Source organism: Nioella sp. MMSF_3534 (genome assembly GCF_030732985.1).
Classification (GTDB): domain Bacteria; phylum Pseudomonadota; class Alphaproteobacteria; order Rhodobacterales; family Rhodobacteraceae; genus Nioella.
On sequence record NZ_JASHJX010000012.1, the window covers coordinates 1 to 56,695 of the forward strand.

A 56,695-nucleotide genomic window follows, 5' to 3' on the forward strand; every position below is an offset into this window, starting at 1 on the left:
GTGGGGGGCAAATCGCTCATGGCTCTCTGAAAATTGGTTTATGGTCCTGCCGCATCTTCGACCGCGGCAGGGCGTAATTCAAGGGAATAAGCCGTTTGCAACTAGCCGCGTGGGCGCAGCATCCGGGTCATGGTACCATCCTTCAGCACCAGCTGGTGCAGGATCGCCACCACCGCATGGCCAAGTGCCACGATCATCAGCGCATTGCCAAGCAGTTCGTGCCCTTCGCCAAGAGCCTCGATCCCGCCGAACCAGGTGATGGCGCCGCCAATGGGCGTCAGGATCATCAGCAGGTAGAGCAGCCGGTGGCCCCAAAGTGCGGCGGCCTCGGCCATGGCGGAACTGCCCGGCACCGGGCCCGGCGCGCCCTGACGGTGGCGCACGAACACACGGATCAGGACCAGCACGAAGACCGCAAGACCGAGGATCGCATGGGGGTTGGGCGTCAGGATGCCGCTTTCGAGACGGGTCTCGAACGCGTCTTCCATGGCCTCATGTGTGACCCAGGCCGCGAGGATCAGGACAGCAATCAGCCAATGCAGCGCGATTTGCAGGCGGGAATAGGCGGGGGCGTGTGACATGGGGACTCCTGAAACAAACAGTCCGGCCCTTTTCACGGGGCCGGACCGGATTTCCGTCGCTGCCGGGGATCAGACGCCGGGCGGCGGGGGCGGGGGCATGACGGTAAAGAGCTGCGCGAGCTCTGCCACGTCTTCGGCCTTTTTCCAGCCGTCCTGACCGGCGGTCCAGACATAGGTTTCCCGCTTGAGCTGCCCGGCGCTGGCCATGCGGCCCAGATCGGCCTTGGAGAACGGGCCGGTGGTCTGGCCGTTTTCGGCCAGGTGCCAGACATGTTCGACCGGCGGCGGCGGGGGCACGGCGGCACCGCCACCATGGGCCGGGGCCTGCTGCTGGCCGCCCTGGTTCATCGCATTGGCCATCTGTTGGGCCATCGCCATGCCCATGCCAAGCCCCATCCCTTCGGACGCGCCGCTGCCGGGTGAGGTCGCGGCGGCCTGCAGGGCCTCGGCGGTCTGGAACTGGGTGTATTTGTTGAGATCGCCAATGACCCCCATCGAGGTGCGCTTGTCGAGCGCCTCTTCCACCGCGGGCGGCAGGCTGATGTTCTCGATATAGAGCTCGGGCAATTCCAGCCCGTATTGCGCGATGGTGCCGGAAATCGCCTCGGCCATGATCCGGCCCAGATCGCCGGTATTGCCCGCCATATCCAGCACCGGGATGCCAGAGGACCCGATCACGCGCGAAAACTCCTGCACGATGATGTTGCGGATCTGCGAGGTAACCTCGTCGGTGGTGAATTCACCGTCGGTGCCGACGATTTCGGTCATGAATTTGCCGGCGTCGTTTACCTTGACGGTGTAAGTGCCATAGGCGCGGATGCGGGTTGGCCCGAAATCGGCGTCGCGCAGCATGATCGGGTTCTTGGTGCCCCATTTGAGGTCGGTGAACCGATTGGTGCTGACGAAGTAGATTTCCGATTTGAACGGCGACTGGAAGCCATGCGACCAGTGCTGCAGCGTCGTCATGATCGGCATGTTGTTCGTTTCGAGCATGTAAAGGCCCGGGGTGAACACATCGGCCAGCTGGCCTTCATGGATGAAGACCGCCGTCTGGCCTTCGCGCACGGTCAGCTTGGCGCCGTACTTGATTTCGTGGCCGTGGCGTTCGAAACGCCAGACCATCGTGTCGCGGGTGTCGTCCGTCCAGTGAATGACGTCAATGAACTGGCCGGAGAGGAAATCGAAAATGGACATCTGGTCCTCCTGTTGAAAATCAGACCTTGGGGGTCAGCTTGGCCCACCAACCAGCCCGTCTGCAAGCTCTTGCAGGATCGGGCGGGCCTCGTCGGGGGTCATGCCGGGGCTGAGACGGGGGTTGTAGAGCATGCTGAGCAGCATCTCGTCATGGGTGGTGAGCAACGCGAATTCCTCGTCATCGTTGAAGATCGAGGGCCGCGCGGTGGGGCTGTCATTGGGCAGGCCGAGGCCCTGGGCCACTTCCTCATGCACGCAGGACCGGCGTTGCAGGTCGGGGTGCTCGGTTCGGATGAGGGCAATGGCGGAGACATAGACATTGGGCGCATCTGCGTTCGAAATCGAATAGACCGCGCAGAATTCATGGCGGGGCAGAGAGGTGATCTCCCTGATCGTGGCGTCGCTGATATTGGGCATGATCCGGCGCAGCAGGGGGGCCGCTGCGCGCTGTTCATCCCGATTGAGATAGAGCACATGGAAATTGCCGCCCGAACCCACCGCGCGGATCGAATGGCCGGTGATGCGCGCCAGACGGTCGGCATAGCGGGCGAGTTCCGCCCGATCCTCGTCGCGCATGTCCGCGGGCACCGAGCCGCCGAAATGTGCTTGCAGCCGAATGGGCCTCTCCCACCGGCGCAGTTCTGCGGGGGTCTGTTGCGCCACGAAGCGGCCGCCGGAAATGGCATATTCGCTATAAAGCGCGATGCGTTCGAAATTGGCGACCAGATTGCGGGCGACTATGGGTGTATCCGGCCCGCCGCCATCGGTGCGCAGCAGGCCCTGGGTCAGAAGCCGCTGTTGAACGCCCGCATAGTAGCGCGCATAGGCAAGGCTTTCTTCCGAGGGCTCCACAGACGGCGGTGCGACAACGGGAGCAGAGGGGCGCGAAGCGGGCGTTTGGGTCGTCTCCTCGCAGCCTGACAGGACCGCCAGGGCGGCCACCATCAGGGCTGGAAACAGGGCCTTGCGCATACGGCCTCGCGCCTCCGGGTCTTGGATCAGGTCCGCGGCACCGAAGTGCCGACATTGTCGCCTGTGCCGTCGCCCCGCGCCGTGGCCGAGGCCAGCGTGTCGCGCAGGTCGCGTTCCATGCGCTCCATCTCTTCCTCGGCAGCCGCACGGCGGCGCTTGCCTTCATCGGCGATGGCGAGGCTTTCCTCGATGGTCGCGATCAGATCGGCATTGGCTTGCTTGACCGCCTCGATATCGAAGACGCCGCGCTCCATTTCCTCGCGGACCATCTTGTTCGATTCGCGCAGGTTGGCGGCGTTCTGGGTCAGCAGCTCATTGGTCAGGTCATTGGCCTCGCGGACGGCCTGAGCGGCCTGGGTCGAGCGCTGGATGGTCAGTGCCTGCGCTAGTTGGGTTTCCCACAGCGGCACGGTGTTCACGAGGGTGGAGTTGATCTTGGTGACCAGCGACTTGTCGTTTTCCTGCACCAGCCGGATCGAGGGCAGCGATTGCATGGTGACCTGGCGGGTGAGCTTGAGGTCATGGACCCGGCGTTCCAGATCGTCACGCGCGGCGCGCAGGTCGCGCAGTTCCTGCGCCTTCATGACCTGCTCATTTTCCGGCGCGGCGGCCACCTCGGCCTCTTTCGCCGGGATCACTTCCTCGTCCAGCTCCTTCAGCTTTTCTTCACCGGCGGCGATGTAAAGCGCCAGTTCGTCATAGAAGGCCAGCGTCTTGTCATAGAGCAGGTCGAGCGACTTGATGTCCTTCATCAGCGTATGCTCATGCGCCAGCAGGCTGTCGGTGATGCGGTCGATCTGGCCCTGCACATCTTCGTAGCGTGCCAGGAAATCATGAACCGGCTTGGCCTTGCCAAAGAGCCGTTCCCACCAGCTGCGCTTGCGGCCCGGGTCCAGCTCATCGACGGAGAAACCCCGGATGGTGCCGACGATTTCGCGCAAGCTATCGCCTGCCGGGCCGACATCCTTGTTCTTCACGCCTTCCAGCATAGCCTGGCTGATCGTTTGCAGTTCCGCCTGCGCGTTCGATCCGAAGGTGACGATCGAATTGGTGTCGGTCATGTCGAGCTCGGCCATCCGCGTGCGAATCTCTTCGGCGGTCGGGGCGGGCGCGTCGGCCAGCGGCACCAGTTCTGTCGAGGGTTCGGGCAGAACCACGGCGTTGATTTCATCGACAAGCTGCGCGGCAGCTTCGGCCTGTTGGCGGATCTGGTCACTCATTGTTTTTGGTCCTTATGTCTCAATATGCAGATTATCACGGTTCAGGCGGTCCCGCAGCACGTCGATTTCAACGTCGAGATCGCTGCGGTCCGTCACCAGCATGCGCTTGGTGCGGGCCGCGAAATTGGTTTCGAGGTCATCCAGCAGGGTGACGTAATCGGCACGCACCGAGGGGTCGCGGTCGCGGGCATAGAGATCGGCGAATTTCACCGTCGCGTCGCGGGCCCCGGTCAGGTAGACGCCCAGATATTTGCGGGCCTGGGTCAGATCGCGGGGGTCTTCCTCGACCGTGCGGAACATGTCGCGGGCGGTGGCCTGGAACGCCTCGACGCGGGTTTCAAGCTGTCGGTCGCCGGCCCGGCGGATCGCATCTGACATGCCAGCCAGCAGCGCCTCGGCCTCTTCGATCTTGCGCGCCACGCGGTCCGTCTGGAACTGGTCAACCCCTTCCAAGCCTTTGTCTTTCAAGGGGTCCAGCCCGAAGGAAAAGAGGTGCAGCGCGCCAGCGAGCGTGCCGACAAGGCCTGCATTCAGTACCGTCCACTGACCCCCGAAGATCAGTAGGCCAACGCCCACCCCGGTCAGGACCGAGGCGAAGATCTTGCGCGGGATCGCGGGGCGGCGGGCCACCTTGCGTTCGTTATAGGCATCTTCCGCCCGCACCCCGTCGCGCAGCAGCCATGCGGCCAGCAGCAGCACGGCGGCGCCAGCGAAATCGGTGATCATCTCGGTCACCGGCTGGAAGAAAACCGTCAAGAAAACCAGCAGCGGCAGCAGGAACAGGATGTTGATCCGCGCGCCGTAACGTGCCGGGCTGCGGCCGCGAAAGCTGGCCTCAAGCGGTCGGGTCTGTGGGGCCTGAACCTCGGTCGAGTCCGGGTCGGGGCTGAACTGTCCGCCATAACGCTGCGCCATCTCAGACCACCCCGAAGCCGCCGAAAATCGCCATCACGATGATGACCACAAGCGCCACGAAGGCGACACCCTGAAGACCGTTTGAACTCATTTAGGAACCCCTTTCCGCCCAATACGATAAGCACGCAGGGGCGTAAAAAAAAGATGTCAGTGCTTGGAATCGTGTACCGGGACGGTTTCCGCCAATGCCCCGCGTGCCCGTTCAGCATCGAGCTTGCGTTTATAGCCGGTTTGAATGAACTCGACCACGAACAGCACCACGACCGCGAAATAGAAGGTGGTCTTCGACATCGGGATCAGCGCGTAACCGAAGATATGCACCGCCATGGCCGGATCATGGGTGGCGTGTTCGGCGGCAACGCCCGCCTCGCCAAGCAGCACGACGCCCACGATCAGCAGGATGAACAGGCCCAGAACCTCGTACATCCGGTTCTTCTCGATAAAGGCGGTGACACCATCTGCCAGCAGCAGCATCGCAAGACCCGAGAGCAGGATCGCGGCGGCCAAAATCGGGAAAACATCGGTGATGGCGAGCGCGGACAGAACGGAATCGAAGCTGAAAATCAGGTTCATCAAGACGATGAGCACAACCACCTGAACAGCAGATTTTCCCGATTTTTCAGGACCTTCATGGTCGAAATCATGAACCGACAAAAGGTGCCCGATTTCCTTGACCGCCGTATACATGATGAAGACGCCACCGAAGACGAAGACACAGGTGGCAAAGTTGACGCCGCCTTCCAGCACGCCCTCCCAGTTCATGACGAAGAAAGGCTCGGACAGGCTCTCGATCAGCTGGACCATGGTGAAGAGCAAGACGACCCGCAGCGCCACGGCGATGATGATCCCCCAGAACCGCACTTTCTTTTGGCTTTCTTTCGGGGCCCGCTGGCTTTCAATCGAAATGTAAAGAAGGTTGTCGAAGCCCAGAACCGCCTGCAGGAAGCACAGCATCACCAGGTTGCCGAGGTTTTCGAGGGTCAGGATATCTGCCATTTTCTATCGCCTTGATCTATCGCTTTTTCCGGGCTCTTGCCGGGTCTCTTCGTCTGAATAATCACTTGGGGCGGCGCTTGTCACGCCTTTCCCCGCGTCGGGTTCCCTCTTGCCAAGTCCCACGCGCTGGCTTATCCCGTTGCCATCGTGGCGATTTGTTAACCGGATTGCGGGCCACGTTAAACAAGCCGCTAAAGAGGTCGAGCAGCGCCAGCCATGGCTCTTGCCCCCGACCGTTCACCCGGTTCGGGGTTTTTTCATGCCTCGGGCCAGCAAAGGACCGTGAATGACTATGGGACCGAAAGTTCTTCCCGCCGACGCCAAGCCCCGCACCCGCGCCGTCCATGGCGGCACCCGCCGCAGCCAGTATGGCGAGGTCAGCGAGGCGATCTTCCTCACGCAGGGCTTCGTCTATGACAGCGCCGAACAGGCCGAGGCGCGGTTCATTGAATCGGGCGATGACGAGTTCATCTATGCCCGCTACGGCAACCCCACCGTGCGCATGTTCGAGGAACGGATCGCGGCGCTGGAGGGCACCGAGGATGCCTTCGCCACGGCCTCCGGCATGGCCGCCGTCAGTGGTGCGCTGACCTCGATGCTCAAGGCGGGCGACCATGTGGTGTCCGCGAAGGCTCTGTTCGGCTCGTGCCTTTACATCCTCGAAGAGGTGCTGACCCGCTTCGGCGTTGAGGTCACCTTCGTCGATGGCACCGATCTGAACGAGTGGAAGGCGGCGATCCGGCCCGACACCAAGGCGGTGTTCTTCGAGAGCATGTCGAACCCGACGCTGGAGGTTATCGACATAAAAGGCGTCAGCGAGCTGGCCCATGCGGTCGGGGCAATTGTCGTCGTGGACAACGTCTTTGCCACGCCCGTCCTGCAACGCTCTGGCGATTTGGGGGCCGATGTCATCGTCTATTCCGCCACCAAGCATATCGACGGGCAGGGACGTTGTCTGGGGGGCGTCATCTGCGGTACACGCCAGTTCATTCGCAAGGTGGTGGAGCCTTACCTGAAGCATACCGGCGGTTCGCTTTCGCCCTTCAATGCCTGGGTGATGCTGAAGGCGCTGGAAACCATGGACCTGCGGGTGCGGGCGCAAGCGGACAGCGCCTACAGGATCGCAACCGCGCTGCACGGTCAACCCGGTCTGGCCCGCGTTATCCACCCCTTCCTGCCCGATCACCCGCAGCAAAACCTCGCGATTGCGCAAATGGAAGCGGGCGGGACGATGATCTCCATAGAATTGCAGGGTGGCAAACCGGCAGCTTTCAAGATGCTTAACGCGCTGAAGGTCATCGTGATTTCCAACAATCTGGGCGACGCAAAGTCGATCATCACCCATCCCGCGACCACAACCCACCAGCGGCTGACGCCCGAACAGCGCGCCGCGCTTGGCATCTCGGACGGGCTGTTGCGCCTGTCTGTTGGGCTGGAAGATCCGTCCGATCTGATCGCGGATCTCGAGCAGGCACTTGCGGCGGCCCAATGACCGAGATCACCATTCACCGCGTCAGGGCGGGGGAGGGCGACCTGCTGGGGCAGCTCTTTCACCGATCCGTGCATGAGGGCACACTTGGGGCCTATGATGCCGCGCAACGTGCGGCGTGGAGCCCGGAGCCGCCAAGCGGCCCGGATTGGGAGGCGCGGCTGTTCGACTGTGTAACGCTGGTGGCCTGGGCTGGGAAGCTTCCCGCCGGGTTCATGACGCTGGACCCCGAAACCGGCTATCTCGACCTCGCTTTCGTCGCGCCCGAATGGCAGGGGCAGGGTGTGGCGGCAATGCTCTATGGTCTTCTGGAACGCTGCGCGCGACGCCACGGGCTGGCGCAGCTGAGCACCGATGCCAGCGAACTGGCGCGGCGCTTCTTCCTCAAGCAGGGCTGGCAGGATGGGCCACGGCAGGAGGTGACGCGGGGCGGTGTGACCTTGCACAATTACCGCATGGCAAAATCGCTGAAACCTGCGCTAGAACGGGCGGCATGAAACCGTTTCTGATCCTGCAATTGCGCCCCGAGGATGAAGCCGCCGACGAGGAGTTCGCCAGCTTCCTCGCCAAGGGCGGGCTGTCGCCGGACGAAGTGCATCGCATCCGGCTCGACAAGCGCGACCTTCCCGGCGGGCTGGTGCTGGCCGACTATTCCGGCGTGATCGTGGGGGGCGGCCCCGGCTGCGTGTCGGACGCGCCCGAGGACAAGACCCCGCAGGAAGCCAAGATCGAGGCGGAGATCCTGGGGCTGATGCCCCGGATCACCGAGGGCGATGTGCCTTTCATGGGCTGCTGCTACGGGCTCGGCATTCTGGCCCACCACCTGGGCGGTGAGGTCAGCAAGGCCCGCTATGGCGAGGCGATTGGCGGGGTCGATTGCACGCTGTCGGACGAAGGCGCTGCCGATCCGCTGTTCGAGGGGTTGCCACAAACCTTCCGCGCGCTGGTGGGCCACAAGGAGGCTGTGCAGGACCTGCCCCCGGGCGCGGTGCATCTGGCGGCGGCCGAGAGCTGCCCCTTTCAGATGATCCGCTACGGGCAGAACGTCTATGCCACCCAGTTCCACCCCGAGGCGGACGGCGAAAGCTTTGCCACCCGAATCCGCATCTACCGCAACAAGGGGTATTTCCACCCCGACGAGGCCGACAGCCTGACCGAAGCCTGCCTGGCCGAAGAGATCACCGTGCCGGAGCTGGTGCTGAAGAACTTCGTCAACCGCTATCGCACCGGTTGAGCCAGGCGCGGGGAAAGCTCTTCGAAGAGCTTTGAATTTTCTTCGAAGAAAATTCCCGCGCCCCGTTGAAGCCGTCCGCCATTCTGACGCCGTATCGCAACATGGTGCCGTTTTGGGCGGGTCCGCTCCACCCTGTCTCACCTATCTCTCGCAACGGAAAACTTGGAATAGCGGGGCGGCTGGCCCATATTGTCAGTCTCCAGACCCCGGGAAGGCCCGCGCCATGAACCTGCAGCTCAACGATCTTGCCACCGCGCCCGACAGCGACGAGGCCCGCAAAGCGCTGGACACCCTGCGCGCATGGGCAGCCACCGCGTCGGCGGAGGAGCTGGCGGCGCTCGACCCGTCCGTCACCGGCCTGTTGCGCAATGCACCAGACTATCCGGAGTTCAGCCGCGACTACCCGCAGGATTTCACCGTCGATGCGGCGTATAAGGACAGCCTGCCAGACCTGCAGAACGGCCCCGCCTCGCTGATCAAGGGGCAGAAACGGGTGATCCAGCATGTGGGCATTTCCAACTTCCGCCTGCCGATCCGCTATCACACCCGCGACGATGGCGACCTGACGCTGGAAACCTCGGTCACCGGCACGGTCAGCCTGGAGGCCGAGAAGAAGGGCATCAACATGTCCCGGATCATGCGCAGCTTCTACAACCATGCAGAGCGGACATTCAGCTTCGAGGTGATGGAGGCGGCGCTTGACGCCTACAAGACCGATCTCGACAGTTTCGATGCCCGTATCCAGATGCGCTTTTCCTTCCCGATGAAGATCGAAAGCCTGCGCTCCGGCCTGACCGGGTACCAGTATTACGATATCGCGCTGGAACTGGTGGAGCAGGGCGGCAGCCGCAAGAAGATCCTGCATCTGGACTATGTCTACAGCTCCACTTGCCCGTGTTCTCTGGAACTCAGCGAACATGCCCGCGAATTTCGCAACCAGTTGGCGACGCCGCATTCGCAACGCTCGGTGGCGCGGATATCGGTCGAGGTGCCCTTTGGCGGTGAGTGCCTGTGGTTCGAGGATCTGATCGAACTGGCCCGCGATGCGGTGCCGACGGAAACGCAGGTCATGGTCAAGCGCGAAGATGAACAGGCCTTCGCGGAACTGAACGCGGCGAACCCGATCTTCGTGGAGGACGCCGCGAGGCTTTTTGCGCAAGCCCTGCATGACGAACCCCGCGTGGGAGATTTCCGCATCATCGCCAGCCACCAGGAAAGCCTGCACAGCCATGATGCGGTCAGCGTGCTGACCGAGGGCGACACCTTTGCCGCCACCAGCCTTGATCCGAAACTGTTCAAGACGCTGTTCCACATCGGTTGAGCCCTGCCCCTGACGCAAACCGGGGTTTCCGGATCGGCATTGGGCAAACGGGTCAGGAAGGCATACCTATCTGGTCGAGCCGGGCAAGTGCCCGTCGCAGATATCAAGAGGTAGTCCCATGGCAACCATCGCCCTGTCCCCCGCCGCAACCGGCACCGCATCCCCGATCCGCAGCGTCTTTGCCGCGCTCATGCGCGTCTTCTCCGCCTATGACGCCGCCCAGTCCCGCGCCAATCAGGTGCAGCGCCTGAACGGGATGACCGACGCGGAACTGGCCCGCATTGGCCTGCGCCGTGAAGACATCGCGCGCTACGTCTTCCGCGACATCCTGTATATCTGAGGGGCACGGCGAAAGCGCCCGTGCGAAGCTTCTCCGGTTGACAGCACGCGCGGGCCGGGCCAACGCTTCGGCCCATGTACGACCTCAGGCCCATTGGATATGTGATCGGACTGCTCGTCCTCGTGCTGGGGTTGACCATGCTGGTCCCCATGGGCGTCGATCTCTATTATCAGAACGGGCATTGGCGGGCCTTCCTGGATAGCGCCGTTCTGACGGTGCTGCCCGGTGCGATGCTGGCGCTGGCCGCGTCCAGCGGGGTCAGCAAGCGACTGTCCATCCAGCAGACTTTTCTTCTGACCACGGGTGTCTGGCTGGCCCTGCCCATCTTCGGTGCGCTTCCCTTCATATTCGGGGAGACAAACGCAACGTTTATCGACGCGCTCTTTGAATCCATGTCGGGTCTGACCACGACGGGATCAACCGTCTTCATCCGGTTGGAACGGCTGCCCGAGGGGCTGCTCTTCTGGCGCGGGATGCTGCAATGGTTCGGCGGCGTCGGCATCATTGTCGTGGCGATGGTGTTCCTGCCGGAACTGCGCGTGGGCGGCATGCAGATCTTCAAATCCGAGGCCTTCGACACGATGGGCAAGATCCTGCCCCGCGCGGGCGAGATCGCGCAGCAGATTTCGGTGATCTATCTGGGTCTCACGCTTGTCTGCTCGCTTACCTATGTGGCGCTCGGGATGCCGACGTTTGAGGCGATCGTGCATTCCATGACCACCGTCTCGACCGGCGGGTTTTCCACGTCGGACGCTTCTTTCGGGGCGTTTCAGGGGCCGATGGAATATGCCGCCGCCGTTTTCATGATCCTCGCCAGTCTGCCCTTCGTGCGCTACGTGCAGATGCTGGCCGGCAGCGCCCGGCCGCTCTGGGTCGATACGCAGGTGCGCGCCTACCTGACCACGATCCTGCTGCTGACGATCTTCTTCGCGGTCTACCGGCTGGTGGTGAATGGCGACCATCTGGAACACGGGTTCCGCGAGGCGATCTTCAACGTGACCTCGATCATCTCGGGCACGGGCTATGCCAGTGTCGACTATCAGGAATGGGGTGCGATTGCGGTTGTCGTCTTCTTCTTCATCGGCCTGATTGGCGGCTGCGCGGGGTCGACCGCCTGCTCGATCAAGATCTTCCGCTATCAGCTGCTGATGGCGTCGATCTCGACGCAGCTGCGCAGGCTTTATGCCCCGCATGGCATCTTTGAGCCGCGCTACGAAGGCCGCAAGGTCAGCGAAGAGGTGCTGTCTTCGGTCATGGCCTTCTTCGTGATGTTCTTCGTCAGCCTCGGTGTGGTGGCGATGCTGCTGGCGCTGACCGGGCTGGATTTCGTGACGTCTGTGTCGGGCGCGGCCACGGCGCTGGCCAATATCGGGCCGGGCCTCGGGAGCGAGATCGGCCCGGCAGGCAGCTTCACCAACCTCAATGACACAGCCAAGTGGATTCTGACCGTTGCGATGCTGGTCGGGCGGCTGGAACTGATGGCGGTTTTTGTCCTGTTCACCACCCAGTTCTGGCGGGGGTGAACAGGTCGCGCCCGACAGAAAAAGGGCGGCCCCTGCGGACCGCCCCTTTTTGTTCACAGGAGCCTTGCGATCAGTTCCAGCAGGTCACCAGAACCGCCAGATCGCTGCCATAGCGGGCCAGCGCGTTGCGGGTCATCGGATCGGCCTGCACGGGGGCCGCGTTGACCCGGACCCCGGCGGTGCCGAGGAATTCCGCCATCCGGTCGCCGCGCAGGGCAAAGCTGACGCCTTCAGGCAGGGCCCGGCCGGTGTCAGGTTCGGGCAGGACCATGCCGATCACCGCGCCCGTGGCGTCCAGCACCGGGGCCCCGGCCTCGGACGGTTCGATCGACATTTCCAGCCGCGCCATCGTGTCCTCGCCATTCAGCCCCTGCATATCGGCCAGCGTGCCGAAGTTCATGGACGCCGCGCCAAGCGCGCCCTCATAGGGGTAGCCGGCAACCGCGACATCCGTGCGGATACGCGCGGGAATGGTCGGGAAGCCCGCATAGGTCGAGGGGGCCAGCGACTGCGTCGGGCGCAGGACGGCCAGGCCGAGCGCCGGGTCGGAATGGGCCACGGTCATCTCATAACGGTCATTGACCAGAACCCGCGTGCAGGAGGCCACGGCCTCGGCGGTGGTCAGCACGGTGCCGGTGTTGTCGAGGTAGAAACCGCTGCGCGCCCGGTCGGGCTGACGCACTTCCAGACCGGCCATCAGGTCAACGCCCTGTTCCATGCCGGGATCGACCGCGCCGGGGTCGAGCGTGCCGCCATAGGTGGAGAAGCTGTCCTCCATCATGTCCAGAACACGGGTCATCTGCGCATCCCGCTCCGGCGTCCAGATCAGGGTGAAGCCCTTGATCTGACCGTCTTCCAGACGGGCCACGGTGTGGCTGCGCAGGGTGTCGGACTGACCGGTCAGCACGAAGCTGTTGGAGCGGCGGTTGCGCTCGCCTTCCAGCGGCACGATCTCCAGCGTCTGCATGATTTCGTACAGGCCACCGAGCGTGGCTTCGCTGCCCTCCTGGCTGATCAGCAGAACCTGAACGCCGGAATCGCCCACGGAATCGAACTGCGCGAAGGGGAATTCGTAGCGGGCGAACTCGACCATGGCCAAGGGCAGGTCGATCTCGATTCCCGCGCGTTCGTCGCGCACGGTCTGCATGCCAAGCGCATCGAGCTCCGCCTGATAGCTGGCCAGCAGCTCGGCCCGCTGACGGGTGGTCAGAACACCGGTTTCCTCATAGCCCTGCGCCGCCTGCCAGGCGGACATGGCGCCACGGGTGCCGGGGCCGAAAGCGCCGTCGATACCGGAATTGTAGTATCCGAACCATTGCATGGCGATCTGCAGCGCCTCGCGTCCTTGCTGGTCAAGTTGACGTTCGCTTTGCCGAGCCTCGGCCACGGTTTCCTCGGGCAGCACCGGCTCAGCGGGCTGCGGGGCCTCAGTGATGGTGGGGGCCTCGGTTGCGGTGCCGGGGGCCAAGGTATTGGCGCCAATGGGGAAAAACTGTTGCTGGTATATCTCGGCTTCGGACAGGTAGCTGTCCTGCGGGATCGCCCCCTGCGCGCGCAATTGGTTCAGAATCGCCGCGCCTTCACCGGGCGTGTAGGGCCCGAGCGCGATGGCATACCAGCCGGTTTGCAACCGGTATCCGTTCACCGCTGGCAGCAGCCGCGAATAGGCGCGGACCCGGCCCTCGGCGGTGGCCAGATCGGGATGAGCCTCCAACTGGACCCAAACACGGTCCTGTGCCTGGGCGTCATCGGCCCCGAATACGGCCGTGCCCAGTATGATCAAAAGACACAAAACAATCCGGCGTGCTGCCATCCTCTTTCTCCTAACCCCATGTTTCCTGCGGGCTTCGCCCGTTCACGATCGGCGGCAACCTATCAGAGTGAACAGCCGATGCACCAGAAATATGCGTGATCGGCCAATTGACCATGGCGGGGGGGACCACTATCACACCCCTGCCTTGCAACACCCGGGAAAAGACATGGCCGAGAAAAGCACGCAGCCGCGCAGTTTTCAGGAAATCATCCTGAGGCTCCAGTCCTATTGGGCCACCAAGGGCTGTGCGATCATGCAGCCCTATGACATGGAGGTCGGTGCCGGCACCTTCCACCCGGCCACCACCCTGCGCAGCCTCGGCACGCAGCCCTGGGCCGCCGCCTATGTGCAGCCCTCGCGCCGCCCGACCGACGGGCGCTATGGCGAGAACCCGAACCGCTTGCAGCATTACTACCAGTACCAAGTGCTGATCAAACCCTCGCCGCCCGATCTGCAGGCTCTGTATCTGGGTTCGTTGGAGGCCATCGGCATCGACATGGACCTGCACGACGTGCGGTTTGTGGAAGATGACTGGGAAAGCCCCACTTTGGGCGCCTGGGGTCTAGGCTGGGAGGTCTGGTGCGACGGGATGGAGGTTAGCCAGTTCACCTATTTCCAGCAGGTCGGCGGCCATGACTGCAAGCCCGTGTCGGGCGAGCTGACTTATGGGCTGGAACGGCTGGCGATCTATATTCTCGGTGTCGATCACGTCATGGACATGCCCTTCAACGACCCCGATGCGCCGATTCCGCTGACCTATGGCGACGTGTTCCGCCAGACCGAGGAGGAATACAGCCGCTTCAACTTCGACACGGCGGAAACCGAGATCCTCCTGCGCCATTTCGAGGACGCGGAGGCCGAATGCGAAGCGATCCTGAGCCATCCGGCAGAGGACCCCAAGACCGGCAAGCGCATCATCATGGCGCACCCGGCCTATGACCAGTGTATCAAGGCCAGCCACCTCTTTAACCTTCTGGACGCGCGCGGGGTGATCTCGGTCACCGAGCGTCAGGCCTATATCGGTCGCGTCCGGGCGCTGGCCAAGAAATGCGCCGATGCCTTCGTGCAGACCGGGGCAGGTGGCTATGCGCCTGAAAGCGACAGCGCGGCATGACCCGGGGGCAATTCGTGGTAACTGCAATCGTTCTGTCCGGTGTCGCCGCCGGGGCTCTGCTGTGGTGGACCGAAACGCGCGCCTATTATGAACCGGTCAGCATGGATGCGGTGACGATCAGCGCCACCACCTTCGACGGTGTGGTCGACCCGCTGCCGATCGCCGATTTTGAGGGCATCGACGCCGACACCTCGCCCCTGCGCTTCCGGGCCTGTTTCACCACGCCGCTGTCGCTGGCGCTGATGACCGAGACCTATCAGCCCTACGCGGGCGCCACACCGCTCAACACGCCCGGCTGGTTTGGCTGCTATGACGCGGGCACCCTGACCCGCGCGCTGGAGGCGGGCACCGGCCTGGCCTTTCTGGGCGAGGCCAACATTGTCTATGGCATCGACCAGATCGTGATGATCACCGAAGACGGCCATGGCTATGCCTGGCACCAACTGAACCATTGCGGGGAAGCGGCCTATAGCGGCGATCCCGTCCCCGAAGACTGCCCGCCCGCGCCCGAGAGGAACTGACATGCCCGATCTTCTGCTCGAACTGTTCAGTGAGGAAATCCCCGCGCGGATGCAGACCCGCGCCGCCGAGGACCTGAAGAAACTGGTGACCGACGCGCTGGTCGAGGCCGGGCTGACCTATGCGGGCGCCGGGGCGTTTTCGACCCCGCGCCGTCTGGTGCTGGCGCTGGAAGGGCTGACCGCGGAAAGCCCCGACGTGACCGAGGAACGCAAGGGCCCGCGCGTGGACGCGCCGGAAAAGGCGCTGGACGGCTTCCTGCGTGCCACGGGGCTCAGCAAGGACCAGCTGGAGATCCGCGACGACAAGAAGGGCCAGACCTACTTTGCCAAAATCGTAAAGCCGGGTCGGTCGGCAGAGGAGATCCTGGCCGAGGTCATCCCCGCCACGATCCGCAACTTCCCCTGGCCCAAGTCGATGCGGTGGGGCGCGGGCAACCTGCGTTGGGTGCGCCCGCTGCATTCGATCCTGTGCATCCTGTCCGATGAAAACGGTGTCCGCGCGGTCCCCTTCGACGTGGAGGGGATTGCCGCTGGCGACACGACCGAAGGCCACCGTTTCATGGCTGCCGGTCGCTTCGCGGTGACAGGGTTCGACGACTACGCCGCCAAACTGAAGAAGGCCCATGTGATCCTCTCTGCCGAGGAACGGGCCGACCACATCTGGCACGACGCCACCAACATGGCCTTCGCCGCCGGGCTGGAGGTGGTCGAGGATAAGGGCCTTCTGGCCGAGGTTGCGGGGCTGGTGGAATGGCCGGTGGTCCTGATGGGCGAGATCGGTGAGGAGTTCCTGGGCCTGCCGCCGGAGGTGCTGCAAACCTCCATGCGCGAACACCAGAAATTCTTTTCCGTGAAGAACCCCACCACGGGCCGGATCGAACGCTTCATCACCGTCGCCAACCGCGAAACCGCCGACCATGGCGCGACCATTCTGGCGGGCAATGGCAAGGTGCTGTCCGCCCGTCTGGCGGATGCGAAATTCTTCTGGGAAAACGACCTGCGCATAGCCAAGTCGGACATGTCCGCCTGGACCCGCAGCCTGGAAAACGTGACCTTCCACAACAAGCTTGGCACGCAGGCCGCCCGGATCGACCGCATCGCAGCGCTGGCGAGGGACCTCGCCTCGGTGGTGGGGGCCGACCCCGATCAGGCGGAAACGGCGGCGCGCATCGCGAAGGCCGACCTGTCTTCGGAAATGGTCTACGAGTTCCCCGAATTGCAGGGCCTGATGGGCCGCTACTATGCCGAGGCCGCGGGCTATCCGGCCGAAATCGCCGCCGCTGCGCAGGAGCATTACTCGCCGCTTGGCCCCTCCGACGATGTGCCGACCGCGCCCCTGTCCGTCGCCGTGGCACTTGCCGACAAGCTCGACACGCTGGCAGGTTTCTGGGCCATCGACGAAAAACCCACCGGGTCGAAAGACCCCTACGCGCTGCGCCGCGCCGCGCTCGGGGTGATCCGGCTGGTGCTGGTCAATGGGCTGCGCGTGAACCTGGATCGCTTCATTGATGCGCAGCTGATCCGGATCGAGGCCGCTGTGAACCATGACCTCGACGACAGCGCACTGACCGAGCTGTTGCAGGAGATCGCGCATCACGGCGTCTTCGGCGCGGCCTTCCACGCGGTCAAGGACCGTCTCGATGATCTGCATGATGCGTTTCTGGACCTGGAAACCAAGGTGCCGGACGCCTCCGATGACCTGCTCCGCTTCACCCATGACCGGCTCAAGGTCCACCTGCGCGACCAAGGCATCCGCCATGACGTGATCGACGCCTGCCTTGCCCTGCCGGGCAGCGACGATCTGGCCCTTCTGGTCAAGCGGGCCGAGGCGCTGGCGGCCTTCCTTGCGTCGGAGGATGGCGAAAACCTCGTTCAAGGCTACAAGCGCGCCGCCAACATCCTGGCCCAGGCCGAGGAAAAGGACGGGGTCGAGTATCGCTATGGTGCCGATGTGAAATACGCCGAGACCGCAGAGGAAAAGGCGCTTTTCGCGGCGCTGTCGCAGGCCGAGGCCGCTGTATCCCCGGCGCTTGCATCGGATGATTTCCCCGCCGCCATGTCCGCCATGTCCGCTCTGCGCGCGCCCATCGACGCCTTCTTTGACACCGTGCAGGTCAATGCGGACAGCGCGATCCTGCGCCGCAATCGCCTCAATCTGCTGCATGAGATCACCGCAAGCTGCGGCAAGATCGCGGACCTGTCGCGGATCGAAGGTTAAGCGTTCCTTTCAGCTTGGTGAAAATACCTCGGGGGAGTCGCCGAAGGCGACGGGGGCAGAGCCCCCCGGACCAGCTCTTGCGAAAGCGTTTCACGCGGCCCGCAAGGGCCGCGCGGGTCGACGTGCCAAAGGCACGGCGAAACACCCCGACACCCAAACGCCGCACTGGACCCGGCGCGATTCCGCTGTATGGTCCCCTCAACCTTTTTTTCTGCAAGTGCGAAGCAAATGCCCGACCGCCCGGATATCATCCAGATCACTGCCACCGCGCCGATCAAGAAGGACATGCATGGCAACCGCGCCAAATGCCTTCAGCGGCTGGTGCGGCTCGACCTGCCGGTTCCGCTCTCGGTGGCGCTGTCCTTCGACACGGTGCGCAGGCTGGCGCAGGGCCATGTGCCGGATATGTGCGCCCTGTCGGCGATCTTCGAGAAGGGCGATCTGCTGTCTGTCCGGTCCTCCAGCGAGGCCCCCGATTGGGGCGGGCCGGGGACGGTGCTCAATATCGGCATGAACGATTCCGTGGCCGCGCGCATCGCCGAGGAACACGGACAATCGGCGGCGGACCAGCTTTACCTGTCCTTCATCCGTGCCTATGCGGTGGATGTGCTTCGGCTCGATGAGGATCTCTTCGCCGACCCCATCACCCCGCGCATCGCGCTCGCCCATTTCGAGGATGAGATGGAGGAGCCCTTCCCGCAGGATGTGGAAACGCAGCTGACCGAGGTCCTGCGCTCCATGGCCCGCGCGTGGGAGGGCACGTCGGCCCGCCTGCTGCGTCAGGCCAAGGGCGCGCCTGCGGATGCGGGGCTTGGCCTTGTCGTGCAGCGCATGGCGCTGTCCATCGGCAAGGAGGAAACCGGCGCCGGCGTCCTGCAATTCGTGTCCACCGATACCGGAGAGCCGCAGATCACCGGGCGCTACCTGCCGCAAAGTCAGGGCCGCGCGGCACTGAGCGAGGCGGATGCCCAGTTCATCGAGATCGACCCGCGCGGCACCGCGCTGGAGGATCGCTGCCCCGACCAGGTCGCGGCGCTGCGCGATGCGGGCCATCTGATCCGCACCCGCCTGCGCGAAGAAATGCAGATCGAGTTCACCCTGATGGAGGGCCGGCTTGCCATTCTCGATGCCGTGCGGGTGCCCCGTTCGGCCCGCGCAGATGTGCGCATCGCTGTCGATCTGGCCGAGGACGGGGTCATCCCGCGCGAAGAGGCGTTGATGCGCATCGCGCCGTTTACGCTCAACCAGATGATGCACCGCCAGCTCGACCCGGAGGCCCCGCGCGACGTGCTAACCCGCGGCATTGCCGCGGCCCCCGGTGCGGCAACCGGCAAGCTCGTCTTTACCGCCGCCGCGGCGCAAGCCGCGAGTTCGCAGAATGAACCCTGCATTCTCGTGCGTCGTGAAACCAGCCCCGAGGATATCCGTGGCATGCATGCCGCCGAAGGCATCCTTACCGAACGCGGCGGCATGACCAGCCACGCGGCGGTGATCGCCCGTGGTCTTGGTGTGCCCTGCGTGTCCGGCGCCACCGATCTTCAGCTCGACCATCGCAAGAAAACCCTGACCGTGCCGGGCCGAAGGGTCTTTCACGAAGGCGACATCATCACCATCGACGGCAGTTCCGGGCAGGTTCTGGTCGGTGCGGTCAGGATGATCGAGCCCGACATGAGCGGGGCGTTCGCAACCTTGCTGAAATGGGCCGACGCGGCGCGCGATATCGGCATCCGCGCCAATGCGGACACGCCCGAGGATGCGCGGCTGGCGCAGACTTTCGGTGTCGACGGCATCGGCCTCTGCCGGACCGAGCATATGTTTTTCGACCCCATCCGCCTGACCGTGATGCGGGAAATGATCTTCACCGAAGATCCCGAGGATCGCAAAGCGGCGCTGGAACGGCTTCTGCCCATGCAGCGCGGCGATTTCATTGAGCTCTTCAAGCTGATGCAGGGCCAGCCCGTCTGCATCCGCCTCTTCGACCCGCCGCTCCATGAATTTCTACCCGGCGACCGCGATGGCATCCGGGCGCTGGCCGAGGCGCTGGACCTGCCCGTGAGCCGCGTTTCCGCCAGGATCGAGGCCTTGCAGGAGTTCAACCCGATGCTGGGGATGCGGGGCGTGCGGCTTGGCATCACCGTGGCAGGCATCTACGAAATGCAGGCCCGCGCCATATTCGAGGCGACCGTGGCCGCATCCGAAGGCGGTGACCCGGTGGTGCCGGAAATCATGATCCCGCTGGTCAGCGCCAAGCGCGAGGTGGAACTGATCAAGGACCGCGTCGATGCGGTTGCCGCCGCGGTGCGCAATGAGACGGGGGTGAATTTCACATACCGTCTTGGCGTCATGGTGGAAACGCCACGCGCGGCGCTGCGCGCGGGTGAGATCGCGGAACATGCCGCATTCCTGTCCTTCGGCACCAATGACCTGACGCAGATGACCTATGGCCTGTCGCGCGACGATGCGGGGCGCTTCATGTCGGCCTATGTCAATCAGGGCGTCTATCCGGAAGACCCGTTCCAGCGAATGGATCGTGACGGGGTGGGCGAGTTGTTGCTGCTCGGTGCCGAGCGGGGACGCGCGGCGCGGCAGGGCATCACCCTGTCGATTTGTGGCGAACATGGCGGCGATCCCGATTCGATCGCCTTCAGCAGATCCGCCGGGTTCGATTATGTCTCCTGTTCGCCCTTCCGGGTGCCGGTTGCCAAACTTGCGGCCGCACAACTGTCCATTGCTGACATATAAACGGCGGGATTCCAGCCCATTATAAGCCGACGTTAAATGATTCTCTTGGCTGCGACCCCTAGCCGTTGGGGTCCTGTTAAGGGGATGTCACTAGATTGAGCCCCGGTTTGGTCGATCCGCGACCTTTCCGGTACATGTATGAGGTCGAAGCAGAGCCGGGAAACACCGGTCAATGGGGGATGCCCAGAATGGGACAGCCGAAGATTTTGCGCGCCGTGAAGGCCGCTGCCACCGCATTGATATTCACCGCCGGGCTCGCGCAGGCCGATGTGGTGGCGTCAACCTCCACTGATCCGACCCATACGCTCGGCTCGCTCTTTACTTCGGTCATGGGTCAGGAACACAGCGGCATGCGCGCGGTCAGCCCGCTGCGCCTGTCTGCGCTTGGCGCGCCCTATACCGGGCAGCAGTTGAACGAGGCTGGTGAGGCCCCCTATACGGCGGCAGAGCTTGACGCCATGGGCCGCGCCCGCGGCGGGCGCCAGTGGCAATGTCTGACCGAGGCGCTCTATTTCGAGGCACGTGGCGAAAGCGTGGCGGGTCAGTTCGCGGTGGCAGAGGTCATCCTGAACCGGGTCGATCACGCGAATTACCCCGACACGATCTGTGGCGTGGTCAACCAGGGCACCGGGCGGCGCTGGGCCTGCCAGTTCACCTATACCTGCGATGGCCGCCCCGAAACCGTGACCGACCACGCGATCCACGAACGGCTTGGCCGTATCGCCCGCATCATGATTGACGGCGGTCCGCGCAACCTGACCTCGGGCGCGACGCATTACCACGCCAACTGGGTCAATCCCTCCTGGGCGCGGGAATTTCCGCAGACCGCTGAAATCGGTGTGCACCTCTTCTATCGCGGCCGCTGACGCGGCGTCGCATTCCCGGCCAACAGTGACGCCTCAGACCCGTGCATCCCGCGCGCTGGCCTGCTAGAAGGGCGCGACTGTCCTGACCGGCCCCGGAGGCCAAGCCCCATGTCCGATGAAACCCGCCTTGCCTTTGCGCACCCGTCCGAACGTGCCAAGGCCACAGCCGGTAACGATCCGCTGGACCGGATCAGCCTCTCTGACCACGAACGCGAGGTCGAGATCGGCGCGTTTCAGCAGGAGCGGGGTCTCTTGCAGCGGGTGCGCTTCAACGTGGTGGTCGAGGTCCGCTCCGCCGCCAATCCCGATGCCGATGATGTGGACCGGATCCTGTCCTATGACACGATTTCCGAGGCCATCGACCACGAATTGCAGGCCGAACGTCTGAACCTTCTGGAAACGCTGGCCGCACGCATTGCCGAGCGTATCCTCGCCCATCCGCTAGCCGCCCGCTGTTTCGTGCGGATCGAAAAGCTCGACCGGGGCCCATTCGCGCTTGGGGTCGAGATCGTGCGCACCGCCCCCGAACGCCCGCGCCTGTCGCTGCTGAAGGACGGCGCGCCACACCCGCTGGTGGTGTATCTGTCGAACGAGGCCATCGCGCGCCCCGATCTGGCGGCGCTGCTTGACCGGCTGGAGGGGCAAGGCAAACCGGTGATCCTTTGTGTGGGCCGCCCCGATAGCGGCGCGCCTGTCGCCGATCACGCCATGCCGCAGCGGCGCATCGACCTTCTGGCCATCGAACAGAACGCCTGGATTCTGGCCAGCCATGACGACCGTTGCGTGGTGGTCGAGACGCGGACCGAACTGGACTGGGCGATGAAGCATGACCGCATTTCGGTCTGGGCGCCCTCCAAGCTGGTGCTGGACAGTGTCGACGGCCCCGAAACCTCGGTCCGCTCGGGCGAGGCGCTGGCGCTTTGGCTGGCGGAGAGCTTCGAGGCGGAGGGGATGCTGTTCCTGGGTGGCAACGCTCCCAAGGCCGATATTGCGCTGACGGTGCTGGCCCCGGACGCGATGCCCGCGCTCTGAGCCTTGCCCGAAACGGTCCATAGCGCTATCCGGTCCGCCAATCAGAGGACCGCAGAATGACGCTCTATTATCGCCCGATTGCCCAGACCGACCCGGCCCGTCCCGCCGCAGCCCTGCCGCTGGCGGGCACCTGGGCCTGGTTCACCCATGTCGAAGAGCTGTCGCGCCACGCCCCCCCGCGCGTGATCCCCGCCGATGCGGTGCCGTCAAAGGTGCTGACCCGCCTGACCGCGCCCCGCGCGCCGATTGCCGGGCTGACGCTGGACACCCCCCGCATCATGGGCATCCTGAACCTGACGCCGGACAGCTTTTCCGATGGCGGCGAGTTCAACAATCCCGAGGCCGCCATGGCGCAGGTGCGCCGGATGCTGGACGAGGGCGCCCATATCCTCGACCTCGGCGGAGAAAGCACCCGCCCCGGCGCCGCCGAAGTGCCGGTGGACGAGGAAATCGCCCGCACTGCCCCCGTGATCGCCGCGATCCGGGCGGAGGGCATCGACACGCCCATCTCCATCGACACCCGCAAGGCCGCCGTGGCGAAGGCCGCTTTGGCGGCAGGGGCGCAGCTGATCAACGATGTCTCCGCCTTCACCTTCGACAAGGGAATGCAAGGGCTGGCGGCAGAAACCGGCGCGCCCGTGTGCCTGATGCACGCTCAGGGCCTGCCCGATACAATGCAGGACAACCCGGATTATTCCGACGCATTGCTCGACGTTTATGACAGCCTTGAAACATCCGTCGCCGCAGCCGAGGCCGCCGGTATTCCGCGTGGAAAAATCCTCGTCGATCCCGGTATCGGCTTCGGCAAGCGCGAGGCGCACAATCTGGCACTGATCGGGCGCATATCGCTCTTTCACGCGCTTGGCTGTCCGATCCTGCTTGGGGTGTCGCGCAAGGCCAGCATCGGGCGCATCGGCAATATCCCCGATCCTCACGATCGCGGCCCCGCATCGGCAGCAATCGGCCTATGGGCGCTTGGACAGGGGGTCCAGATGCTGCGGGTTCATGATACACAGGTGCACAGGCAGATGATCGCGCTGTGGCGCGCGGCAGCAGAGGGACAGGCATGACTCGCAAACTCTTTGGCACCGACGGCGTGCGTGGCCGCGCCAACAGCTTCCCGATGACGGCGGAACTGGCGCTGAAACTGGGCGCGGCGGCGGGGCGCTACTTCCGGCGCGACCAAAGCCCCGGCCACCGGGTGGTGATCGGCAAGGACACGCGGCTGTCGGGCTACATGATCGAAAACGCGCTGACGGCGGGCCTGACCTCCACCGGCATGAACGTGCTGCTGCTTGGCCCGGTGCCGACGCCTGCCGTGGGGCTGCTCACGACCTCCATGCGCGCCGATCTGGGCGTGATGATTTCCGCCAGCCATAACCCGGCCACCGACAATGGCATCAAGTTCTTCGGCCCTGACGGCTTCAAGCTGTCGGACGAGGCGGAGCGCGAGATCGAAGCGCTGGTCTTTTCCGACATCCAGCCCGCGCAGGCGGAAAACATCGGCCGCGCCAAGCGCATCGACGATGGCCGAGCGCGTTACGTGGAACGGGTCAAGGGCACCTTCCCGCATGGGCTCAGCCTTGACGGGCTGCGCGTGGTGATCGACTGCGCCAACGGGGCCGCCTACAAGGCCGCGCCCGAGGTTCTGTGGGAACTGGGCGCCGAGGTGATCCCTCTGGGCGTCGCCCCCAACGGCTTCAACATCAACGATGGTGTGGGCTCGACCAAGCCCGCCGCCGCGCAGGCCCTGATCCGCGAAACGCGGGCCGATCTGGGCATCTGCCTCGATGGCGACGCCGACCGGGTGATCATCATCGACGAACGCGGCGAGGTGGCGGATGGCGATCAGATCATGGCGCTGTTTGCCAACAGATGGGCCGAAGAAGGCCGCCTGAAGGGCCATACGCTGGCCGCAACGGTGATGTCGAACCTCGGGCTCGAACGCTACCTGGCCGAGCGCGCGATCAACCTGCACCGGACCCCGGTCGGTGACCGCTACGTGGTTGAGGCAATGCGGCAATACGGGCTGAACCTGGGCGGTGAGCAGTCGGGCCATATCGTGATGACCGACTACGCCACCACCGGCGACGGTCTGATCGCGGGGTTGCAGTTCCTGGCCGAGATGACCCGCACCGGCAAACGCGCAAGCGATCTTGCCCGCAGCTTCGAACGCGTCCCGCAACTGCTCAAGAACGTGCGTTTCGCGGCGGGACAGACCCCGCTGGAAGCAGCCGAGGTTCAGCAGGCCATCGCAGAGGCCGAGGCGCGGCTGGAAGGCTCTGGCCGGCTCCTGATCCGCAAATCGGGGACCGAGCCGCTCATTCGCGTGATGGCGGAATGCGAGGACGAGGGCCTGTTGCAGAACGTGGTGGGCGAGGTCGTGGCCGCGGTGCAGGCGGCGGTCTGAGCCTGCCGTCTCACCCCCGGAACAGCCGCCGCAGCGCGCCCCACTGGCTCAGGAACACGCCCGCAAGGATCAGCGCCAGCGCCCACAGCAGCGAGGGCGGCAGCGGTTCCGACAGGACCAGCGCGCCGAGCACCACGGAACAGACCGGCACGATGTAGTTCGTGAGGCTCATGAAGGTGGGGCCCGCGCTGCGGATCACCACGACCCGCAGGATATTGGCCGCCGCCGTCGGCACCAGCCCAAGCAACGCCAGCACCGCCAATGTCTGCCCGTCAACGGCAGGCGGCGGGCCTTCCATGATCAGCGCGGCGGGGATCACCATCGCCGCGCCGATGATCAGCAGCACGGTCGCCAGCCCGATCGGATCGACCGCAGGCAGGCGGCGCATCCAGACCGAGCTGAGCGCATAGCAGCCCGCCGCGCCGAGGCAGGCAAGCCGCCCGAAAGGTTCCAGCGCGGAACCGGTCGAGGAAAAGGCCTGCGCCCCGATCAGCACCACGACGCCCGCGAAGCCGATTGCGAAGCCCGCGGTTCGGCGCAGCGTCATCCGCTCGCCCGGCACGAGGACATGCGCCAGCGGCAGCACCATCAGGGCGACAGCCGCCATCGACACGCCCGCGAAGCCCGAGGTGGTGAATTGCTGGCCCCAGCTCAGCAGCATGAAGGGCACGGCAGAGCTGAGCAGGCCGATCACCACCATCGCGGGCCAGTCGCGCGCGTCGTCCAGGAAGAGCCGCCCGCCGCGTGCCAGCCACACCGCTGTCATCAGCGCGGCGGCAAAACCGATGCGGGCTGCGGCCAGCCAGAAGGGCGTGATGCCGCGCAGCGCGATCTCGATCACCATGAAGGTCGCGCCCCAGGTCAGTCCCAGGGCGAGGATCATGAGCCAGCTTGCGCGGGTGATGGTGGGGGTCATGTCGGGGGCTCCTGCGATTGCGCGCACAAGACCCCGGCGCGGCGGCGGCGTCAAGGGCGGGCCTTGCGCCGTCGCCCTGCCGTCAGACGAAATCCACGAACTTGTTGAACGGCATCTCCCTTAGCCGCTGTCCGGTGGCGGCGAAAATCGCGTTGGCCAGCGCGGGGGCGGCAGGGGGCACGGGGGGTTCCCCGATGCCGCGCACAGAACCACCAAGTTCGACACCACGCACGGCGATCCGTGGCGCCTGCCAGATGCGCATGCCGTCGTGCCAGTCGAAATTCGACTGCTCCGCCATGCCATCCGCATAGGTGATCTCGCAGTTGATCGCGTGGCCAAGGCCCCAGACCACCCCGCCCTGCACCTGGTTTTCAAAGGCAACGGGATCGACCACCGTGCCCACCTCCGCCGCGACCCAGACGTCGTGGATGCGGATGCCCTGCGCGGTGGCTTCGACCTCGATCACCTCCGCCACGGGTACACCGAAGCTTTCGACCATGGCCACGCCAAGGCCCCGGTTTTCGGCGGGCTCGCGACCCCAGCCCGACATCTCGGCCACGGCCTCCAACACCGCCACCGCACGCGGGTCAATGGCCAGCCGCAGCCGCTCGGCCAGCGGATCGGCCCCCGCCGCGTGGACCAGCTCGTCTAGGAAACTCTCGCCAAAGAACCCGCTCGAAGACGCCCCGACCGACCGCCAGGACGAGGTCGGCGCCAGTTCCGGCACCGCGTAGGCGCGAACCCGGTAGGACGGAATCGCATAGGGCACGTTCCACACGCCCGCCGGGATCTGGCTGTCAGCGCCGGGCACATTCTGCCCGATTCGGCCCATCTGGCTGCGCGAGGAGGATACCGCCGCAATCTGGATATCGGAGGCCTCGACCCGGCCGCCTGCCACCGCACCGCGCCCGCGCGCCATGCCGATCTGGCGGGGGAAGTCCTGGGCGAAATCCTCTTCCCGCTGGAAGGTCAGCTTGACCGGCACGCCGGGCATCTGCACCGCGATCTCGGTGGCAAGCCTTACATGTTCGAATTCCAAACGGTGGCCGAAACTGCCGCCCGAGAACTGGTTGTGAAGCGTCACCTGATCGGCCTCATGCCCGGTGATTGCTGCCACCTGCTGTTGAAGGAAGCGCGGCATCTGGTGGCCGGTCCAGACCTCTGCGCCCGCCTCCGTCACCCGGACAATGGCATTCAAGGGCTCCAGCGGTTGGTGCGCCACGTAGGGCGCGCGGTATTCTGCCTCGATCACGTCGCCGCTTAGCGCCGCCTCCACGTCGCCCTCGGCCCGCCATTCCCGGTCGAGCCGGTCTTCGGTGAAGCTGGCAGCGACTTCGGCCCAATGGTCCGCCTGTTCGGCGGGGTAGGGGGCGGGGCCCCAGTCACAGTCCACCGCGTTCACCGCCTGAAAGGCACGCCAGCTGTTATCGGCCACCACGGCCACGCCGTTCGTCACCTCGACAACGTCCGACACCCCGCGCATGGACCGTGCGGCGCTGGCGTCATAGCCGGTCAGCACCCCCCTGCGCGGGTTCACCCGCACGGCGGCATGGACCATGCCCGGCACCGAAACATCAATTCCGTAGGCCTGCTGCCCGGTCGACTTTGCGACGATATCCAGCCGCTCGGTTTCCTGCCCGATGAGCCGCCATTCGGCTCGCGGCGTCAGGGGCGCGTCCTCGACCGGGTCGATCGTGGCAGCTTGCGCGGAAAGCTCCGTGTAGGGAATGCGGGTGCCGTCGGGCAGCACCACCGCGCCCGCTTCGCAGCGCAGCTGATCCGAGGGGATCGAGGTGCGGATCTCACCCGCGCGGCGCAGCGTTTCCCGCGCTATCGCCCCCGCCTGCCGCAGCTTGTCGAAACTGTCGGGCGTCGAGGTGGAGCCGCCCGTGACCTGCATCCCCAGCACCTTCATGACGGCCCCCATGGCCGTGCGGGTCGTGCGCGCGGCGAAGCCCTGGTCGCTGGACAGGAAGGGCGCGCCCTCCTCGCCCATGGCCCTGTTCCAATAGGCGGGCGACGGGTCACCGAAGCTGATATCGAACTGCCCCGGTTCCAGCCGCATTTCCTCGGCCAGCAGCATCGCCTGCATATGCGCCACGCCTTGCCCCACATCCGCATGGGGGGTGATCAGGGTGATCCGCTCGGGCCCCACAAGCACCCAGGGGTTGAAGGTCACCTCCCCTTCGGCCAGCCCCGCCTCCAGCGGGTTTTCATGCGGGCGGCGCACGGTGTAGACCCCGAAGGCCACGCCGCCTGCCAGCACGGCGGAGCCAATGAGGAAACTGCGGCGGGCAATCGTTCCAACACGCGACATGGCTCAGCCCTCTCGCAGACGCGCGGCGGCGTCGTGAATGGCGGCGCGGATGCGCGGGTAGGTGCCGCAGCGGCACAGGTTGCCACCCATGAAATCGTCGATATCCGCGTCCGTGGGCTCGGGCACGGCGGCCAGCAGATCGGCGGCCTGCATCATCTGCCCCGCCTGGCAATAGCCGCATTGCGCGACCTGATGGGCGATCCAGGCCTCTTGCACCGCATGCAGGGTTTCACCCTCCGCGAGCCCCTCCAAAGTGGTGATCTGGGCGCCCTCCAGACTGTCGGCAGGCAATTGGCAGGACCGCATGGCGATGCCATCCACATGCACCGTGCAGGCCCCGCATTGGGCGATGCCGCAGCCATATTTGACGCTGGTGATCCCCAGCTCATCCCTGAGCACCCACAACAAGGGCATGTCGCCTTCCACATCCACCTCGCGGGGGACACCGTTTACTGTGAACTGCATAGCCATCCTCGTCTGTGCTTTGGGGCTTTCAGGATAGGTAGGAACGCCCTTGTGCGATGTCACTTGCAGATCGCGCCATTTCTCTCGCTTTCCGTGCCGTCACCCGGACGCACAGCACCTGTTCAGGGGCGGCGCTTGATCGCGCGCGCGGCGCAGCTAGGTTGGAATGAGACAAGGAGAGCACCCATGGGCCTGATGATCGACGGGAAATACCACGCCGAAGACCCCGGCCCGGACACGTCCGAAGACGGCAAGTTCCAGCGCCAGAAGGCCACGATCAGGAACTGGATCACCCATGACGGCCCCTTCCCCCCCGATCCGGGGCGCTATCACCTCTATGCCGCGTGGAACTGTCCCTGGGCGCATCGGGCGTTGCTGATCCGGGCGCTGAAAGGTTTGCAAGAGCAGATCACGGTGGCCTATGCCCGACCACGCCGGACGCCCGATGGCTGGGTCTTCGACACGGATGGCGAGTACGCGGACCCGGAACTTTGCGTCACCGCCCTGCATCAGGTCTATGCCCGCACACCGCAGCCCTTCACGGGCCGTATCACTGTTCCGCTGCTGTGGGACCGTGAAACGCGCCAGCCGGTGTCGAATGAAAGCGCCGATATCGTGCGGATGCTGAACGACGCCTTCCCCGGCCCGGATTTCGCACCGGACCCCTTGCGCGACGGCATCGAGGCATGGAACGCCCGCATCTACCGCGACGTGAACAACGGCGTATATCGCGCCGGGTTCGCCAAGACACAGGCCGCCTATGACGAGGCTGTGGCGCAGGTCTTTGCACTGCTCGATGAGATCGAGGCGCATCTGGCGACGAACCGTTACCTGATGGGCGAGCGCTTCACCGAGGCCGATATCCGCCTCTTCCCGACGCTCGCCCGCTTCGACGTGGCCTATCACTACGCCTTCAAATGCAACATAAGGCGGCTGATGGATTACCCCAATCTCTGGGCCTATGCGCGCGAGATTTACGCCATGCCGGGCGTGGCCGAGACCGTCCGGTTCGACATCTACAAACAGGGTTATTTCTCACCCTCGGAACTGCGCAATCCGCTTGGCATCGTGCCCGCGGGGCCGGTCATCGACTGGTCCGAGCCCCATGGGCGCGGTCAAAGCCCCGCCTGAAACGCCTCGCGCAGCGTATCGGTGTAGTAGATCATCGTCGGGCGGGTATCGGCGGCGGCTTTCGTCAACAGCTCGGGCAACTCCGCAGGGTCCGCCACATGGGCAACCGCCCATCCGCTGGCCTCCGCCTGTGCCTTGAGGTCGGGGGTATAAAGATCCACCCCCAGGGTGCCGATCTGCTTGGCGATCATGTAGCTCTTGATCTCGCCATAGCCGGAATTGTCGTAGAGCATGGCGATCACCGGCGCCTCGGCCTCGACCGCGCTGGCCATCTCGGGTGAGGAGAACTGGAACCCGCCATCGCCCGACAGCACCACAACCGGCCCGCCACTGGCAAGCCGCGCGCCGATCCCGGCAGGCAGGCCATAACCAAGCGTCCCGAACCCGGTGGTCGAGCTGTGGTAATGCCCCGGCTTGGCGCTGGCAAATCCCAGGTTGCCCGCATAAACCGCCTGGCTGCTGTCGCCCATGAAGACCACATCGGGCAGCGTATCGCGGATCAGGTCCAGCATCGCCAGATCGCCGCGCATGGCCTGATCCAGAACCATGCGCCCGGCTGACGCCGCCATTGCCCGCGCTGCGCCATCCTTGTGCTGGTCGGGCGTCGCCAGCTCCAGCAAGGCAGCGGTGGTGGCGGCCGCATCCGCGACTATCCCGATCTCGGGCGCGGCGCTGCGGGCCATCTGCACCGGGTCCACATCGACGCGGATCATGCGGCCATGGATGCGGAAGCCGTTATCCTCGTACATGTCGTAATCCGTGCGCCCCATCTCGGTGCCAAGCGCCAGCACCACGTCGGCATTGGCCACCAGCGCCCGCGTTTCGGGCTGCGAGGCGGTCAGCGACACGCCAAGCGGATGCTCGGGCGGCAGCAGGCCCCGCGCATTGGCAGTCATCACTACGGGCGCGTCCAGCGCCTCGGCCAACGCCCGCAGCGCCACCGCATTCCGTGCGCCGCCGCCAGCGAGGATCACCGGCGCTTCGGCCCCGTTCAGCAGCTCCGCCGCCTCGGCCAGCGCGCTTGCATCAGGGGCCGCCCGCGCGATCCGCATGGGCGCCTTGGGCAGCGGCAGGTGATCGGCAGGCGCGGTCATGATGTTGATGGGAATTTCCAGATGCACGGGGCGCGGCCTGCCGCCCTCGAACACCGCAAAGGCCTGCGCCAGCGCCGGGGCCAGTTCCTCGACCGTGTGGATCGTGCGCGAAAAGGCCGACACGCCGGATACAAGCGCCTGCTGGTTCGGCAACTCATGCAGCCAGCCCTCGCCCGACCCCATGCGGCCGTGGGAGTTCACCGCCGAGATCACCAGCATCGGGATGGAATCGCCATAGGCCTGCCCCATCGCGGTGGCGATATTGGTCATGCCGGGGCCGGAAATGATGAAGCAGACACCAGGCCGCCCACTGACCCGTGCATAGCCGTCGGCCATGAACCCCGCCCCCTGTTCATGGCGCGGCGTCACGTGGCGAATGCCCGATCCGGGCAGCCCGCGATAGAGCTCCACCGTATGCACACCGGGGATGCCAAAGACCGTATCCACCCCGTACAGCGCCAGAAGGCGGGTCAGGTACATGCCTGCGGTCAATCCAGTCACGTCGGTCATCGCTTTGCTCCCTGTGTTCACCGGGCGACTGTTCCAGAGCGTGCGGCCTTGCACAAGAGCATCACGCCTCGCAGTCCGATCTGCCGTTACATGCGCCCAAGAGACCCGAAACACGCGTGGTCGGGAGGAGGGCCAGCGCAGAAGCGCAAAGAAGGAATCGACATTCCGGCCTGCTGCGGTCAGCTTTGTCGCGTGGGCATCCCCCGCGAAACTGAAGGACGGCGCGAACAGGATGAAGATTACCCTCGCACAGCTTCGGGCCTTCGTGGCGGTCTCACGGGAAGGCTCATTCACCCGCGCGGCAGAGCGGCTTGGCACCTCGCAGCCGTCGGTGACAATGGCGATCCGGCAACTGGAAGAGGCCCTTGGCCTGAAGCTGTTCGACCGGTCCACGAAAGTTCTGGCCCTGACCAAGGCCAGCGCGACCTTTCTGCCGGGGATCGAGCGCACGCTGAACGACCTCGATACAACGCTGGCGGATTTCCACGCCGCCGCGGACGGGACACAAGGCAGCGTCGCGGTGGCGGTGCTGCCCTCGGTCGCCACCGTGGTTCTGCCGCGCACGATCCAGAGCTTTTCCGCGGCCTTTCCCAAGACCCGCATTTCCTTGCGCGACGACAATTCCACCGGTGTGTGTGACCGCGTGCTGAGCGGCGAGGTCGATCTGGGGGTGGCAGGGCGGACCGATCACGTTGCGGGGGTGCAGTTCGAACCCTTGCTGCGCGATCCGTTCGGGGCGGTCGTTCACAAGTCGCACCCCCTGGCCGGGGAAACAGGCCCGCTGACCTGGAAAGACCTGGCCGGTTATCCGTTCATCTCCTTCGCCGCCGATACGGGGTTGCGGCCGCTGCTGGACACATTGGTCGATCAGCCTGACAACGTCAGTTCCCCCTGGATCGAGGTGTCGAACATCGCGACGGTTCTGTCGCTGCTGAAGACCAATCTGGGGATCGCGGCGCTGCCGAAGATGTCGGTAAACCCGATCGAGAACGACGTGGTGTTCCGAACCCTTCTGAACCCGCCGCTGTTTCGCGAGCTTGGGTTGATCACCCGACAGGGGCGATCCCTGACGCCCGCAGCCGAGCATTTCGTGGAACATATGAAGGAAACGCTGAGGCCCAGATGGGAGAAACCGGCGGCGCATTGATACTGGCGGGTTATCTTTTTATTCGATTTACTTATGGATGAGTATTTTTTATCAGAAATGCTCATAAAATGCTTAGCACAATCCGCGGAATCATGTGTCCCATGGGGTATCCGAACCAGGAGGACTTCCCATGACTAATTCGATCAATCGACGCGGATTGCTTGCTGCGGCAGGCGGCATCGCTTTCGCCTTGTCCGTGACCTCACCGGGTTTTGCGCAGGATCCTGACTTTCTGAATATCGGCGGTGGCCCGAGCGGTGGCACCTTCAACGTGGTCGCAACCGGCCTTGGCGATCTGTTGCGCGGCGAGTTCGCCGACAGCATCATCGGCGTGCAACCCGGCGGATCCGGCCCCAACCTGTTGCGGGTGTCGTCGGGCGATGTCGATCTGGGCATCACCTCAGCCAGCAACGCGGCGGATGCCTGGGCCGGGCGCGACCCGGCGACACCTGACAGCCCGATCCAGAATGTGCGCGGGCTGATGACCTTCTTCCCGAGCGCGATCCAGATCTGGGTCGATGCCGAGTCCGACATTCACTCGGTCGAGGATCTGGTCGGTCGCCAGATCAGCGCCGGCCAGCCCGGCCAGACATCGTGGCTGGCCTTCAACAACCTGCTGTCGGTCTATGACATGAGCATCGAGGATATCGAGGCCGGTGGCGGCCAAGTGCATCCGCTGAGTTGGGCGGAATCGCAAAGCGCCTTGCGGGACGGTCAGCTGGATGCGGTGATGTGGGTTGCTCTGTATCCCCATTCCACGGTTCTGGCGACCGAAACGGCGCGTGAGATCCGGGTGCTGTCGCTGGATGAGGAGCGTGTGGCGGAATACCTGGACCTGCACGGTTCGGGCTTCGCGGAAGTGACATTGCCCGTGGGGCTCTATCAAGGCCAGAGCGAACCGGCCCTGACCGTGGGGACCACGACCTTCCTGTTCGCCTCCGACGACATGAGCGACGACACGGCTTACCGGGTGACCTCTGCAATCTGGAACAATCTCGACCGGTTCCAGCAGACCCATGCCCTGCTGCAATATATCGAGCAGGACACCGCAGGACGTGGCATGTTCGTGCCGATCCACCCCGGCGCGGCCCGGTTCTATGAAGAGCAGGGCATCCCGATGGATGAGCCTCGCCTCGACTAAGACACCTCCGGTCACGAGCGGTGATGCTCTATCGCCGCTCGTGACCTCTGCCCCCCTGATGTCCGATGTTTACGGCTGGCGGGCCAGTGATGCCCGCAGCGAAGCTTAGGTGACCCCAATGCCCATCCCCCTGGAAAGAACGGTGACGGTGCTGGCGGTGGCGATGGCGCTATTCCATCTTCTCGTCGCCTCGCCCCTGACCCTGTTTCCCGATCTGATCGTGCGCGGGACACATCTGCTTCTGGCGCTGGTGATCGGCTTCCTGATCTATGGCATGAAGGGAGGTGCGGTTCGGAAGGCGATCGACCTCGCCCTGATCGCGCTTTCGGTCGTCTGCCTGGGCTACCTTGTCGTCAATCACGCGTCGATCGTAGTGCGCCCGCCATGGACGCGGGACGCGACGCCGATTGAGCTTTTCGTCGCAATCGGCACCATCGTGGTGGTGCTGGAACTGACCCGGCGCGCACTTGGCATGGCGATAACGGCGCTGTGCCTGATCTTCATTCTCTACGGCTTCATCGGACCGGAACTGCGCCATATCGGATTTCTCAGACCGCTGGCCCATAGCGGCGTGGACCTCAACGAGTTCGTGGACCAGATGTATTTCAGCTTCGAAGGCATCTTCGGGGTCGCGCTTGGGGTGTCCACCAGTTTCATCTTTCTCTTCGTGGTATTCGGCGCGCTTTTGCAGGTGATCGGCGGCGGTGATTTCTTCGTCAATGTCACCAAGGCCGCGACCGGCGCAACGCGGGGCGGACCGGCCAAGATGGCCGTGGTGGCCAGTGCCCTGATGGGCATGATGTCGGGCAGTTCCGTGGCCAATGTCGCGACCACCGGGGCGATCACCATCCCGATGATGAAGAAACTCGGCTACCCCAAGACCTTCGCGGGCGCTGTCGAGGCGGTGGCATCGACCGGTGGGCAGATCACGCCGCCGATCATGGGCGCCGCCGCCTTCCTGATGGCGGCAATTCTGGGCATCAACTATCAGGAGGTGATCACCGCCGCCGCATTGCCTGCGGTTCTGTTCTTCCTGTCGCTGTTCGTGGCGGTCCACTGGGAAGCGCTCAAGCATGGATTGCAGCCGCTGGAACGCGTCGAAAAAGGCGCGACCATGCGGGAATTCGCGGCGGGCTGGACCTTCATCTTGCCCCTGGTCGTCATCACCACGTTCCTGATGATGGGCTACACCCCCAGCCTTTCGGCCTTCTACGGCGTGGTGGCAACGCTGGTGACGCCGTTCCTGCGGCGCTCGACCTGGGTGTCGCCCATGGTGCTGGCCGAGGGGCTGAACCTCGGGGCCCGCGCCGCCGTGACGGTCGCCATTGCCTGCGCCTCGGCGGGGATCATTGTGGGCATCGTCCAGATTTCGGGGCTCGGGTTCCGCTTTAGCAGCCTTGTCATCGCCTTTGCCAATGGCAATCTCTACGCCGCGCTGTTCCTTGCGATGATCGCGGCCTTCATTTTCGGCATGGGGATGCCGACGACGCCCGCCTATATCATCCAGGCCACGCTGGTCGCCCCCGCGCTGGTCGAGCTTGGTGCAACGCCGCTGTCGGCGCATCTGTTCGTGTTCTACTATGCTGTTCTGGGTCAGATCACCCCGCCCGTCGCGGTGGCGGCCTTCGCGGCCGCGCCGATAGCCGGGTCGAGTTCCACCTCTGTTGGATGGCGTGCCTTCGCATTGGGCATGCCCGCCTATGTCATCCCCTTCCTGTTCGTCGCCAATCCGGTGCTACTGGGGCAGGGCGGATGGGGAGAGCTGCTGGAGGTGCTGTCAAGATCGGCCGCCGCCATCGTGTGCCTGTCCATTGCCCTGACCGGGTGGCTTGGCGGCCGGGGACTTGGCTGGATCGGCCGGGGCCTGCTGATGCTCGCGGCGGCCCTGCTGATCGCCCCGAACCATGTGCTGAGCGCAGTCGCCATCGTCCTGTGTATCGCTGTCTGGTCGATCCAGTGGTCGGGCTGGTCCCTGCATCGCCTGAAAGGAGAGCCCCGTGACTGAGCCGAACCCAAGCCGGATGAGGACAATGCTGACGGGCTCTCGCGGTGATCTTGCCGCTGTCGCGGGTCGCTTGCCCGAACCGGAAGGGACGCAATACCCCTATGAGCTGGTGATCATCGACGGCACGACTGCCTTTCTGGCCGGTCAGATCCCGAAGCAGGCAGGGCAGCTTGCGGTTGTCGGCAAGGTCGGCATCGAGGTCGGTTGCACCGAGGCCGCCATGGCCGCGCGCATCTGTGCGGAACAGGCGCTGGCCTGGTTGAACCACTCGGCGGGCGGGCTGGAGAACCTGAGACGGATTCTGCGACTGACCTGCTATATCGCCCATGATGACGGGTTTCAGGACATATCGGCGGTTGCCGACGGTGCCTCCACCTACCTGATCGAGATGCTCGGCGACCGGGGGCGGCACACGCGGTCCGTGATCGGCGTGAAAAGCCTGCCCCGCAATGCGCCGGTTCTGGTCGAGGTGACGGCCTCTCTGATGTCGCCGGTCCGGGTCGATGCCATGGGCGGATGAGCCAAGGCGAACAGGAAGGCAGTTCCAAGCACTTCCTTCTTGGTTACTGCCGAAGAGAGAATGCCGGGCGCGTGAACGCGCTGGCTGTTTGGCCATGCGTCGGCCCGGTGTCGCGGAAGGCCACGTTGTTGCGGCGATCCTCAAACGGCGACAGACCGAAGACGGACCTGTAATTCTTCGACAGCTGAGAGGCATTCGTGCATCCGACCTCGATGGCGATATCGTTGATGGGCCGCGTCGAAAACCGCACCAGCTGCCGTGCGGCCTTCATCCGAAGCGTGCGGTAATAGACGGACGGGCTTTGCCCCGTGGCGCTTTTGAACCGGCGTTCCAGCTGACGCTGTGACATGTTCATGCGGTCTGCCACTTCGGCGATGCTGATCGTGTCCTCGATATGGTCATTCAGCAGCGCGATCGCCCTGCGCACGGGTTCCGGCACGCAATCTATGGTGCTGTCGGCGTACAATGTCGGCACCCGTTGCTGCACGCCGGTGCTGCGGATGATCGGATGCTGGAACCAGCAGGCCACCTCGGTGGACACATCCGGGCCGAGCCGGTCCCCGATCAGATGCAGCATCAGGTCGAACGCCGCCGCCGAGCCGGAGGCGGTCTGGCGGGCGCGATCCACCACGATCACCTCGTCGGAGGACTCGATGGCCGGGAACTCGGCCACGAACGCGGCGCGATAGCACCAATGCACGCTGACCCGGTGATCGTTCAGAAGACCAGCACGCGCCAGCGGGAAAACACCGCCACTGATCGCCCCGAGCACCGACCCGTGCCGCGCCAGATGCCGCAGCCGGCCTTGGCTGGCGGATCTGCTTGCAAACGCGCTGTCCGGGGCGCTGAGAACGAACAGGTAGTCCAGCCCCGCCACGTCGGGCAGGGCGCAGTCGGCATCGAAGCCAACCCGCGCGCTGGACCGGACCGCCCCACCATCCTCGCTGACAAGGCACCAGTCGAAGATCTTGCGTTCGGCGATCTCGTTGGCCACCCGCAGGGGCTCGATCGCCGAGGTCAGACAGGCCATCGGAAAGCCCGGCAGCAGCAGGAAGCCGAAGCGAATTGGCTTTTCTCGGGGCATGGGCCTTGCGTTCCTCCCAGATTGCCGGATCAGATATCCAGCGTATTATCCTTTTCCCATCGGCTGAAATGGGACACGAAGTCGTTCCATTCCTGGTGCTTGAGCTTCAGGAAAGCCGCCGAGAACTCTTCGCCCATGGCCGCCTTCAACCCCTTGTCGCGGTCAAAGGCGCGCAGGGCGTCCAGCATGTTCAGCGGCAGTTTCGGCGCACCGCGCACCTTGTGGCCTTCGGCATACATGTCGATGTCGTATCGCTTGCCGGGGTCGGCCTCCTTGCGGATGCCGTCGAGGCCCGCCGCGATGATCACCGCTTGCAGCAGGTAGGGGTTTGCCGCGCCATCGGGCAGGCGCAGTTCGAACCGGCCGGGGCCGGGCACGCGGACCATATGGGTGCGGTTGTTGCCGGTCCATGTCACGGTATTGGGCGCCCATGTGGCCCCCGACATGGTGCGCGGTGCATTGATGCGCTTGTAGCTGTTCACCGTCGGGTTGGTGATCGCGGCCAATGCGCTGGCGTGGCGCATGATGCCGCCCAGGAAATGCTTGCCGGGGGCCGACAGCCCAACTTCGCCGGTCGGCCCGTCGCCTTCACCCGCAAAGGCATTCGTGGTGGCCGCATCGCCCGGCGCATCCCAGACCGAGACATGCACATGGCAGCCATTGCCGGTCAGCCCCTCGACCGGCTTGGGCATGAAGGTCGCGCGCAGCCCGTGTTTCTCGGCCACCGACTTGACCATGAACTTGAAGAAGCTGTGCTTGTCGGCGGTGGCCAGCACATCGTCAAATTCCCAGTTCATCTCGAACTGGCCATTCGCGTCCTCGTGGTCGTTCTGGTAGGGGCCCCAGCCAAGGTCCAGCATGTAATCGCAGATCTCGCGCACCACGTCATAGCGGCGCATCACGGCCTGCTGGTCATAACAGGGCTTGGCGGCGGTGTCGTATTCGTCGGAAATCTGCTCGCCATCGGCGGTGAGCAGGAAGAACTCGGCTTCCACTCCGGTTTTGACATGCAGCCCCATCTCGGCGGCCTCGGCAATCAACCGGCGCAGCACATTGCGCGGGGCCTGGGCAACGTCTTCGCCCTCCATCACGCAGTTGGAGGCGACCCAGGCGACCTCGGGCTTCCAGGGCAGTTGGATGACGGAGGACGGGTCCGGCACCGCCAGCATGTCGGGATGGGCGGGCGTCATGTCGAGCCATGTGGCAAAGCCCGCAAAGCCCGCGCCATCCGCCTGCATGTCGGCAATCGCCTGCGCGGGCACCAGTTTCGCCCGCTGGCCGCCGAAAAGGTCGGTGAAGGAGATCATGAAATATTTGATGCCGCGCTCTGCTGCGTAGGCTGCCAGATCAAGTGTCATGTCGTCTTTTCCCGTTTCCCTGTTGCTGTCTTTATGCGTGAAAACGGCGCGAGGTCACACCCCGCGCCGCCTTGTATCAGTATCCGCTGCCCGGTTTGCCGGGGTACCAGTCCGTTCCCGCCAGAGGCACCTGTGCCATGGCGGCGGCCTCCATCGTCAGGGCGCAAAGGTCCTCCGGTTCCAGATTGTGCAGGTGGTTGTGGCCGCAGGCCCGCGCGATGGTCTGCGCCTCCAGCGTCATGACCTTGAGGTAGTTGCGTAGCCGCCGCCCCCCTTCGACCGGGTCGAGCCGCTTGGCCAGTTCCGGGTCCTGCGTGGTGATGCCCGCCGGGTCCAGCCCCTCGTGCCAGTCGTCATAAGCGCCGGTGGTGGTGCCAAGCTTTTGGTATTCGTCTTCCCATTTCGGGTCATTGTCGCCAAGGGCGACCAGTGCGGCGGTGCCGATGGCAACCGCATCCGCGCCAAGCGCCAGCGCTTTGGCCACATCGGCCCCGGTGCGGATGCCGCCAGAGACCACAAGCTGAACCTCGCGGTGCAACCCCAGATCCTGCAAGGCACGCACGGCGGGGCGGATGCAGGCCAGCGTCGGCAGGCCCACATGTTCGATGAACACATCCTGCGTTGCGGCGGTGCCGCCCTGCATCCCGTCCAGAACCACTACGTCAGCGCCCGCTTTCACCGCCAAGGCAGTGTCGAAATAAGGCCGGGTGCCGCCGACTTTCACATAGATCGGCACCCGCCAGCCGGTGATTTCGCGCAGTTCGAGGATCTTGATTTCCAGATCATCCGGCCCGGTCCAATCCGGGTGACGACAGGCCGACCGCTGGTCGATCCCCTTGGGCAGGGTCCGCATCTCGGCCACCCGGTCGCTGATCTTCTGGCCAAGCAGCATGCCTCCGCCGCCGGGTTTTGCGCCCTGTCCAACGACGATTTCAATGGCATCGGCCTTGCGCAGGTCATCGGGGTTCATCCCGTAGCGCGAGGGCAGGTATTGATAGACCAGCTTGCTGGAATGGCCGCGTTCCTCGGGCGTCATGCCGCCGTCGCCGGTGGTGGTGGAGGTGCCAGCGGCACTCGCCCCGCGCCCGAGCGCCTCTTTCGCCTGCGCCGATAGCGCGCCGAAGCTCATCCCCGCGATTGTGATCGGGATATCGAGCTTGATAGGGTTCTTGGCGAAGCGGGTGCCTAGGGTCACCGAGGTGTCGCAGCGTTCCCGGTAGCCTTCCAGCGGGTAGCGCGACACCGACGCGCCAAGGAACAGCAGGTCGTCGAAATGTGGCACCCGCCGTTTCGCACCACCGCCGCGGATGTCATAGATGCCGGTTGCCGCCGCGCGGCGGATTTCGGCGTTGATCGGGTTGGAAAACGTCGCCGACTGGATGGGGACGGTGCGGGGGATCTTGTGGTCTTGATCGCTCATGGTCCTCGTCCTCAATAGGCGTTGTCGATGTCGAAATTGTAAAGCTTGCGGGCCGAGCCGTAGCGGCGGAAGTCCTCCGGCTTGGCGTCCACTCCTGCGCGGGTCAACAGGTCTGACAGAAGATCCAGATGTTCGGGGCGCATTTCCTTCTCGATGCAATCCGCGCCGAGGCTTTTCACCGATCCGCGCACGAAAAGCCGCGCCTCATAGAGCGAATCCCCAAGCGCATCGCCCGCATCGCCGCAGACAACCAGATTGCCCGCCTGTGCCATGAAGGCCGACATGTGGCCGATATTGCCCTGCACCACGATGTCGATCCCCTTCATGGAGATCCCGCAGCGAGACGAGGCGTTGCCCTTGATCACCAGAAGCCCGCCATGCCCGGTGGCCCCTGCATATTGGCTGGCATCGCCCTCGACGATCACCGATCCCGACATCATGTTTTCGGCAACGCCCGGCCCGACGGAGCCTTCCACGTGCACGGTCGCCTGCTGGTTCATGCCGGCACAGTAATAACCGGTATGGCCCTTCACGGTCACTTCAATGGGTGCGTCCAGCCCCACGGCAAGCGCGTGGCTGCCACGGGGGTTCAAGATCTCCCACGCGGTCTGGTTGTCGCCGCCTTTCTGCGCCTGAAGGGTTGCGTTCAACTCGCGCAGCGAGGTGTTGGCTAGGTCGATCTGGCTCATCTCAGTGGCTCCAGAAATAGACGGTGGCGGGCTCGGGTTCCCAGACGCGGGCGGCGTCGATGCCCGGCAGGTTCACCAGCGCGCGGTATTCGCTGCCGAAGGCGACGTATTGATCGGTCTCGGCCATGACGGCGGGTTTGCAGGCGATGGGGTCGCGGACCACGCCAAAGCCTTCCTTGGTGCCGACGACAAAGGTGAAGAACCCATCGAGATCGGTCAGCGAGGCCTCCAGCGCCTCGCCCAGGGTCGCGCCGTTCTGCATTTTCCAGGTCAGATAGGCAGCCCCCACTTCGGTGTCATTCTCGCTTTCGATCCTGACCCCCTCGCGCCGCAGCTTTCGGCGCAGGCTGTTGTGGTTGGACAGCGACCCGTTATGGACGAGGCACTGATCCGGCCCGGTGGAAAACGGATGAGCGCCTTCGGTGGTCACGGCGGACTCAGTGGCCATGCGGGTGTGGCCGATGCCATGGGTGCCGGACATGGAGGGCAGGTCGAAACGGCTGGCCACATCGCGGGGCAGGCCGACCTCTTTATAGATCTCTATCACGTCGCCATCGCTCATCACCCGAATTCGGCCGGGACGATCCGCGATCGCGGCGCGGGCGGCCTCGACCTGATCGGCAGGCAGTTCCAGAACCGCATGGGTGTCGTTCGCGCGCAGGGTGACCGGCGCGCCCAGTGCCGCTTCAAGCTCTTCGGCCAGCGTCGCGAAATCCTGATCGGGATTGTCCGACTGCACCGTCAGCTTGGCGCGGTTTCCCGCCGCGCCATAGATGGCAATCCCGGCGCTGTCCGGCCCCCGGTCAGTCATGGTGATCAGCATTTCCGTCAGCATCGCGCCGAGCTGTGGCTCCAGCGCCTTGTCCTTCAGGAACAGTCCAACGATCCCGCACATCTGTGCATCTTCCTTTCAAAGAGTGGTCTGGCCGATAGGCTATCAGCAGATGGTGTCCGCATAAACCCTAAGGAATAAATTTTTCACAAGGGGTAATTTTGCAAGGAAAATCCGACATCAGAACGGGTTTTGCCGTCGGATCAGGCAAATGATGCTGGAAATGAACGGGAAACGGGCAGGGATACGCCCCATGATCAGGGCTTCGCCCGGAATCAGCGCGCGTGGTCAGGTCGTCTGTGGATAGGAGATGATCGAGAGGTAGCGCGCGGGCAGGGCCTTGAGGATCTCTGGCCCGTGCGGCGCATCGGCATCGAAGAACAGCGTATCGCCGGGGCACAGATGATAGAGCCGGTCGCTATGGCGATACATCACCTCGCCTTCCAGCATGTAGATCGTCTCGATCCCGCCATGCTGGAACGTCGGGAAGACATCGGATTCCTCGGTCAGGGTGATCAGGTAGGGTTCCACCATCACACCGCTGGCATTTGCTCCGATATGACCAAGCAGGTTGTACTGATGCCCTGCGCGGGTGCCTTCCCGCGCGGTCTCCACCCCTTCGCCTGCCTTGGTGTGAACCGCTTCGCGATGCTCCTCGAAACGGCGGAAGAAGGCGGTCAGCGGTACCGACAGGGCATTGGCCAAGGTCTGAAGCGTGGTCAGGGAAGGCGAGGTGTTGCCGTTTTCGATCTTTGACAGCATCCCGATGGAAAGGCCGGTCAGCCCGGCCAGTTCCGCAACGGTGATGTTCTGTTGCAGGCGAAACCCCCGGACTTCGCGGCCGATGGCCACTTCCAGCACCTTTTCGCGGTCATCTGCTTGCCGATGCGGGTTCTGTTTCAGCTTTGCCAAGGATCTCGTCCTGCCTGTTCGGGCCTGATGTCAGGATTATCTAAACCGACTGACGGGCGGTTTGGAACCGACAACCGGTTGTGCAGGGCGTTTTGGCCCGGCAAAGGGGTCTGCAACAGACGCTCTTGCACGCGGCCTTGTGCCGGTCTGCACATCCGGCGGGCGCAGGGTGCAACTTGCTTGACCCGCTCTCCGGACAGCCCCTAACTGCGCGCCACGGGCGTCCATCGCCTTCGCAAACCGCGTCGCCACACAGGAAAGGACCGCGATGAAGACCGCCGCCGATGCGTTCGACGCCTACGAGGCCATTCGCCATCTTCTGCCAGCCATGCCCGCTGCGGGTGCGGGTCAGGATATCGGCTCGATTATGGACATCGCCGACGGCGTGGACGCGTTCGTCTTCGATGCGTTCGGGGTGCTCAATGTCGGTGACAGCCCGATCCCCGGTGCCGCCGAGCGCGTGGCGCAATTGCGGGCCAGGGGCAAGCTGATCCGGGTGCTGTCAAACGCTGCCAGCTATGATCGCATGGCGGCCTTCGCAAAATTCGCCCGGCTTGGCTTTCCATTGGCCGAGGATGAGCTGATCACCAGCCGCGACGCGACCCTGCGCGCGATGGATGAGAGGCTTTGGGGGGTTATTGCGGCACCGGAAGATGCGCTGGCGGACCTGCCATTCCCGGTCCTGAGGTTGGGAGAGTCCGCAGATGTCTACGACCGCGCGGAAGGAATCCTGTTCCTGTCGACCAGCGATTGGTCCGACCACCGGCAGACGCTCTTGCAGGCCAGCCTTGGCCTCCGACCCCGGCCGGTCCTGATCGGCAACGCGGATCTGGTCGCGCCGCGCGAAACCGGCCTGACGCTGGAGCCGGGGCACTACGCACGCGGCCTGCCGGGTGATGTCCGGCTGTTCGGCAAACCCTTCCCGGATGTCTACGAGCTCGTGACCGCCACCCTGCCCGGGGTGCCCGCCGACAGGATCGCCATGTGCGGCGACAGTTTGCACACGGATATTCTGGGCGCTGCGGCACAGGGCTGGCGCAGCGTGCTGGTGACGGCTGACGGTCTCTTTGCCGGGGAGAAGACCGGCCCCTATGAACAGCGATCCGGGATTGTCCCGGATTGGCGCGTGGCGCGGATCTAGCCGCGCGTCGCGCAGGCCCTCACATGGCGCATGCGTGTTACCGCCTTTCGTGATAGGCTTTGGCACGAATTTCCACGTTCAACCTTTACCCGGAGACCATATTCATGACCCGCAGTTTCCTGACGAGACTATCGCTTGTGCTTGCGCTTTCCCTGTTCGGCAGTGTCGCAAGCGCCCAGACCACAACCGACTGGCTGACCAGTCAGGACTACTAGGCCTATTTCGATAGCGTGGTTCCGGCGGGATATATGCCCGTTTCGGTGGAGGCAGGGCTCGTCTATGGCCATGTTCGCTATCAGGCGACATTCGCCCGCACGCCTGCTGGCCTGTCATGGGTTGCCCGCCATGGCCAATCCGACAGCAGCTTCGCCGAAACCAATGCCGGTCTGACGGCGCAGGGCTACAGGCTCAGCTTTCATCACCGTTTCGACACCGAAGGCATGGTCCGCAACCAGGCGATCTGGGTGCGCTGAAACGATCCGCTGCACCCGCCGGTGCGGGTGGGGGGCGTTCAGTATCCGCCAAGGGTGAGCGGCGCAGCCCTGCGCGCAAGTGCGGCGAGGATCGCCAGGGCCACCGGATGCGGGCCCGGCCTGTCGAAACGGATATCCGTGCGGATGGTCTGGCCCGGCATGACGAACCGCGCGGCAATGCGATGCGCGCCACCTTCCGGGGTGGAGATCAGAGTGACATGGGTCGCGTCGATGCCGGGGCCGCAGATGGCGCTGGCCATGGCGGTGTTGAGGTGATCGGGAAAGCGCTCCGCCGCCTCGGCCAGAGGCCCGCGAAACACCGGGCCGGGGCGGTCCGCAAGACCGGGCGCATATTGCCGGACAAACAGTTTTGCAGGCAGGCCCGGAGGGCAAAGAAGTGGCCCGGAAATCCAGCCGGTGAACAGTCTCAGCCTGTGTCCACTCTGCAGCGCGGCGCGTTGCAGCCTGTCGCGCAGGTCGGGGTCGATCAGGGCGGCGGCACCGACCGTCCACAAATCCCCGTGAAACAGTGCCTCTTCGCCGAATTGGCGCAGGGCGTCCGGTCCGGCCATGTCGATGGTGATGTCGGCTTGGGGAAGGTGGCGGGCGTCGCGTCCAAGGACCGCCTCGACGCAGTAGCCGTGACGCTCTGGCAAGTGGGCCGTGACGTCCCTGCCGATCCGGCCGCGTCCGATCAGGACCAGCTTGGTTTGGGAATGGGTCATCCGCTGCGCGAAGACTGCGCCCGGCCCCGCGATGGGGCCGGGCAGGGGGGTCAGTTGATCGACGCCATGAAGCCAGAGACCTCTTCCAGCGAGATGTAGCGCTGTTCGGCCATGCCGCTGTCATCGAAGACCCAGGACACGGCCGGGGCCGACACATTGCCGTTGGCATCGAAGGTCACCGCGCCGGTCGCGCCCTGGTAGGACACGGACCCGCCTTCGGACAGGATCGCCATGGCCTGGGCAAATCCTTCAACCGTGGCGGGGATCGCCTCGCCATCGGGGTCGGTCACACGCGGCACCTGTGCCGCAATCTCGGTGCCCGTCGCGTCGCGGCCTGCCGCGTGATAGGCCAGCAGCGCGATGGCCGCCGCGTCAAAGCTGTTGGCCAGGCCCGGACCACTGGGCGCAGAGCCGAAATGCGCGGCATAGGCATCGACGAAGGCCTCGGCGCTCGGCACGCGCGGGCTGGAGGTGTCGGTGCCGATGAAATCACCGAGATTGGCAAGGCCGACGGTTGTGCGGAAATCGTCGGACCGCAGCGAGTTCGCCCCGATCATGACCGACGTGCCGCCAAGACCCAGCCATTCGCGCACGAAGGAAATCCCTTCGGTCGGATAGAGCGCGAGGTAGAGCGCGCCGGGCTGGTCGCGCAGGGCCTGCGTGGCTTCGGCGCGGTAGCTAGGCTGCGCGTCGTTCAGCGCAATGGAGGCATGGACCTCGATCCCCACGGCCTCGAACGCGGCGGCGGCCATGCGGCCGATATCCTGGCCCCAGTCGTCGTTCTTGTATACCACGGTAATGCTCTCGATCCCCGCATCGCGTGCCAGCATCGCGGCAACGGCGGCCTGCACATCGGCGGTGGCAAAGGTGCGGAACCACAGCCCGCGCGCCTCGCCGGAGGCGGCGATTTCCGTCAGTCGGGTCGAGGACGAGCAGCACGACATCTGCATGACGCCTGCGGGCGCGGTGACCGACGTCAGGATCGGGATGGTGATGCCCGAGGACACGGTGCCGATCAGCAGCTGCACCTGGTCGATATCGACCAGCGCACGCGCCGCATCGACGCCGACGCGACCGTCGTTCTGGTCGTCACGCAGGATCATGTTGACATCGCAGCCGTCGACGCCGCCCGCCTCGTTGATCATCTCGCCGACCCAAAGCGCGGTTTCCGCGATCGGGCGGCCCCAGTCGACCGAGGTCGGGTAAAGCGTGCCGACATTGACGCTGCATTCCTGCGCCAGCGCGGCGCCGGTTTGAAGGCCGATTGCCAGCGCCGAGGCACCGGCCAGTCCGAGTATATGTCGTTTCATGGTCAGTCTACTCCTTGTTGGATGTGTGTGCGGCCTTGGCGACCGTCGTGTTTCGGGGGTTGGAAATGCGTTCCGGCAGCAGCCCCTCTGGCCGCCAGAGCAACATGGAAACGATCAGCGTCCCGATGAGGATGTACTGGATCGAGCCCGCGTCAAGCTGCATCGAGTCGGGCACAAGCCGGGTCAGGGCGAATCCGCTGAGCGTCCAGGCCCCCCAGATCAGCACCGCGCCAAGCACCGCGCCGCGATTGTTGCCCGCGCCGCCGACGATCAGCATGGCCCAGACCTGGAAGGTCAGGATCGGCAGCAGGTCCTGCGGGCTGACAAAGGCGGTGTAGGAGACGTAGAGCCCGCCGCCCGCGCCCATGATCGCCGCACCGATGACCAGCGACCACAGGCGCAGACGCGTCGGGCTCTTGCCAAGCGCGCGGGCGGCGGTCTCATCCTCGCGGATCGCGCGCAGGGCGCGGCCGAAGGGCGAATGCACCAGCCGCTCGATTCCCCACCAGACGAGGGCCAGAACCGCCAGCACGATCAGCAGGAAGACGACACCAAAGAGGAAGTTGCTTTCGATCACCGCTTCGAACGGGCGTGGAAAGCCGCGCATGCCGCGCGCGCCTCCGGTCAGCCATTGGGAATTGCGGGCCAGCGATTCCAGCGCCACGGCCACGCCGAAGGTGGAAATGGCCAGATAGTCGTGCCGCAGCCGCAGCGTCAGCAGCCCCACCACCCAGGCCAGCGCCGCCGCCAGCAGGACGCCCCCGCCAAGCGCCACCAGATAGGGCAGGCCGAAGCCGCCGAACTGGCCGGGCTCGGCAGGCCCGCCAAGGATCATCGTGCCATAGGCCCCGGCCCCGAAGAACGCGACCACGCCGCCATTGAACAGCCCGGTATAGCCCCATTGCAGGTTCAGCCCGAGGGTGATGATGGCCATGATCCCGGCCATTGTCAGGAAGAATGTCAGGTAGGACACCACGCCGATCATCTTTGATCCTCCCCGAACAGGCCCTGAGGGCGCACCAGTAGCACCGCCAGAATGATGAGAAACGGCATCGCCGGTGCGTAGCCCGAGGGCAGCACCAGCAGCGCAAGGCCAGAGGCGATGCCGACAATGAAGCCGCCCAGAACCGCGCCGTAGACACTGCCGATGCCCCCCACGATGGTCGCGGCGAAGACCGGAAGCAGAAAGACCGGCCCGATCATCGGGTTCAGCTGGTTGGTCAGCGCATAAAGTGTGCCCGCCGCCGCCGACAGACTGCCCGCGATGATCCAGACCGCCGCTATGACGGTTGTCAGCCGCACCCCGGCAACCTGCGCCAACGCCGGGTTTTCCGCCACCGCGCGCAGGGCGAAGCCGAAGGTGGTGCGGGTCAGGACCAGGTGCAGCGCCAGCATCAGCACCAGCGCCAGCACCAGCACGAAGACCTGGTCGGGCTTGATCAGGATCAGCGGATCGAAACTGAGAATGGTCGCGCGGGCGATTTCCTGCGAATAGAGCTGCGCGTGATGGCCGAAGATCAGCACGATCACGTTGCGGATGATCAGCGCCACGCCGAAACTGGCAAAGACCATCGACAGCGGATCGGCCTTCTGCCGGATGCGGCGGAACACGAGCCAGTCGATTACCACGGCCGACAGCCCCGTCAGCACCATGGCGATGACCATGGAGAGGGCCAGCGCGCCGGTCAGGGTCAGGGGCGCGAAGGCCTCGTCCAGCACGGGGACCAGCGTGGAAAACAGCCGGTCGAAGACCAGCGCCGCATAGGCGCCAATGGCCAGCAGTTCCGAATAGGCGAAATTGGCAAAGCGCAGCATGTGCATGATCAGGGTCAGCCCGATTGCGCCGAGCGAGATGATCGCGCCAGTGAGGATGCCGTCGAGGAGGCTCTGGATCATGACGCCACCATCCGCTTGCCGCCAAGGTAGATTTCGCCCACCACCGGATCGGATGCGATCTGCGCCGCAGGCCCGTCGATCTGGTTGCGCCCTTCGGCGAGGATGTAGCAGTGATCGGCCACGCGCAGGGCCTGCTTCACGTTCTGTTCGACCAGCAGCACCGTCACCCCCTGTTCCGTCAGGCCGCGCGTCAGGTCCAGCACCTCGCCCGCGATCTTGGGCGACAGCCCGGCAGAGGGTTCATCGAGCAGGATCACCGAAGGCCGGTTCGCCAGCGCCATGGCCACGGCCAGCATCTGCCGCTGCCCGCCCGACAGCGCGCCCGCGCGGTCGCCACGCTTGTCGCGCAGCGCCGGGAAGAGATCGTAAAGCTCCTCCAGCCGCGTGGCGCGGTCGGGCGCGCGGCGCAGGACCAGCATCAGGTTTTCGCGGATCGTGAGATGGCGGAAGATGTTGTCGGTCTGCGGCACATAGGCCAGCCCATGCGACCCCATCAGGTCCGGGCGCAGGCCGGTGATGTCTGTCTCGCCCAGCATCACACGCCCGCTGCTGACCGGTACAAGCCCGGCGATGGCCTTGATGAGCGTCGATTTCCCGGCCCCGTTCGGGCCGATGATGACGGTCAGTTTGGCGTGTTCCGCCACGAGGTCCACGTTGCGCAGGATCGGCAGATCGCGCACATATCCGGCCTCCAGCTGTTCGATGCGCAACACGGTCATGCGGGCGCCCCCAGATAGGCGTCCAGAAGCTCCGGGTTCACGCGGGCCTCCTCTGCGGTGCCCTGGAACATAACCTTGCCCTCGGCCAGTGCGATCACCGGGTCGCAGTGGCGCATGACGAAATCCATGTCGTGCTCGATCACCACGAAGGTCACGCCGCGCCGGTTCAACTGTTCGATCCGGTCGATGAGGATGTTTGTCAGCGACGGGTTCACCCCCGCCGCCGGTTCGTCGAGCAGGATCACGGAGGGATCGCCCATCAGCGCGCGACCAAGTTCCAGTAGTTTCATCTGCCCGCCGGAGATCTTTCCCGCCGGGTGATCCGCGAGATGCGCAAGCGTCACGAAATCGAGGATTTCCTCTGCCTTCGCGTGCAGCTTGCGTTCCTGTTCGGCCACGCGGCCCCGGCGAAAGAGCGCGCCGGATACCGTTTCGCCCACCTGCGCGGGCGGGGCCAGCATCAGGTTGTCCATCACGCTCATCCGCCGGAAGGGGCGGGGGATCTGGAAGGTGCGGGCGAGGCCGAGTGCGAACAGTGCCTCCGGCGGTTTGCCGGTGATGTCTTGCCCGTTCAGGGACACGGTGCCGCTGGTGGGTTTCAAACTGCCCGCAACCATGTTGAACAACGTCGTCTTACCCGCGCCATTGGGGCCGATCAGCCCCGTGATGCTGCCCTTGCGGATGTCCAGCGTCACCCCGTCCACGGCACGGAACGGGCCGAAATCGCGGGTCAGCCCGGCAAGGGACAGGGCCGCGTCGGTCATGATCCGTGCACCTTGTCGGCGGGGTTGGTGTTGAGGTTGTATTTCATGATCCGCCCGTGACGGCCGCTGCGGTCTCCTTCCAGCCCATAGACCGGGCCGCTCGGGCCGCCCGCCTGCGCCAGAATCGCGTCGATCTGTGCGCGGTCCTCCGCATCCAGCGCGAACCCGAAGACCTCCAGCGTCTTGGGCAGGTGGCGGGCATAGCGCGCGCCGACGATGGCGGCGGCAACCTGCGGCTGATCCAGCACCCACCGTGTCGCGACCGAGGACAGCGCCACCCCGTGCTTGTCCCCGATGGCCTGCAACGTCTGCAACAGGGCCTGAAACAGATCCCAGGGCCCGAATTCGTCAATGATCAGACGGTATTTCACAAGGCTGCGGTTCTCGAAGGTAAATCCGGGATCGGGCTGGCCAAGCCAGTTTTCCGTCAGGAACCCGCCTGCCAGCGTGCCATAGGCCAGGATCTGCACATTGCGCCGCGCGCCCCAGTCGCTGAACGCCCCGGCAGGGCGACGGTCCAGCACAGAATACTGCACCTGCGCCGAGACCACATCAAAACCGGCATCACAGAAGCGGTCCATCACCGGCGTGTTCCAGTTGGTGGCGCCGAGGTTGGCGATCTTGCCCTTCTTCTGGCAGTCCTTCAGCACATCGAGCGCCTCGACCGCGTTGCCGATGGACATGTCCCACCAGTAGAACTGCACAAGGGGGATGCATTCGATCTGCAGGCGTTTCAGCGACCGGTCGACGATGGCCTCCACCTCGTCGGGGCGAATATCTGCCAGGCGGCCAAGGTCCGGCACCAGTTTCGTATGCACCATCACGCGGTCGGCGGCCTCGGCCCCGCGACGGTTGCGCATATCGGCGATGAAATGGCCGATCATCTCCTCCACGCCGGTATAGATGTCGGCGCAGTCGAAGGTGGTGATCCCGGCATCAAGGAAAGCTTCCATATCCGCGATGGCCTGCTCGCGGAGCACCTCGCCATGGTCACCGGCCAGCTGCCAGCCGCCCTTGATCACGCGCGAAATGCGGTGGCCGGGGCGCAGATCCGCCGTTTCCAATGTCATCCGTCGGTCTCCTGCCAATAGGGGGTGCTGCGTTGATCCGGCAGGCCCGTTGTCGCCGCGTGAGAGTACCAGCGTTTGCCCTCACGGATGATGCGGAAGCGACCGCCGCAATGGGGATCGGGGCAGGCGACCTCTGCGTCGGTGCTCATCCAGTCATCTTCGTCGGTCAGCCGCTGCTTGGCGGGCAGAAGCGGCAGAAGGGCGGCCAAGGCATACATGGATAGCTTGTGCGGCTGGTCGAAAACGAGGTTTTCGCCGATCACGCGGAAGGATTCCCCCTCCACATGGCGGCACACGGGCGCACGCCCGTCCAGCACGGTATCGACCCGTAAGTCATAGAGCCAGAACCCCCGTTCCCCGTCCTTTTCCATCGTCCCGCCTTTCCGGCCTTGCCGTGTGATCTGCGATCTGTGATATTTAATCACAAGTATTCACCGATTCTGTCAAGCGCCCATGTCTGCACCCGCCATTGCCCCGCTCGATCCGACCAAGCTGCGTGAAAACGCCTATTTCGCCCTGCGCGATGCCTTTACGCGCGGGGCCTTCGCGCCCGGCGACGTGCTGACCCTGCGCGATCTGGCCGCGCAGCTGGGTGTGTCAATGACGCCGGTGCGAGAGGCGGTGCGCCGCCTGGTGGCGGAAGGGGCTCTGGTTGATACGCCCACGCGCAAGCTGATGGTGCCCGCCTTTGATGCGCGCCGGGCGGGCGATCTGATGGCGGCGCGGCTGGCGATGGAGGCTCTTGCCCTCGATCAGTCGATGGACCGGATGTCAGAGACCGATCTCGCGGCGCTCGATGCGATCCTCGCGCGGGTTCCTGACACCCCCGGCGCCACGCCCGACCTGGTGGCAAATCACGAGTTTCACTTCACGCTCTACCGCATCGGCAGGTCCGAGGTGCTGCTGCCCATCGTCGAGGCGCTGTGGCTGCAATATGGGGCCTATCTGAACCTGATCATCAATCGCCCGGCCGCCTCTGAAATCGAGGAACATGTGCATCACTTCGAACTGATGGATGCGCTGCGCCGTGGGGACCGGGACGCCGCCCATGCCGCTCTCAAGGCCGATATCACCCGGTCCTTCAATTTCCTTCTGCCACCGGAGTAAGCCCATGACCGCCCGCCCGGATCGCCTGACCCTATCTGATCAGTTGACCATTTCTCGGGCGCTGACCGGCCTTTGGCAGGTCGCGGATATCGAGAAGGACGGCGCGGTCATCGACCCGGAAACCGGCGCCGACTGGCTGGCGGCTTATGCCGATCAGGGCTTCGATACCTTCGACATGGCCGACCATTATGGCAGTTCCGAAATCATCGCAGGGCATCTTTTGGCGCGAGGCGGCGCGCCTCGTCCGCTGGCCTTCACGAAATGGTGCCCACCTCCGGGCCCGATGACGGCCGAGGTGGTGCGGGCAGGGGTTGAGGAACGGCTGCAGCGCCTTCAGGTGGACCGGATCGACCTTCTGCAATTCCACTGGTGGACCTTCGAACATCCCGAATGGCTCGACGCGCTGCACGAACTGGCGCGGCTGCGAGAGGAAGGGCTGATCGCGGAGCTTGGCGTCACCAATTTTGACGCGGCGCATCTGAACCTTGCCCTGTCGGACGGGGTGCCGATCCTGACCAACCAGGTCAGCTTCTCGCTGATCGACCGGCGCGCGGCGGGGGATCTGGCCGAGGTCTGCGCACGACATGGGGCGTGGCTTCTGGGCTATGGAACGCTCAATGGCGGGTTCCTGTCCGACAAGTGGCTGGACAAGCCCGAGCCGCAGGACATCAGCGACTGGTCCAAGATGAAGTATCATCGCTTTATCACGGCCGCCGGAGGCTGGGACGCGTTCCAGGGGATATTGCGGGCGGCGGCGGGCATTGCGCGAAAGCATGGTGTGTCGATCTCCAACGTGGCCACCCGATGGGTGCTGGAACAGACCCGCGTCGCCGGCGTGATCATCGGTGCGCGGCTTGGCGAGGCGGTTCACACAGCTGACAATCTGCGGCTCTTCTCCTTCGCGCTGGACGCGGAGGATCGCGCGGCGCTGGACGCCGCCTTCGCGGCCACGACGCCCATTCCCGGCGATTGCGGCGATGAATACCGCAAGCCGCCCTTCCTGACCGCCTCGGGCGATCTTTCCCATCACCTCGATGCGATCCCCAAGCCATTCACGCCGGAGCCTGCTGGCGTATCATCCACCCGCGTGTTGACCGGCTCCTATTGGGAAGACGAGGCGGGTTACTGCCGCGCGCAACGCATCGGGGACCGGGTGCTGGTCTCGGGCACCACGGCGATTGCGGGGCTCGACCGGCCCGTCGCACCGCAGGATGCAGGCGCGCAGACAACCTATATCCTCGACCGGATCATCGCAGCGGTGATCTCGCTCGGCGGGCGGGTGGAGGATATCGCCCGCACGCGGATCTACATCACCGACGAGGCCGACGTTCTGGCCATCTCCCGCGCGCATGGCCGCGTCTTCGGCCAGATCAAGCCCGCGAACACGCTGGTGCGCGTGGCGGGGCTGATCGGCGATCACCGGGTCGAGATCGAGGCCGAGGCGATCCTCAACCGGATCTAGGATCACGGGTGGACCGAAAAAGCAGCGGGCGGCGATGCGCCGAACGGGGTGGGCTGTCAGGCAGCGCCCAAGCCAGCGGCGCGAGGTGGCAAGGGATCAGCCGGATCACGTCGGTGCGGAGGGATCAATGGTCTCTGCTCCCGCCAGCCGAGCCAGCAAGGACCAAAGCGCCGCCCCATCAGGCGACTGAACCCGGATCATCAGGCGGTTGCCGCCGCGCGTGACATGAGCGCCAAGACCGCCGAACAGCGTTGTGGCCGATGGCGAGCTGCCATCGAGCGGCGTTGCGGTGCAGGCGGCGGCGATTTCCTCGACGCGAGAGCCCTCCAGCGAGATGAGAGTATAGAGATCATCGGCAAGACTGATCGCATAGGACCCGTGCCAGCCGGGCGCCACGTCCAGCGGCGCGTCGGTGACCAGCAGCGCCCTGTCCCGCGCGATGCGGATCGCGTGCGTCCCCTCCGGTGCCGGTGCCCCGCAGCCCAGAACGGGCGCCCCTTCCACCAGTGCCGAGAGCGCCGCATCCAGATCGCCAGAGATCATCAGTGCCCCACCGGGGGCGATGCAGGTGACCGAGAGGCCGGGATACTCCGCCACCTGTCCCGGTTCCGGGCTCGGATTGGTCCAGTGACGTTCATCCATTCAGCCGCCCTCCCTCCGGGTCGAATGCACAGGCGGGGGTGACCTGTACGGATCGCGTTGCCCCCAGCTGGAATGCGGTCAGCGCCTCGCCCATCCGGGAACCGCCCGCTTCCAACAGGGCCAGAGCGATCGGGCGTTTGAGCGTCGGGCTGACATAGCTGGAGGTCACGAAGCCAAGCGACCGGCGCGGGCCATCGCGGGCCACCAGATGCGCCCCCACGGGCAGCGGGTCGGGGCCGTCCGTGACCAGCCCGACCAACTGCCGCCGGTCGTGGCGGCAGGCCTCGGGCGTGAAAAGCGACCGCCGCCCGAAATACTCGTCCTTGCGTTTCTCTCGCGGCCCGCCCCAGCCCAGATCATGGGGCATGGTCAACCCATCGGTGTCCTTGCCCACAAGGATGAAGCCCTTCTCGGCGCGCAGGATCATCACCGATTCCAGCCCGATCCAGCGGCCTTTATGGGCCGCGCGCGCAGCCTCCAGCCGGGCATGCAGAGCGGTCCCATGGCGGGCGGGCACCGAGATCTCGTAGCTCAGATCGCCGGTGAAACTGACCCGCGCCACGCGGACAGGATGGCCGTTCCAGAGCCCCTCCGCGACACCCATATGCGGCAGCGCCAGCATCTGGTCGGGCAGCCCCGCCGCATGGGCCAGATCGCCCGCGCGCGGGCCGGTGAGCGTGATCGTCACCCAATTGGCGGTGACGTCGTGGATGAAGCTGCGGCGCGGATCGAACCGGTCCTGCCGCGCTTCCTCCAGGATCATCCGCACGCTGGCCACGTGACTGGACGACGCCGAGACGATGAAACGATCCTCCGCCAGCCGGAACATCACCCCGTCATCATGTACGATCCCGGTTTCCGACAGCATGAAGCCATAGCGCGCGCGCCCCGTTTTCAGGGTCGACATGCGGATATAGCCGCAGAAGTCGAGCAACTCCGCCGCGCCCGGCCCGATCACCTCGATCTTGCCAAGGGGAGAGGCATCGTAAAGCCCCACCGTCTCGCGCGCGGCCTTGGCCTCGGCCTGCGCCAGCGTGGATTCCTCGCCGTCCCCGTAGACCGAGGGGCGCAGCCAGCCGCCATATTCGCGGAACCTTGCGCCCTGATTGCGGTGCAAGGGCTCCAGCGCCAATCGTTTGACCGGGTTGAACAACTCCCCACGTCTGAGCCCCGCGATGGTTTTCAGCGGCACCGGCGTGAAGGGCGGGCGATAGGTGGTCGTTCCGGTTTCGGGGATCGACAGCCCCGTGATCGCCGACATCGCCGCCAGCCCGGCGAAATTGGCGCTGCGGCCCTGATCCGTTGCCATGCCGAGCGTGGTGTAGCGCTTGAGATGCTCGACGGACCGATAGCCCTCCTGCGCGGCGAGCTTCACGTCCTTCAGCGTCACATCGTTCTGCGGGTCGAGCCACTGGCGGCCTTTCAGCGTCGGGTCGGGGCGCATCGGGACAAGGCCCCAATCGCCTGTGGTTGCCGCGCGCGGCGCGGGGCCAGTGCCGGTCCCGGCCCGATGGCCCTCCTCCAGCGCGCGTTGCAGCCCGAAGCCCCCGTTCGCGGCCCCCGCGACGGCCATGCCGCACGTCCCCGGGCGTGGCACCAGCGCATCTGCCCCGGCATTCCAGTCGAGCTTGCCACCCGCCTGGCACCACAAATGGACCGAGGGCGTGTAGCCGCCCGAGACCAGCACCGTATCGGCATCCACATGGCCGCCATCGACCACCGCGCCGCCGACCTCGCGCCGCCCTTTGGCCTTTGTCAGTCGCGCGCCGCGTAGTAACTCCACCCCTTCCGGTGCGGCGGGGCCATCCGCCCGCGCATCCGCCAGCGTCACCCGCGCGCCTGCCTCGGCCAGCGCCGCCGCAACCGGGTAGCTTGCGTCATTGCCCGTCGCCAGCACGATGTTCCGCCCGGCAACGGCCCCGTAAAGGCGCAGGTAGTGCAGTGCCGCCTCTGCCGACATCACGCCGGGCAGGTCGTTATTGGCGAACCACAGGGGGCGTTCGATGGCACCTGCGGCAAGTACGACATTCGCCGCCCTGATCCGCCAATGCCGGTCCGGCTGACCCTCCCGCCGCTGCCATGCCGCGAAAAGCCCGTGGTCGAACGCGCCCCAGAGCGTCGTGTCCGTCATCACGCGGCCTCCGGCGGCCTCGACCGCCGTCACCGTCTCGCTGGCGAACGCGCGCCAGTCGCCGCCGTCGATCTGCCCGCCGCGCCAGCGAAGGGAGCCACCGACCGCGCCCGCCTCATCCACCAGCCAGACCGCGCGCCCCTGCCCCGCAGCGGCCCTCGCCGCCGCCAGACCGGCAGGCCCCGCACCGATCACCAGCAGGTCGCAGCGCGCGTTCATCGGCACCGCATCCGCCGCCGGATGGTGCCCCGGATCGACCCGGCCAAGCCCGGCCATGCGGCGGATCATCGGCTCCCACCGCATCCAGCCCATGGCCATGAAGGTCTTGTAGTAGAACCCCGCCGGAAGGAAGCGATGCGCAAGGTCCATGATCCCGAACCGGTCCCGCGCCGCATCGGGGGCCGCGTTGACCGAGGCGAGCGCCATGCCGTCCCGCAGCCGCATCTGCGTGGCGCGCACATTGGGCGTGACCCCCTCCGGCCCGGTCACATCGAGGATCGCATTGGGCTCCTCGCCGCCCATCCCCCACAGCCCGCGCGGGCGGTGATATTTGAAACTGCGCCCGAGGATGCGGGGGCCCGAGGCCAGCAGAGCAGAGGCCAGCGTGTCGCCCTCGAACCCGCTCAGGGGCTGCCCGTCGAAGGTAAACCCGAGCGGCCTGTCGCGGTCGATCCCGCCGTCAGAGGGAAGCCGCCAGCCGCTCATCCGTCCCTCCCCGGCAGGGCCGTCACGTCGGTGATCTCTCGCGTGACCGTGTCGCGGGTCATCACGAAGAACTCGCCGCAGGTCGCGTGCACCCAGACCTCGCGCGCGGCGCCCTTGGGCGCGTCGTTCAGGTATAGGTAATCGGCCCAGTCCGCATCGCTGACCTCTTCGGCCGGTTCCGGGCGGTGCTTGCCCGCCTCGGCAGCGAAGTGGAACTCGGTTTCCTCGCGTGGCCCGCAGAAGGGGCAGGTGAATATCTGCATCGTCTCGCCCCCCTAATGCGAAATCCCGGCGCCCGCCGCTTCGTCAATCAACCGCCCGCGCGCGAAACGGTCCAGATCGAAAGGGCGGCTGATCTCGTGATGCTGGCCCGTCGCCATCAGATGCGCCAGCAGCCAGCCCCCCGCCGGGATCGCCTTGAACCCGCCGGTGCCCCAACCGCAGTTGATGAAAAGCCCCTCCGGCCCCACCGGGCCGATGACGGGCGAGCTGTCGGGGACCACGTCCA

General features: G+C 65.1%; 52 protein-coding genes and 1 riboswitch (1 of these 53 cut by a window edge). Of the genes, 23 read left to right on the forward strand and 29 right to left on the reverse strand.

Annotation, left to right across the window (positions count from 1 at the left end):
• Positions 1-101: 101 nt before the first annotated feature.
• The 6 genes from RBB16_RS06875 to RBB16_RS06900 all read right to left on the reverse strand — a co-directional run bounded on the left by RBB16_RS06875 (position 102) and on the right by RBB16_RS06900 (position 5,878).
• Positions 102-581 (reverse strand): cytochrome b, encoded by a 480-nt coding sequence (locus RBB16_RS06875; RefSeq protein WP_306045462.1) that lies wholly within the window; start codon positions 579-581, stop codon positions 102-104.
• A 69-nt stretch (positions 582-650) separates the two neighbouring features.
• Positions 651-1,775 (reverse strand): SPFH domain-containing protein, encoded by a 1,125-nt coding sequence (locus RBB16_RS06880; protein ID WP_306045463.1) that lies wholly within the window; start codon positions 1,773-1,775, stop codon positions 651-653.
• A 33-nt stretch (positions 1,776-1,808) separates the two neighbouring features.
• On the reverse strand, positions 1,809-2,747 hold the full coding sequence (locus RBB16_RS06885; RefSeq protein WP_306045464.1) for a DUF2927 domain-containing protein: 939 nt from the start codon (positions 2,745-2,747) through the stop codon (positions 1,809-1,811).
• Between the two features lie 26 nt (positions 2,748-2,773).
• Positions 2,774-3,967: a toxic anion resistance protein gene (locus RBB16_RS06890; protein WP_306045465.1), complete on the reverse strand. Its 1,194-nt coding sequence runs from the start codon at positions 3,965-3,967 to the stop codon at positions 2,774-2,776.
• A 12-nt stretch (positions 3,968-3,979) separates the two neighbouring features.
• On the reverse strand, positions 3,980-4,882 hold the full coding sequence (locus RBB16_RS06895) for a 5-bromo-4-chloroindolyl phosphate hydrolysis family protein (protein WP_306045466.1): 903 nt from the start codon (positions 4,880-4,882) through the stop codon (positions 3,980-3,982).
• A 147-nt stretch (positions 4,883-5,029) separates the two neighbouring features.
• A complete protein-coding gene (locus RBB16_RS06900; RefSeq protein WP_071690565.1) occupies positions 5,030-5,878 on the reverse strand; it encodes a TerC family protein in 849 nt (282 codons plus the stop codon).
• 137 nt (positions 5,879-6,015) lie between these two features.
• Positions 6,016-6,094, forward strand: a riboswitch (SAM riboswitch).
• Between the two features lie 70 nt (positions 6,095-6,164).
• Between RBB16_RS06900 and metZ the strand changes: the two genes are divergently transcribed.
• From metZ to RBB16_RS06930, 6 genes are all read left to right on the forward strand, one after another.
• Positions 6,165-7,370 (forward strand): O-succinylhomoserine sulfhydrylase, encoded by a 1,206-nt coding sequence (gene metZ, locus RBB16_RS06905; RefSeq protein ID WP_306045467.1) that lies wholly within the window; start codon positions 6,165-6,167, stop codon positions 7,368-7,370.
• On the forward strand, positions 7,367-7,864 hold the full coding sequence (locus tag RBB16_RS06910; protein WP_306045468.1) for a GNAT family N-acetyltransferase: 498 nt from the start codon (positions 7,367-7,369) through the stop codon (positions 7,862-7,864). Before metZ ends, RBB16_RS06910 begins: the two co-directional genes overlap by 4 nt.
• On the forward strand, positions 7,861-8,601 hold the full coding sequence (locus tag RBB16_RS06915; RefSeq protein ID WP_306045469.1) for a glutamine amidotransferase: 741 nt from the start codon (positions 7,861-7,863) through the stop codon (positions 8,599-8,601). Before RBB16_RS06910 ends, RBB16_RS06915 begins: the two co-directional genes overlap by 4 nt.
• 223 nt (positions 8,602-8,824) lie before the next feature.
• A complete protein-coding gene (folE2, locus tag RBB16_RS06920) occupies positions 8,825-9,922 on the forward strand; it encodes a GTP cyclohydrolase FolE2 (RefSeq protein WP_306045470.1) in 1,098 nt (365 codons plus the stop codon).
• A gap of 118 nt (positions 9,923-10,040) precedes the next feature.
• On the forward strand, positions 10,041-10,262 hold the full coding sequence (locus tag RBB16_RS06925; RefSeq protein ID WP_306045471.1) for a DUF1127 domain-containing protein: 222 nt from the start codon (positions 10,041-10,043) through the stop codon (positions 10,260-10,262).
• Between the two features lie 74 nt (positions 10,263-10,336).
• Positions 10,337-11,785, forward strand: a complete 1,449-nt coding sequence (locus RBB16_RS06930; RefSeq protein WP_306045472.1) for a TrkH family potassium uptake protein — start codon at positions 10,337-10,339, stop codon at positions 11,783-11,785.
• Between the two features lie 70 nt (positions 11,786-11,855).
• On the opposite strand, the gene RBB16_RS06935 is transcribed toward RBB16_RS06930, so the two are convergent.
• Positions 11,856-13,598 carry a serine protease gene (locus RBB16_RS06935; protein ID WP_306045473.1) on the reverse strand — a complete coding sequence of 581 codons (1,743 nt, stop codon included), beginning with the start codon at positions 13,596-13,598 and terminating at the stop codon, positions 11,856-11,858.
• Positions 13,599-13,764: 166 nt separating this feature from the next.
• On the opposite strand from RBB16_RS06935, the gene RBB16_RS06940 reads away from it, so the two are divergent.
• The 8 genes from RBB16_RS06940 to glmM all read left to right on the forward strand — a co-directional run bounded on the left by RBB16_RS06940 (position 13,765) and on the right by glmM (position 24,501).
• Complete coding sequence (locus tag RBB16_RS06940) at positions 13,765-14,712, forward strand: glycine--tRNA ligase subunit alpha (RefSeq protein ID WP_306045474.1); 948 nt, start codon at positions 13,765-13,767, stop codon at positions 14,710-14,712.
• On the forward strand, positions 14,709-15,233 hold the full coding sequence (locus tag RBB16_RS06945) for a DUF6446 family protein (RefSeq protein WP_306045475.1): 525 nt from the start codon (positions 14,709-14,711) through the stop codon (positions 15,231-15,233). Before RBB16_RS06940 ends, RBB16_RS06945 begins: the two co-directional genes overlap by 4 nt.
• Position 15,234: 1 nt before the next feature.
• Complete coding sequence (glyS, locus tag RBB16_RS06950; protein ID WP_306045476.1) at positions 15,235-17,451, forward strand: glycine--tRNA ligase subunit beta; 2,217 nt, start codon at positions 15,235-15,237, stop codon at positions 17,449-17,451.
• Between the two features lie 228 nt (positions 17,452-17,679).
• Positions 17,680-20,193 carry a putative PEP-binding protein gene (locus tag RBB16_RS06955; RefSeq protein ID WP_306045477.1) on the forward strand — a complete coding sequence of 838 codons (2,514 nt, stop codon included), beginning with the start codon at positions 17,680-17,682 and terminating at the stop codon, positions 20,191-20,193.
• A 188-nt stretch (positions 20,194-20,381) separates the two neighbouring features.
• The gene (locus tag RBB16_RS06960; protein WP_306045478.1) at positions 20,382-21,059 is read left to right on the forward strand and encodes a cell wall hydrolase; all 678 of its coding nucleotides are present in this window, start codon (positions 20,382-20,384) and stop codon (positions 21,057-21,059) included.
• 108 nt (positions 21,060-21,167) lie between these two features.
• Positions 21,168-22,091: a dihydroneopterin aldolase gene (locus tag RBB16_RS06965; RefSeq protein ID WP_306045479.1), complete on the forward strand. Its 924-nt coding sequence runs from the start codon at positions 21,168-21,170 to the stop codon at positions 22,089-22,091.
• A gap of 56 nt (positions 22,092-22,147) precedes the next feature.
• Positions 22,148-23,161: a dihydropteroate synthase gene (gene folP, locus RBB16_RS06970; protein WP_306045480.1), complete on the forward strand. Its 1,014-nt coding sequence runs from the start codon at positions 22,148-22,150 to the stop codon at positions 23,159-23,161.
• Complete coding sequence (gene glmM / locus RBB16_RS06975) at positions 23,158-24,501, forward strand: phosphoglucosamine mutase (RefSeq protein ID WP_306045481.1); 1,344 nt, start codon at positions 23,158-23,160, stop codon at positions 24,499-24,501. Before folP ends, glmM begins: the two co-directional genes overlap by 4 nt.
• 10 nt (positions 24,502-24,511) lie before the next feature.
• On the opposite strand, the gene RBB16_RS06980 is transcribed toward glmM, so the two are convergent.
• The 3 genes from RBB16_RS06980 to RBB16_RS06990 form a co-directional block, all read right to left on the reverse strand.
• Positions 24,512-25,417 (reverse strand): DMT family transporter, encoded by a 906-nt coding sequence (locus tag RBB16_RS06980; protein ID WP_306045483.1) that lies wholly within the window; start codon positions 25,415-25,417, stop codon positions 24,512-24,514.
• An 82-nt stretch (positions 25,418-25,499) separates the two neighbouring features.
• A complete protein-coding gene (locus tag RBB16_RS06985; protein ID WP_306045484.1) occupies positions 25,500-27,734 on the reverse strand; it encodes a xanthine dehydrogenase family protein molybdopterin-binding subunit in 2,235 nt (744 codons plus the stop codon).
• A 3-nt stretch (positions 27,735-27,737) separates the two neighbouring features.
• The gene (locus tag RBB16_RS06990; protein ID WP_306045485.1) at positions 27,738-28,199 is read right to left on the reverse strand and encodes a (2Fe-2S)-binding protein; all 462 of its coding nucleotides are present in this window, start codon (positions 28,197-28,199) and stop codon (positions 27,738-27,740) included.
• Positions 28,200-28,385: 186 nt separating this feature from the next.
• Here RBB16_RS06990 and RBB16_RS06995 point away from each other — a divergent pair, with 186 nt between their 5' ends.
• Positions 28,386-29,330: a glutathione S-transferase family protein gene (locus RBB16_RS06995; RefSeq protein ID WP_306045486.1), complete on the forward strand. Its 945-nt coding sequence runs from the start codon at positions 28,386-28,388 to the stop codon at positions 29,328-29,330.
• Here RBB16_RS06995 and RBB16_RS07000 read toward each other — a convergent pair.
• Complete coding sequence (locus tag RBB16_RS07000; RefSeq protein ID WP_306045487.1) at positions 29,315-30,934, reverse strand: 5-guanidino-2-oxopentanoate decarboxylase; 1,620 nt, start codon at positions 30,932-30,934, stop codon at positions 29,315-29,317. The genes RBB16_RS06995 and RBB16_RS07000 overlap by 16 nt on opposite strands.
• A 232-nt stretch (positions 30,935-31,166) precedes the next feature.
• Between RBB16_RS07000 and RBB16_RS07005 the strand changes: the two genes are divergently transcribed.
• The 4 genes from RBB16_RS07005 to RBB16_RS07020 all read left to right on the forward strand — a co-directional run bounded on the left by RBB16_RS07005 (position 31,167) and on the right by RBB16_RS07020 (position 35,747).
• A complete protein-coding gene (locus RBB16_RS07005; protein ID WP_306045488.1) occupies positions 31,167-32,081 on the forward strand; it encodes a LysR family transcriptional regulator in 915 nt (304 codons plus the stop codon).
• Between the two features lie 130 nt (positions 32,082-32,211).
• Positions 32,212-33,222 (forward strand): TAXI family TRAP transporter solute-binding subunit, encoded by a 1,011-nt coding sequence (locus RBB16_RS07010; RefSeq protein ID WP_306045489.1) that lies wholly within the window; start codon positions 32,212-32,214, stop codon positions 33,220-33,222.
• Positions 33,223-33,340: 118 nt separating this feature from the next.
• The gene (locus tag RBB16_RS07015) at positions 33,341-35,227 is read left to right on the forward strand and encodes a TRAP transporter fused permease subunit (protein ID WP_306045490.1); all 1,887 of its coding nucleotides are present in this window, start codon (positions 33,341-33,343) and stop codon (positions 35,225-35,227) included.
• Positions 35,220-35,747, forward strand: a complete 528-nt coding sequence (locus RBB16_RS07020) for a RidA family protein (protein ID WP_306045491.1) — start codon at positions 35,220-35,222, stop codon at positions 35,745-35,747. The genes RBB16_RS07015 and RBB16_RS07020 overlap by 8 nt, the downstream gene beginning before the upstream one ends.
• A 43-nt stretch (positions 35,748-35,790) precedes the next feature.
• On the opposite strand, the gene RBB16_RS07025 is transcribed toward RBB16_RS07020, so the two are convergent.
• The 6 genes from RBB16_RS07025 to RBB16_RS07050 all read right to left on the reverse strand — a co-directional run bounded on the left by RBB16_RS07025 (position 35,791) and on the right by RBB16_RS07050 (position 42,042).
• Positions 35,791-36,831, reverse strand: a complete 1,041-nt coding sequence (locus tag RBB16_RS07025; protein ID WP_306045492.1) for a GlxA family transcriptional regulator — start codon at positions 36,829-36,831, stop codon at positions 35,791-35,793.
• Between the two features lie 29 nt (positions 36,832-36,860).
• On the reverse strand, positions 36,861-38,189 hold the full coding sequence (gene glnT, locus RBB16_RS07030; protein ID WP_306045493.1) for a type III glutamate--ammonia ligase: 1,329 nt from the start codon (positions 38,187-38,189) through the stop codon (positions 36,861-36,863).
• Between the two features lie 76 nt (positions 38,190-38,265).
• Positions 38,266-39,609 (reverse strand): FMN-binding glutamate synthase family protein, encoded by a 1,344-nt coding sequence (locus RBB16_RS07035; protein ID WP_306045494.1) that lies wholly within the window; start codon positions 39,607-39,609, stop codon positions 38,266-38,268.
• Positions 39,610-39,620: 11 nt separating this feature from the next.
• Positions 39,621-40,298, reverse strand: coding sequence for a protein GlxC (locus tag RBB16_RS07040; RefSeq protein WP_306045495.1), 678 nt, complete (start codon positions 40,296-40,298; stop codon positions 39,621-39,623).
• A gap of 1 nt (position 40,299) precedes the next feature.
• Positions 40,300-41,193: a glutamine amidotransferase family protein gene (locus RBB16_RS07045; RefSeq protein WP_306045496.1), complete on the reverse strand. Its 894-nt coding sequence runs from the start codon at positions 41,191-41,193 to the stop codon at positions 40,300-40,302.
• A gap of 225 nt (positions 41,194-41,418) precedes the next feature.
• Positions 41,419-42,042, reverse strand: a complete 624-nt coding sequence (locus RBB16_RS07050) for a helix-turn-helix domain-containing protein (protein ID WP_306045497.1) — start codon at positions 42,040-42,042, stop codon at positions 41,419-41,421.
• Positions 42,043-42,310: 268 nt separating this feature from the next.
• Between RBB16_RS07050 and RBB16_RS07055 the strand changes: the two genes are divergently transcribed.
• Both RBB16_RS07055 and RBB16_RS07060 read left to right on the forward strand, forming a co-directional pair.
• A complete protein-coding gene (locus tag RBB16_RS07055) occupies positions 42,311-43,183 on the forward strand; it encodes an HAD-IIA family hydrolase (protein WP_306045498.1) in 873 nt (290 codons plus the stop codon).
• Positions 43,184-43,413: 230 nt separating this feature from the next.
• The gene (locus tag RBB16_RS07060) at positions 43,414-43,656 is read left to right on the forward strand and encodes a hypothetical protein (protein ID WP_306045499.1); all 243 of its coding nucleotides are present in this window, start codon (positions 43,414-43,416) and stop codon (positions 43,654-43,656) included.
• 38 nt (positions 43,657-43,694) lie between these two features.
• Here the strand turns inward: RBB16_RS07060 and RBB16_RS07065 are convergent, their stop codons facing one another.
• From RBB16_RS07065 to RBB16_RS07100, 8 genes are read right to left on the reverse strand one after another with little or no spacing between them, the layout of a single operon-like run.
• Positions 43,695-44,381, reverse strand: coding sequence for an aspartate dehydrogenase domain-containing protein (locus RBB16_RS07065; protein ID WP_306045500.1), 687 nt, complete (start codon positions 44,379-44,381; stop codon positions 43,695-43,697).
• Between the two features lie 50 nt (positions 44,382-44,431).
• Positions 44,432-45,691, reverse strand: coding sequence for an ABC transporter substrate-binding protein (locus RBB16_RS07070; protein WP_306045501.1), 1,260 nt, complete (start codon positions 45,689-45,691; stop codon positions 44,432-44,434).
• Positions 45,692-45,698: 7 nt separating this feature from the next.
• On the reverse strand, positions 45,699-46,676 hold the full coding sequence (locus RBB16_RS07075; protein WP_306045502.1) for a branched-chain amino acid ABC transporter permease: 978 nt from the start codon (positions 46,674-46,676) through the stop codon (positions 45,699-45,701).
• Positions 46,673-47,587, reverse strand: coding sequence for a branched-chain amino acid ABC transporter permease (locus RBB16_RS07080; protein WP_306045503.1), 915 nt, complete (start codon positions 47,585-47,587; stop codon positions 46,673-46,675). The genes RBB16_RS07075 and RBB16_RS07080 overlap by 4 nt, the downstream gene beginning before the upstream one ends.
• Positions 47,584-48,306, reverse strand: a complete 723-nt coding sequence (locus tag RBB16_RS07085; RefSeq protein WP_306045504.1) for an ABC transporter ATP-binding protein — start codon at positions 48,304-48,306, stop codon at positions 47,584-47,586. The genes RBB16_RS07080 and RBB16_RS07085 overlap by 4 nt, the downstream gene beginning before the upstream one ends.
• On the reverse strand, positions 48,303-49,070 hold the full coding sequence (locus tag RBB16_RS07090; protein ID WP_306045505.1) for an ABC transporter ATP-binding protein: 768 nt from the start codon (positions 49,068-49,070) through the stop codon (positions 48,303-48,305). Before RBB16_RS07090 ends, RBB16_RS07085 begins: the two co-directional genes overlap by 4 nt.
• The gene (locus RBB16_RS07095) at positions 49,067-50,140 is read right to left on the reverse strand and encodes an aldo/keto reductase (protein ID WP_306045506.1); all 1,074 of its coding nucleotides are present in this window, start codon (positions 50,138-50,140) and stop codon (positions 49,067-49,069) included. The genes RBB16_RS07090 and RBB16_RS07095 overlap by 4 nt, the downstream gene beginning before the upstream one ends.
• A complete protein-coding gene (locus RBB16_RS07100) occupies positions 50,137-50,511 on the reverse strand; it encodes a TIGR04076 family protein (protein ID WP_306045508.1) in 375 nt (124 codons plus the stop codon). The genes RBB16_RS07095 and RBB16_RS07100 overlap by 4 nt, the downstream gene beginning before the upstream one ends.
• Before the next feature lie 82 nt (positions 50,512-50,593).
• Here RBB16_RS07100 and RBB16_RS07105 point away from each other — a divergent pair, with 82 nt between their 5' ends.
• Together RBB16_RS07105 and RBB16_RS07110 are read left to right on the forward strand one after the other, a co-directional pair.
• Positions 50,594-51,247: a GntR family transcriptional regulator gene (locus RBB16_RS07105; RefSeq protein WP_306045509.1), complete on the forward strand. Its 654-nt coding sequence runs from the start codon at positions 50,594-50,596 to the stop codon at positions 51,245-51,247.
• Between the two features lie 4 nt (positions 51,248-51,251).
• On the forward strand, positions 51,252-52,709 hold the full coding sequence (locus RBB16_RS07110; protein ID WP_306045510.1) for an aldo/keto reductase: 1,458 nt from the start codon (positions 51,252-51,254) through the stop codon (positions 52,707-52,709).
• 105 nt (positions 52,710-52,814) lie between these two features.
• Here RBB16_RS07110 and RBB16_RS07115 read toward each other — a convergent pair whose 3' ends face one another.
• The 4 genes in view from RBB16_RS07115 to RBB16_RS07130 are tightly spaced (at most 12 nt apart) and all read right to left on the reverse strand, a layout consistent with a single transcriptional unit that may run on beyond the window.
• A complete protein-coding gene (locus RBB16_RS07115) occupies positions 52,815-53,351 on the reverse strand; it encodes a hypothetical protein (protein WP_306045511.1) in 537 nt (178 codons plus the stop codon).
• Positions 53,344-56,187: a 2Fe-2S iron-sulfur cluster-binding protein gene (locus RBB16_RS07120; protein ID WP_306045512.1), complete on the reverse strand. Its 2,844-nt coding sequence runs from the start codon at positions 56,185-56,187 to the stop codon at positions 53,344-53,346. The genes RBB16_RS07115 and RBB16_RS07120 overlap by 8 nt, the downstream gene beginning before the upstream one ends.
• Positions 56,184-56,450, reverse strand: a complete 267-nt coding sequence (locus tag RBB16_RS07125) for a sarcosine oxidase subunit delta (protein WP_127557086.1) — start codon at positions 56,448-56,450, stop codon at positions 56,184-56,186. Before RBB16_RS07125 ends, RBB16_RS07120 begins: the two co-directional genes overlap by 4 nt.
• Before the next feature lie 12 nt (positions 56,451-56,462).
• A protein-coding gene (locus RBB16_RS07130) for a sarcosine oxidase subunit beta family protein (RefSeq protein ID WP_306045513.1) crosses the window boundary here: on the reverse strand, positions 56,463-56,695 show its 3' end. The gene runs 1,018 nt beyond the window's last position; the window shows 233 of its 1,251 coding nt (coding positions 1,019-1,251); its start codon lies off the right edge, out of view; its stop codon occupies positions 56,463-56,465.

Bases quoted from the DNA above. Each gene is read 5' to 3' on its own strand.
- RBB16_RS06945 (WP_306045475.1), top strand. From the start codon at position 14,709: ATGACCCGGGGGCAATTCGTGGTAACTGCAATCGTTCTGTCCGGTGTC.
- RBB16_RS06980 (WP_306045483.1), bottom strand. From the start codon at position 25,417: ATGACCCCCACCATCACCCGCGCAAGCTGGCTCATGATCCTCGCCCTG.
- RBB16_RS06940 (WP_306045474.1), top strand. From the start codon at position 13,765: ATGGCCGAGAAAAGCACGCAGCCGCGCAGTTTTCAGGAAATCATCCTG.
- RBB16_RS07055 (WP_306045498.1), top strand. From the start codon at position 42,311: ATGAAGACCGCCGCCGATGCGTTCGACGCCTACGAGGCCATTCGCCAT.
- RBB16_RS07115 (WP_306045511.1), bottom strand. From the start codon at position 53,351: ATGGATGAACGTCACTGGACCAATCCGAGCCCGGAACCGGGACAGGTG.
- RBB16_RS06985 (WP_306045484.1), bottom strand. From the start codon at position 27,734: ATGTCGCGTGTTGGAACGATTGCCCGCCGCAGTTTCCTCATTGGCTCC.
- RBB16_RS06895 (WP_306045466.1), bottom strand. From the start codon at position 4,882: ATGGCGCAGCGTTATGGCGGACAGTTCAGCCCCGACCCGGACTCGACC.
- RBB16_RS07065 (WP_306045500.1), bottom strand. From the start codon at position 44,381: ATGACCCATTCCCAAACCAAGCTGGTCCTGATCGGACGCGGCCGGATC.
- glyS (WP_306045476.1), top strand. From the start codon at position 15,235: ATGCCCGATCTTCTGCTCGAACTGTTCAGTGAGGAAATCCCCGCGCGG.
- RBB16_RS06900 (WP_071690565.1), bottom strand. From the start codon at position 5,878: ATGGCAGATATCCTGACCCTCGAAAACCTCGGCAACCTGGTGATGCTG.
- RBB16_RS07075 (WP_306045502.1), bottom strand. From the start codon at position 46,676: ATGATCGGCGTGGTGTCCTACCTGACATTCTTCCTGACAATGGCCGGG.
- RBB16_RS07080 (WP_306045503.1), bottom strand. From the start codon at position 47,587: ATGATCCAGAGCCTCCTCGACGGCATCCTCACTGGCGCGATCATCTCG.
- folP (WP_306045480.1), top strand. From the start codon at position 22,148: ATGACGCTCTATTATCGCCCGATTGCCCAGACCGACCCGGCCCGTCCC.
- RBB16_RS07015 (WP_306045490.1), top strand. From the start codon at position 33,341: ATGCCCATCCCCCTGGAAAGAACGGTGACGGTGCTGGCGGTGGCGATG.
- RBB16_RS07035 (WP_306045494.1), bottom strand. From the start codon at position 39,609: ATGAGCGATCAAGACCACAAGATCCCCCGCACCGTCCCCATCCAGTCG.
- RBB16_RS06990 (WP_306045485.1), bottom strand. From the start codon at position 28,199: ATGCAGTTCACAGTAAACGGTGTCCCCCGCGAGGTGGATGTGGAAGGC.
- RBB16_RS06880 (WP_306045463.1), bottom strand. From the start codon at position 1,775: ATGTCCATTTTCGATTTCCTCTCCGGCCAGTTCATTGACGTCATTCAC.
- RBB16_RS07005 (WP_306045488.1), top strand. From the start codon at position 31,167: ATGAAGATTACCCTCGCACAGCTTCGGGCCTTCGTGGCGGTCTCACGG.
- RBB16_RS07000 (WP_306045487.1), bottom strand. From the start codon at position 30,934: ATGACCGACGTGACTGGATTGACCGCAGGCATGTACCTGACCCGCCTT.
- RBB16_RS07010 (WP_306045489.1), top strand. From the start codon at position 32,212: ATGACTAATTCGATCAATCGACGCGGATTGCTTGCTGCGGCAGGCGGC.
- RBB16_RS06955 (WP_306045477.1), top strand. From the start codon at position 17,680: ATGCCCGACCGCCCGGATATCATCCAGATCACTGCCACCGCGCCGATC.
- RBB16_RS07070 (WP_306045501.1), bottom strand. From the start codon at position 45,691: ATGAAACGACATATACTCGGACTGGCCGGTGCCTCGGCGCTGGCAATC.
- RBB16_RS06875 (WP_306045462.1), bottom strand. From the start codon at position 581: ATGTCACACGCCCCCGCCTATTCCCGCCTGCAAATCGCGCTGCATTGG.
- RBB16_RS07095 (WP_306045506.1), bottom strand. From the start codon at position 50,140: ATGACATTGGAAACGGCGGATCTGCGCCCCGGCCACCGCATTTCGCGC.
- glmM (WP_306045481.1), top strand. From the start codon at position 23,158: ATGACTCGCAAACTCTTTGGCACCGACGGCGTGCGTGGCCGCGCCAAC.
- RBB16_RS07120 (WP_306045512.1), bottom strand. From the start codon at position 56,187: ATGAGCGGCTGGCGGCTTCCCTCTGACGGCGGGATCGACCGCGACAGG.
- glnT (WP_306045493.1), bottom strand. From the start codon at position 38,189: ATGACACTTGATCTGGCAGCCTACGCAGCAGAGCGCGGCATCAAATAT.
- RBB16_RS07100 (WP_306045508.1), bottom strand. From the start codon at position 50,511: ATGGAAAAGGACGGGGAACGGGGGTTCTGGCTCTATGACTTACGGGTC.
- RBB16_RS06915 (WP_306045469.1), top strand. From the start codon at position 7,861: ATGAAACCGTTTCTGATCCTGCAATTGCGCCCCGAGGATGAAGCCGCC.
- metZ (WP_306045467.1), top strand. From the start codon at position 6,165: ATGACTATGGGACCGAAAGTTCTTCCCGCCGACGCCAAGCCCCGCACC.
- RBB16_RS07045 (WP_306045496.1), bottom strand. From the start codon at position 41,193: ATGTGCGGGATCGTTGGACTGTTCCTGAAGGACAAGGCGCTGGAGCCA.
- RBB16_RS06930 (WP_306045472.1), top strand. From the start codon at position 10,337: ATGTACGACCTCAGGCCCATTGGATATGTGATCGGACTGCTCGTCCTC.
- RBB16_RS07110 (WP_306045510.1), top strand. From the start codon at position 51,252: ATGACCGCCCGCCCGGATCGCCTGACCCTATCTGATCAGTTGACCATT.
- RBB16_RS06885 (WP_306045464.1), bottom strand. From the start codon at position 2,747: ATGCGCAAGGCCCTGTTTCCAGCCCTGATGGTGGCCGCCCTGGCGGTC.
- RBB16_RS06890 (WP_306045465.1), bottom strand. From the start codon at position 3,967: ATGAGTGACCAGATCCGCCAACAGGCCGAAGCTGCCGCGCAGCTTGTC.
- RBB16_RS06960 (WP_306045478.1), top strand. From the start codon at position 20,382: ATGGGACAGCCGAAGATTTTGCGCGCCGTGAAGGCCGCTGCCACCGCA.
- RBB16_RS07125 (WP_127557086.1), bottom strand. From the start codon at position 56,450: ATGCAGATATTCACCTGCCCCTTCTGCGGGCCACGCGAGGAAACCGAG.
- RBB16_RS06995 (WP_306045486.1), top strand. From the start codon at position 28,386: ATGGGCCTGATGATCGACGGGAAATACCACGCCGAAGACCCCGGCCCG.
- RBB16_RS06910 (WP_306045468.1), top strand. From the start codon at position 7,367: ATGACCGAGATCACCATTCACCGCGTCAGGGCGGGGGAGGGCGACCTG.
- RBB16_RS07040 (WP_306045495.1), bottom strand. From the start codon at position 40,298: ATGAGCCAGATCGACCTAGCCAACACCTCGCTGCGCGAGTTGAACGCA.
- RBB16_RS06965 (WP_306045479.1), top strand. From the start codon at position 21,168: ATGTCCGATGAAACCCGCCTTGCCTTTGCGCACCCGTCCGAACGTGCC.
- RBB16_RS07105 (WP_306045509.1), top strand. From the start codon at position 50,594: ATGTCTGCACCCGCCATTGCCCCGCTCGATCCGACCAAGCTGCGTGAA.
- RBB16_RS07090 (WP_306045505.1), bottom strand. From the start codon at position 49,070: ATGACCGACGCGGCCCTGTCCCTTGCCGGGCTGACCCGCGATTTCGGC.
- RBB16_RS06935 (WP_306045473.1), bottom strand. From the start codon at position 13,598: ATGGCAGCACGCCGGATTGTTTTGTGTCTTTTGATCATACTGGGCACG.
- folE2 (WP_306045470.1), top strand. From the start codon at position 8,825: ATGAACCTGCAGCTCAACGATCTTGCCACCGCGCCCGACAGCGACGAG.
- RBB16_RS07025 (WP_306045492.1), bottom strand. From the start codon at position 36,831: ATGCCCCGAGAAAAGCCAATTCGCTTCGGCTTCCTGCTGCTGCCGGGC.
- RBB16_RS07085 (WP_306045504.1), bottom strand. From the start codon at position 48,306: ATGACCGTGTTGCGCATCGAACAGCTGGAGGCCGGATATGTGCGCGAT.
- RBB16_RS06925 (WP_306045471.1), top strand. From the start codon at position 10,041: ATGGCAACCATCGCCCTGTCCCCCGCCGCAACCGGCACCGCATCCCCG.